General features: G+C 73.0%; 50 protein-coding genes and 3 pseudogenes (2 of these 53 cut by a window edge). 21 read left to right on the top strand and 32 right to left on the bottom strand.

The window, feature by feature from the left end:
- Window positions 1-707 carry the end of an ABC-F family ATP-binding cassette domain-containing protein gene (locus OP86_RS01985; RefSeq protein WP_030255733.1) on the top strand. Its footprint begins 901 nt before the window's first position, so the window shows 707 of its 1,608 coding nt (coding positions 902-1,608); its start codon lies beyond the left edge, outside the window; the stop codon is at window positions 705-707.
- Between the two features lie 46 nt (window positions 708-753).
- On the opposite strand, the gene OP86_RS01990 is transcribed toward OP86_RS01985, so the two are convergent.
- The 6 genes from OP86_RS01990 to OP86_RS02015 all read right to left on the bottom strand — a co-directional run bounded on the left by OP86_RS01990 (window position 754) and on the right by OP86_RS02015 (window position 6,934).
- Window positions 754-2,241 (bottom strand): S41 family peptidase, encoded by a 1,488-nt coding sequence (locus OP86_RS01990; RefSeq protein WP_078588470.1) that lies wholly within the window; start codon window positions 2,239-2,241, stop codon window positions 754-756.
- A gap of 246 nt (window positions 2,242-2,487) precedes the next feature.
- Window positions 2,488-3,138 carry a Pr6Pr family membrane protein gene (locus OP86_RS01995; RefSeq protein ID WP_030255727.1) on the bottom strand — a complete coding sequence of 217 codons (651 nt, stop codon included), beginning with the start codon at window positions 3,136-3,138 and terminating at the stop codon, window positions 2,488-2,490.
- A gap of 141 nt (window positions 3,139-3,279) precedes the next feature.
- Window positions 3,280-4,050, bottom strand: a complete 771-nt coding sequence (locus tag OP86_RS02000; RefSeq protein WP_078588469.1) for a response regulator — start codon at window positions 4,048-4,050, stop codon at window positions 3,280-3,282.
- Window positions 4,047-5,333: a sensor histidine kinase gene (locus OP86_RS02005; RefSeq protein ID WP_234434790.1), complete on the bottom strand. Its 1,287-nt coding sequence runs from the start codon at window positions 5,331-5,333 to the stop codon at window positions 4,047-4,049. The genes OP86_RS02000 and OP86_RS02005 overlap by 4 nt, the downstream gene beginning before the upstream one ends.
- Window positions 5,330-6,316 (bottom strand): hypothetical protein, encoded by a 987-nt coding sequence (locus OP86_RS02010; protein ID WP_051829555.1) that lies wholly within the window; start codon window positions 6,314-6,316, stop codon window positions 5,330-5,332. Before OP86_RS02010 ends, OP86_RS02005 begins: the two co-directional genes overlap by 4 nt.
- Before the next feature lie 81 nt (window positions 6,317-6,397).
- A complete protein-coding gene (locus OP86_RS02015; RefSeq protein WP_030057026.1) occupies window positions 6,398-6,934 on the bottom strand; it encodes a GNAT family N-acetyltransferase in 537 nt (178 codons plus the stop codon).
- A gap of 215 nt (window positions 6,935-7,149) precedes the next feature.
- Here OP86_RS02015 and OP86_RS02020 point away from each other — a divergent pair, with 215 nt between their 5' ends.
- The 4 genes from OP86_RS02020 (at window position 7,150) to OP86_RS02035 (ending at window position 13,130) form a co-directional block, all read left to right on the top strand.
- Window positions 7,150-8,439, top strand: coding sequence for a CaiB/BaiF CoA transferase family protein (locus tag OP86_RS02020; RefSeq protein ID WP_418952583.1), 1,290 nt, complete (start codon window positions 7,150-7,152; stop codon window positions 8,437-8,439).
- 2 nt (window positions 8,440-8,441) lie between these two features.
- On the top strand, window positions 8,442-9,584 hold the full coding sequence (locus OP86_RS02025) for an acyl-CoA dehydrogenase family protein (protein WP_030057028.1): 1,143 nt from the start codon (window positions 8,442-8,444) through the stop codon (window positions 9,582-9,584).
- A gap of 122 nt (window positions 9,585-9,706) precedes the next feature.
- Window positions 9,707-10,921, top strand: a complete 1,215-nt coding sequence (locus tag OP86_RS02030) for an acetyl-CoA C-acetyltransferase (protein WP_030057029.1) — start codon at window positions 9,707-9,709, stop codon at window positions 10,919-10,921.
- 34 nt (window positions 10,922-10,955) lie between these two features.
- The gene (locus OP86_RS02035; RefSeq protein ID WP_030255717.1) at window positions 10,956-13,130 is read left to right on the top strand and encodes a 3-hydroxyacyl-CoA dehydrogenase NAD-binding domain-containing protein; all 2,175 of its coding nucleotides are present in this window, start codon (window positions 10,956-10,958) and stop codon (window positions 13,128-13,130) included.
- Between the two features lie 7 nt (window positions 13,131-13,137).
- Here OP86_RS02035 and OP86_RS02040 read toward each other — a convergent pair whose 3' ends face one another.
- From OP86_RS02040 to OP86_RS02055, 4 genes are all read right to left on the bottom strand, one after another.
- Window positions 13,138-13,887, bottom strand: coding sequence for a MerR family transcriptional regulator (locus OP86_RS02040; RefSeq protein ID WP_051829556.1), 750 nt, complete (start codon window positions 13,885-13,887; stop codon window positions 13,138-13,140).
- A 458-nt stretch (window positions 13,888-14,345) separates the two neighbouring features.
- Window positions 14,346-15,389, bottom strand: a complete 1,044-nt coding sequence (locus OP86_RS02045; RefSeq protein ID WP_051829557.1) for an isopenicillin N synthase family dioxygenase — start codon at window positions 15,387-15,389, stop codon at window positions 14,346-14,348.
- Window positions 15,390-15,710: 321 nt separating this feature from the next.
- On the bottom strand, window positions 15,711-16,358 hold the full coding sequence (locus tag OP86_RS02050) for a response regulator (protein WP_030057035.1): 648 nt from the start codon (window positions 16,356-16,358) through the stop codon (window positions 15,711-15,713).
- A complete protein-coding gene (locus OP86_RS02055) occupies window positions 16,310-17,773 on the bottom strand; it encodes a sensor histidine kinase (protein ID WP_234434789.1) in 1,464 nt (487 codons plus the stop codon). The genes OP86_RS02050 and OP86_RS02055 overlap by 49 nt, the downstream gene beginning before the upstream one ends.
- A gap of 326 nt (window positions 17,774-18,099) precedes the next feature.
- On the opposite strand from OP86_RS02055, the gene OP86_RS02060 reads away from it, so the two are divergent.
- Window positions 18,100-18,813, top strand: a complete 714-nt coding sequence (locus tag OP86_RS02060) for an ABC transporter ATP-binding protein (RefSeq protein WP_063832270.1) — start codon at window positions 18,100-18,102, stop codon at window positions 18,811-18,813.
- Between the two features lie 64 nt (window positions 18,814-18,877).
- The gene (locus OP86_RS02065; protein WP_030057038.1) at window positions 18,878-21,334 is read left to right on the top strand and encodes an FtsX-like permease family protein; all 2,457 of its coding nucleotides are present in this window, start codon (window positions 18,878-18,880) and stop codon (window positions 21,332-21,334) included.
- Window positions 21,335-21,434: 100 nt separating this feature from the next.
- Here the strand turns inward: OP86_RS02065 and OP86_RS02070 are convergent, their stop codons facing one another.
- The 3 genes from OP86_RS02070 to OP86_RS37665 form a co-directional block, all read right to left on the bottom strand.
- Complete coding sequence (locus OP86_RS02070) at window positions 21,435-22,193, bottom strand: MerR family transcriptional regulator (RefSeq protein ID WP_030057039.1); 759 nt, start codon at window positions 22,191-22,193, stop codon at window positions 21,435-21,437.
- Between the two features lie 148 nt (window positions 22,194-22,341).
- Complete coding sequence (locus OP86_RS02075; RefSeq protein WP_030255705.1) at window positions 22,342-23,409, bottom strand: DUF2332 domain-containing protein; 1,068 nt, start codon at window positions 23,407-23,409, stop codon at window positions 22,342-22,344.
- 38 nt (window positions 23,410-23,447) lie between these two features.
- Window positions 23,448-24,059 carry a LysR substrate-binding domain-containing protein gene (locus OP86_RS37665; protein ID WP_324604083.1) on the bottom strand — a complete coding sequence of 204 codons (612 nt, stop codon included), beginning with the start codon at window positions 24,057-24,059 and terminating at the stop codon, window positions 23,448-23,450.
- Between OP86_RS37665 and OP86_RS37670 the strand changes: the two genes are divergently transcribed.
- Window positions 24,036-24,716: an MFS transporter gene (locus OP86_RS37670; RefSeq protein ID WP_324604082.1), complete on the top strand. Its 681-nt coding sequence runs from the start codon at window positions 24,036-24,038 to the stop codon at window positions 24,714-24,716. The two genes, OP86_RS37665 and OP86_RS37670, sit on opposite strands and share 24 nt — an antisense overlap.
- Here the strand turns inward: OP86_RS37670 and OP86_RS36365 are convergent.
- The 8 genes from OP86_RS36365 to OP86_RS02120 all read right to left on the bottom strand — a co-directional run bounded on the left by OP86_RS36365 (window position 24,608) and on the right by OP86_RS02120 (window position 30,815).
- Window positions 24,608-24,982, bottom strand: a complete 375-nt coding sequence (locus tag OP86_RS36365; protein ID WP_157849644.1) for a hypothetical protein — start codon at window positions 24,980-24,982, stop codon at window positions 24,608-24,610. The genes OP86_RS37670 and OP86_RS36365 overlap by 109 nt on opposite strands.
- Window positions 24,983-25,104: 122 nt before the next feature.
- The gene (locus OP86_RS33240; protein WP_030057043.1) at window positions 25,105-26,250 is read right to left on the bottom strand and encodes an SUKH-4 family immunity protein; all 1,146 of its coding nucleotides are present in this window, start codon (window positions 26,248-26,250) and stop codon (window positions 25,105-25,107) included.
- A gap of 181 nt (window positions 26,251-26,431) precedes the next feature.
- Complete coding sequence (locus OP86_RS38985) at window positions 26,432-27,448, bottom strand: hypothetical protein (RefSeq protein ID WP_324604081.1); 1,017 nt, start codon at window positions 27,446-27,448, stop codon at window positions 26,432-26,434.
- A 147-nt stretch (window positions 27,449-27,595) separates the two neighbouring features.
- Window positions 27,596-27,814, bottom strand: a complete 219-nt coding sequence (locus OP86_RS02100; RefSeq protein ID WP_030057045.1) for a hypothetical protein — start codon at window positions 27,812-27,814, stop codon at window positions 27,596-27,598.
- Window positions 27,815-27,930: 116 nt separating this feature from the next.
- Window positions 27,931-28,521 carry a DinB family protein gene (locus OP86_RS02105; protein WP_030057046.1) on the bottom strand — a complete coding sequence of 197 codons (591 nt, stop codon included), beginning with the start codon at window positions 28,519-28,521 and terminating at the stop codon, window positions 27,931-27,933.
- A 173-nt stretch (window positions 28,522-28,694) separates the two neighbouring features.
- Window positions 28,695-29,267 carry a dihydrofolate reductase family protein gene (locus OP86_RS02110; protein WP_030255686.1) on the bottom strand — a complete coding sequence of 191 codons (573 nt, stop codon included), beginning with the start codon at window positions 29,265-29,267 and terminating at the stop codon, window positions 28,695-28,697.
- Window positions 29,268-29,328: 61 nt separating this feature from the next.
- Window positions 29,329-30,069, bottom strand: a complete 741-nt coding sequence (locus OP86_RS02115; protein ID WP_030057049.1) for an SRPBCC family protein — start codon at window positions 30,067-30,069, stop codon at window positions 29,329-29,331.
- Complete coding sequence (locus tag OP86_RS02120; RefSeq protein ID WP_030255683.1) at window positions 30,066-30,815, bottom strand: ArsR/SmtB family transcription factor; 750 nt, start codon at window positions 30,813-30,815, stop codon at window positions 30,066-30,068. The genes OP86_RS02115 and OP86_RS02120 overlap by 4 nt, the downstream gene beginning before the upstream one ends.
- A gap of 117 nt (window positions 30,816-30,932) precedes the next feature.
- Between OP86_RS02120 and OP86_RS02125 the strand changes: the two genes are divergently transcribed.
- The 3 genes from OP86_RS02125 to OP86_RS33250 are packed head-to-tail and all read left to right on the top strand — an operon-like array spanning window position 30,933 to window position 32,663.
- Complete coding sequence (locus OP86_RS02125; protein ID WP_158707012.1) at window positions 30,933-31,238, top strand: hypothetical protein; 306 nt, start codon at window positions 30,933-30,935, stop codon at window positions 31,236-31,238.
- 1 nt (window position 31,239) lies between these two features.
- Window positions 31,240-31,914 (top strand): Y-family DNA polymerase, encoded by a 675-nt coding sequence (locus OP86_RS33245; RefSeq protein ID WP_051829562.1) that lies wholly within the window; start codon window positions 31,240-31,242, stop codon window positions 31,912-31,914.
- The gene (locus tag OP86_RS33250; protein ID WP_051829563.1) at window positions 31,842-32,663 is read left to right on the top strand and encodes a DNA polymerase Y subunit UmuC family protein; all 822 of its coding nucleotides are present in this window, start codon (window positions 31,842-31,844) and stop codon (window positions 32,661-32,663) included. The genes OP86_RS33245 and OP86_RS33250 overlap by 73 nt, the downstream gene beginning before the upstream one ends.
- 574 nt (window positions 32,664-33,237) lie before the next feature.
- Here OP86_RS33250 and OP86_RS02135 read toward each other — a convergent pair.
- From OP86_RS02135 to OP86_RS02145, 3 genes are all read right to left on the bottom strand, one after another.
- Complete coding sequence (locus OP86_RS02135) at window positions 33,238-34,257, bottom strand: DNA polymerase Y family protein (RefSeq protein WP_033330673.1); 1,020 nt, start codon at window positions 34,255-34,257, stop codon at window positions 33,238-33,240.
- Complete coding sequence (locus OP86_RS02140; protein WP_030255677.1) at window positions 34,254-37,655, bottom strand: DNA polymerase III subunit alpha; 3,402 nt, start codon at window positions 37,653-37,655, stop codon at window positions 34,254-34,256. Before OP86_RS02140 ends, OP86_RS02135 begins: the two co-directional genes overlap by 4 nt.
- Window positions 37,656-38,227: 572 nt before the next feature.
- Window positions 38,228-39,934: an RICIN domain-containing protein gene (locus OP86_RS02145; protein WP_234434787.1), complete on the bottom strand. Its 1,707-nt coding sequence runs from the start codon at window positions 39,932-39,934 to the stop codon at window positions 38,228-38,230.
- Between the two features lie 353 nt (window positions 39,935-40,287).
- Here OP86_RS02145 and OP86_RS35495 point away from each other — a divergent pair.
- Window positions 40,288-40,467 (top strand): annotated as a pseudogene (locus OP86_RS35495) (class I tRNA ligase family protein); the annotation flags it as partial.
- A 134-nt stretch (window positions 40,468-40,601) separates the two neighbouring features.
- Here the strand turns inward: OP86_RS35495 and OP86_RS37675 are convergent.
- Complete coding sequence (locus OP86_RS37675) at window positions 40,602-41,813, bottom strand: RNA-guided endonuclease TnpB family protein (protein ID WP_324604080.1); 1,212 nt, start codon at window positions 41,811-41,813, stop codon at window positions 40,602-40,604.
- Complete coding sequence (locus tag OP86_RS37680) at window positions 41,810-42,151, bottom strand: SGNH/GDSL hydrolase family protein (RefSeq protein ID WP_234434786.1); 342 nt, start codon at window positions 42,149-42,151, stop codon at window positions 41,810-41,812. The genes OP86_RS37675 and OP86_RS37680 overlap by 4 nt, the downstream gene beginning before the upstream one ends.
- A gap of 558 nt (window positions 42,152-42,709) precedes the next feature.
- Here OP86_RS37680 and OP86_RS02160 point away from each other — a divergent pair.
- A complete protein-coding gene (locus OP86_RS02160) occupies window positions 42,710-44,944 on the top strand; it encodes an alpha-L-fucosidase (RefSeq protein ID WP_030059361.1) in 2,235 nt (744 codons plus the stop codon).
- 17 nt (window positions 44,945-44,961) lie between these two features.
- On the opposite strand, the gene OP86_RS36370 is transcribed toward OP86_RS02160, so the two are convergent.
- Window positions 44,962-45,099, bottom strand: a complete 138-nt coding sequence (locus OP86_RS36370) for a hypothetical protein (RefSeq protein ID WP_157849646.1) — start codon at window positions 45,097-45,099, stop codon at window positions 44,962-44,964.
- A gap of 404 nt (window positions 45,100-45,503) precedes the next feature.
- Window positions 45,504-46,409: a LysR family transcriptional regulator gene (locus OP86_RS02165; protein ID WP_030059362.1), complete on the bottom strand. Its 906-nt coding sequence runs from the start codon at window positions 46,407-46,409 to the stop codon at window positions 45,504-45,506.
- A gap of 131 nt (window positions 46,410-46,540) precedes the next feature.
- Here OP86_RS02165 and OP86_RS02170 point away from each other — a divergent pair, with 131 nt between their 5' ends.
- The 5 genes and pseudogenes from OP86_RS02170 to OP86_RS39105 all read left to right on the top strand — a co-directional run bounded on the left by OP86_RS02170 (window position 46,541) and on the right by OP86_RS39105 (window position 50,969).
- On the top strand, window positions 46,541-47,659 hold the full coding sequence (locus tag OP86_RS02170) for a PrpF domain-containing protein (protein WP_030059363.1): 1,119 nt from the start codon (window positions 46,541-46,543) through the stop codon (window positions 47,657-47,659).
- Complete coding sequence (dctA, locus tag OP86_RS02175) at window positions 47,656-49,032, top strand: C4-dicarboxylate transporter DctA (RefSeq protein ID WP_051829564.1); 1,377 nt, start codon at window positions 47,656-47,658, stop codon at window positions 49,030-49,032. The genes OP86_RS02170 and dctA overlap by 4 nt, the downstream gene beginning before the upstream one ends.
- Window positions 49,033-49,310: 278 nt before the next feature.
- A pseudogene (locus tag OP86_RS39095) lies at window positions 49,311-49,424 on the top strand (DUF1275 family protein); the annotation flags it as partial.
- Between the two features lie 59 nt (window positions 49,425-49,483).
- Window positions 49,484-50,404, top strand: a pseudogene (locus OP86_RS39100) (helix-hairpin-helix domain-containing protein); the annotation flags it as partial.
- A gap of 175 nt (window positions 50,405-50,579) precedes the next feature.
- Window positions 50,580-50,969, top strand: coding sequence for an OB-fold nucleic acid binding domain-containing protein (locus tag OP86_RS39105; protein WP_051829565.1), 390 nt, complete (start codon window positions 50,580-50,582; stop codon window positions 50,967-50,969).
- A gap of 60 nt (window positions 50,970-51,029) precedes the next feature.
- On the opposite strand, the gene OP86_RS02185 is transcribed toward OP86_RS39105, so the two are convergent.
- On the bottom strand, window positions 51,030-51,860 hold the full coding sequence (locus OP86_RS02185; protein ID WP_051829566.1) for a TIGR03084 family metal-binding protein: 831 nt from the start codon (window positions 51,858-51,860) through the stop codon (window positions 51,030-51,032).
- 167 nt (window positions 51,861-52,027) lie between these two features.
- On the opposite strand from OP86_RS02185, the gene OP86_RS33260 reads away from it, so the two are divergent.
- The gene (locus OP86_RS33260; RefSeq protein ID WP_051829567.1) at window positions 52,028-52,828 is read left to right on the top strand and encodes a helix-turn-helix transcriptional regulator; all 801 of its coding nucleotides are present in this window, start codon (window positions 52,028-52,030) and stop codon (window positions 52,826-52,828) included.
- Window positions 52,829-52,847: 19 nt separating this feature from the next.
- On the opposite strand, the gene OP86_RS02195 is transcribed toward OP86_RS33260, so the two are convergent.
- The 3 genes from OP86_RS02195 to OP86_RS02205 form a co-directional block, all read right to left on the bottom strand.
- Complete coding sequence (locus tag OP86_RS02195) at window positions 52,848-54,383, bottom strand: AMP-binding protein (protein ID WP_030255662.1); 1,536 nt, start codon at window positions 54,381-54,383, stop codon at window positions 52,848-52,850.
- A 69-nt stretch (window positions 54,384-54,452) separates the two neighbouring features.
- A complete protein-coding gene (locus OP86_RS02200) occupies window positions 54,453-54,878 on the bottom strand; it encodes a MerR family transcriptional regulator (protein WP_078588464.1) in 426 nt (141 codons plus the stop codon).
- A gap of 36 nt (window positions 54,879-54,914) precedes the next feature.
- Window positions 54,915-55,700 (bottom strand): SDR family NAD(P)-dependent oxidoreductase, encoded by a 786-nt coding sequence (locus tag OP86_RS02205; protein ID WP_051829568.1) that lies wholly within the window; start codon window positions 55,698-55,700, stop codon window positions 54,915-54,917.
- 143 nt (window positions 55,701-55,843) lie between these two features.
- Here OP86_RS02205 and OP86_RS02210 point away from each other — a divergent pair, with 143 nt between their 5' ends.
- Together OP86_RS02210 and OP86_RS02215 are read left to right on the top strand one after the other, a co-directional pair.
- Entirely contained in the window at window positions 55,844-56,302 is a 459-nt protein-coding gene (locus OP86_RS02210) for a group II truncated hemoglobin (protein ID WP_030059374.1), read from the top strand.
- On the top strand, window positions 56,299-56,667 hold the 5' portion of the coding sequence (locus OP86_RS02215; RefSeq protein ID WP_051829569.1) for a GNAT family N-acetyltransferase. It continues 225 nt past the right edge of the window; 369 of the gene's 594 nt are visible here — the first part of the coding sequence; it begins with the start codon at window positions 56,299-56,301; its stop codon lies off the right edge, out of view. Before OP86_RS02210 ends, OP86_RS02215 begins: the two co-directional genes overlap by 4 nt.

The following is a 56,667-nucleotide window of genomic DNA, read 5'->3' on the forward strand; positions in this document are numbered from 1 at the left end:
GCATGCACACCGAGCGGCTTGAGGAGGCCAAGGCGCGGCTCAGCGCGGCCGAGGAGGCCGTCCGGGACGACGCCGAGATCCGGATCGACCTGCCGCGCACCGCCGTGCCGGCCGGGCGCACCGTACTCACCCTGCAGAAGGTCCGGCTGCCCTACGGCACCACCGCCGACCTCGACCTGCGCGGCGCCGAGCGGATCGCCCTGGTCGGCCGCAACGGCGCCGGCAAGTCCACCCTGCTGCGCACCATCGCGGGCGAACTCGCCCCACTGGAAGGAGAGATCACCACCCCGGTGCCGCTGCGCTACCTCCCCCAGCGGCTCGACCTGCTGGACGACGAGCGCAGCGTCGTGGAGAACGTCAAGCTGTTCGCGCCCGCCGCCGGGGACAACGCGATCCGCGCCCGGCTCGCCCGCTTCCTGTTCCGCGGCGCCCGGGCCGAGCAGCCGGCCGCCACCCTGTCCGGCGGCGAGCGGTTCCGGGCGACGCTGGCCGCCCTGCTGCTGGCCGACCCGCCGCCGCAGCTGCTGCTGCTCGACGAGCCGACCAACAACCTGGACCTCGCCAGTGTCCGCCAGCTCACCCAGGCGCTGGCCGCCTACCAGGGCGCGCTGATCGTGGTCAGCCACGACTTGCCGTTCCTGCGCGGCCTGGGCCTGACCAGGTGGCTGGAGCTGGACGGCGAACTGCGGGGGGTGGACCCGATGTAGCGGCAACCGGCCCTCGGCCCCCGGCTGCGGCGGGCTCCTGCCGTGGCTACTGCGGCCGGTCCTGGTCGCCTTGGAAGTCCCGGGCGTCCCGGGCGTCCTGGTCTCCCCGGGCGTCCTCGGTGAGTACCCCGTCCTCGGTGAGCACCCGGCGGGCCGTGCTCAGGGCCGGGTCCCTGAGCGCGGCCAGGTCGTCCGGGCTGAACACCGGGGTGGGGATGTCCGGCGGGATGCCCGGTCCGTCGAAGGTGGTGCCTTCCCGGGTGAGGTACTCCTCGTTCGGCAGGACCACCATGAGGTCCGGCGACAGCGTCCTGATCAGCACGTCGGAGAACACGCCCTGGGTGTTCTCGCCGATCCGGACCACGTGCGGGGAGCGGCCCGTCATGGCCTGGGTGAAGGTCTCCGCCGCGCTGGCCGAGATCGAGGAGGTGAGCACCGCCACCGGGCCGGTGAAGTGCGCGTCCGCCGAGGGCCGTACGGTGATCGGCTCGGGCCGGGTGAACTTCGTCGGGTCGGCCGGGTCGTCGCGGGCCACCTTCCGGTAGGCGATGTACGGGCAGTCGGTGAGCCGGGCGGCGATGTGCAGCCCGAGCGCGTCCGAACCGCCGCCGTTCAGCCGTACGTCGACGACCAGGCCGGTGAGCCGGCTCGGGTCGGCCAGCAGGGCGTCCAGCGCCTTGTCCAGTTCGGCGACCTGGCTCCGGTAGTCGCCGTCGGTGTAGCCGTCGAAGCTGCTCACCCGGAAGTAGCCGATGCCGTCGGGGAGCCGGCCCACACCGAGCCGGCCGCCGGCGAAGAGCTGCTCCGGGCCGGTCAGTTGGGCGGCGGACGCCTGCCGGGCCTGCCGGGTCAGCTCCGGTGTGCGCGGCGTGCTGCCGGGGCGGTGCCCGCCGTAGACCGGCTCGGGGTTCCCGCCGACCACCCGGGCCAGCCCGGTGTGCGCGTCGCCCAGCGGCCGGAGCATGTCGACGAGGACGTCCTGCAGCTGCTCGACGGTCGTCGTCGGGGTGATCCTGCGGCGCTGCTCGTCCCGGACGGCGTGCCAGTCGATGCCCTTGGCAGCAAAGAAGGGGTAGTTCTCCTCGAAGGTCTCCCAGAACCGGTCGAAGACGGCGAGCGGGTCGTTCGGCGCCGGCCGCGTGCACAGCGGCGGCAGCGCGTCGAGGCGGTGGAGCGTCTTGGTGCCGACGCCGCCCTCCTCGCGGTCGACGGCCCGGTTGCGGCCCTTCGGGGTGAGGGTCAGGGCGTTGGTGCCCTGGACGTAGCGGACGGTGCCGTCCGGTCCGGGCGCGCCGTCCTGCGTCGCGGTGGTCCAACCGGGCACGCAGCTGTGCGCGGTCACGTCGTAGGTGGTGAGCCGGCCCCCGGTGACCGTGACCACCGTGCCGTAGCCGTCCGTCCGCCAGACCCCTTCCAGCGGGCTCCCGGGCCGCCCCTGCGCCGCGGCCGCCCCCTGCGCCGCCGACCCGGCCGTCGCCGCGGCCCCGAGGGCCGTCAGGAGCGCCACCGCCGTGGCGGCCGCTCTGCGTGTCATCTCCGGCCTGTGTGTCATCTCCGGCCTCCGCCGAACCCCGGCCTCCCCCGCGGAACCTCCGCCGCCGTGCCGTCGACGCTACGGGCGGCCGTCCCGGCCGGGCGTCATCCGGCGCGTCGCACCCGCGTCCGCCTCGGGGCCTACCGGGCCGCGGCGGAACGGTCCCCGGGGAGGTCGACAGCGAACCGGCGCGCCGGCGTGGCTACACCGGCGTCGCCGCAACCGGCGTGGCTTCAACCGGCGTTGCTACGCCTGCGGAGCGGGCCGCAGCTTGCCGGCGACCAGCGTTCCGAGCCGGTCCAGTCCGACGACGAGTGCGCCGAGCACGACGAACTCGACGGTCAGCTGGGCGATCTGGCCCCAGACGTAGCCGTAGCCCTTGGTGGTCGGGTCGAAGAAGAAGTAGGGGTAGGGCGTCGGGTAGTCGTCGAACAGCGCGTTGCGGGTGAGCACGATCGCCGCGTAGCCCAGCGGGAAGGCCAGCCAGAGCGGTATGTCCTTCCAGGCCGCCGCGTTGCGGGGCCTGAGCACCAGCCAGTCGGTGATCACCATCACCGGCGTCACGTAGTGCAGGAAGAACGACGACCAGTGCGCCAGCCGGTCCGGCCCGCCGACCAGCCCGGGCAGCGGGTTGGCGCCGTGCTGCAGGAGGATGTGCGAGACCAGCCCGGTGATCAGGATGTACAGCGTGGCGGCGCCGCGCAGCCGGGGCGCGGGCGCGTCGACGGTGTCGCGCTTGGTCATCCAGTACACCGCGCCGATGAAGTAGCCGAGCACGACGACGTTGCTCTGCACGGTGAAGTACACCAGCGGTGCCGTTCCGAGTGACAGGCCCAGGCCCGCCGAGAGCACGATTCCCATGCGCCACCACAGCGCGGGGCGGGTCCGGACTGTCATGCGGCCACCAGTTCGTTCCAGGCGATACGGGAGGTATCGGACGGCAGAGGGGAAAATCGAACTCTACTCGCTGGTACCGGCGCGGTGGAACCCGTGTGCGACCCTGTGGTGCCCGTGCCGGCGGGTGCCCTTCCGCCGTGCTCAGCCCGGCAGCACGAACCCCGACTCGTACGCGGCGATGACCGCCTGGGTGCGGTCCCGCGCGCCGAGCTTGGCGAGCACGCTGCCGACGTGCGTCTTGACCGTCTCCTGGCTCACCACCAGCTGCCGGGCGATCTCGCCGTTGTTGAGCCCGGTGGCCATCAGTCGCAGCACCTGCCCCTCCCGTTCGGTCAGCCGCCCGATCGGCCCCCGGTCGGCCGCGCTCTCCCGACGGCGCTCCTCGCCGTGGCGCAGCGCGAGTTCGCGGACGGCCGCCGGGAAGAGCAGCGAGTCCCCGCGCGCGACCAGCCGTACGGCCTGCACCATCTCCTCGGCCCGGGCCCGCTTCAGCAGGAACCCGGCCGCGCCCGCGCGCAGCGCGTCGTACACGTGGTCGTCGTGTTCGAAGGTGGTGACCACCAGGATCCTCGGCGGCTCGGCCATCCCGCCGACCAGCTGCTCGGTCGCGCGGATGCCGTTGATGCCGGGCATCCGGACGTCCATCAGCACCACGTCCGGCCGTAGTTCGCGCACCAGCGGGACGACCTCGGCCCCGTCGGCGGCCTCGCCGACCACGGTGAGGTCCGGCTCGGCGTCGATCACCACCCGCAGGCCCATCCGGACCAGCCGCTCGTCGTCCGCGATCACCACGCGGATGGCGGGTGCGCCGGTGCCCAGGCCGTACCCGTTGTTCACCGTGTCTCCGTCGTGCACCGTGTCCCCGTCGTCCACTGCGTCCCCGTTGTGCACGCTCTCCGCCTCGTTCGTCATGCGGCCCCTCCCAACGGCAGCCAGACGGCCAGCCGCCACGTCGTCCCGTCCTCGCCCGGCCCCGCCGTGCTGGCGCCGCGCAGGGCCGCCGCGCGCTCCCCGATCCCGCGCAGTCCGCGCCCGCCGCCGGGGCGGCTCGGGCGGCCGGGGCCCAGCGGGTTGGTCAGTTCGATCTCCAGCCGGCCGCCGGCCAGCCGGACCCGCAGGCGGGCCGGGGCGGGCCCGGCGTGCCGCAGGACGTTGGTCAGGCCTTCCTGCACGATCCGGTACGCCTCGCGGGAGACGGCGTCGGGCAGTCCGGACAGGCCGGGGGCCAGTTCGGCGTCCACCGTCACCCCGGTGCGGGCGAGTTGGCGCAGCAGGTCGTCCAGCCCGGCGAGGGTGGGCCCGGCCGGTCCGGCCGGTCCGGCGGATCCGGCGGATTCCGGGTCCTCCTCGCGCAACAGGCCGAGTACGGTGTCCAGTTCGGCGACGGCCGCCCGCGCGGTCTCCTCGATCGCCTGCAGTGCCTCGGCGGCGAAGTCGGGGTTGGTGTGCAGCACCCGGGCGGCCGCCGAGGCCTGGATGCCGACCGCACTGAGCGCGTGCCCGACGGAGTCGTGCAGTTCGCGGGCGAGCCGGTTGCGCTGGGCGAGCACCGTGGCCCGGCGTTCGGCGGTGGCCAGCCGCTCCTCCGGGGTCGGGCCGAGCAGGGCGGGTGCCCAGCGGGCGAGCAGTGCGCCGAAGCCGGCGTTGGCGAGGAGGATCAGCAGCAGGACGGCGAGGCCCAGGGCGGGGCCGGTGAACATCCAGCCGGGGAAGCGGTCCTCCCAGAAGCGCGCCAGCTCCCGGGCGCCGCCGGCGTTGAAGATCAGCACGACCGAGAACGGCGCCCCGGCCAGTGTCATTCCGGCGACCACGCCGCCGAAGAAGAGGTGCAGGACGAACCAGAGCGCGGTGCGCCACCGGGCGGGCCACGCCCGGGCCGGCCCGGTGGCCAGTTCCTCCGGCCGCGCGGTCGAGCACAGGGCCCGCGCGGCCGCGCCCTCCAACCCCCGGACGGTCGGCACCAGCGCGGTGACGGCGGCCATCGGCAGCGAGGTGAACAGCGACAGGACCTGCAGCAGGGCCTGACGGGCGGGCGCCTGCGCCGGGTTGAGTGCCCCGAGCATCACCACCGACAGCATCCAGTACGGCATCAGCAGCGCACCGCCCAGCACCAGGTGCACCCAGCGCAGCCGGGCCTGCCGCCCGACCATCGCCCCCGCCGCACGCCGCAGCCGCGTGCCCGCCCCCGTGATCACCTGGGTGACTCTACGTCAGCGGCGCCGTTGCGGGCCCGGGCCGCCCGCTCGGTCAGCGCGATCGCGCCGACGGCCAGCACCAGCACCCCGGTCACCACCTGGGCGGTCTCCACCAGGGGCATCAGCCCGGGCACCGCCTTCCGCAGGTCGGCCACCCGGGTCGTCGTCGCGCCGAGGGCCACCAACTGCCAGCTGCCCCAGCCGAACAGCGAGCCGGCCGCCGTCCAGGCCACCAGCAGCGGCCCGAGCAGCCGTCGCCGCGGCCGGATCCGGAAGACCAGGACCAGCAGTGCCGCCGCCGCTGCCACCGCCATCACGGCGGTCACCCCGTCCATCACCGCCACGCCCCGGTTCCGCTCCTCCGCCATCGCGACCGGCAGTCCGGCGGTGCCGCCCGCCGCCCAGTACACCCGGGCCACCGCCACGCCGGCGGCGAGCAGTGCGGCGACGCAGGCGAGGGAGCGCTGCACGGTCAGCGTGGCGGAGCGCGGCAGGTCGCCGATCCGGTCCGTCAGCAGCCCGGCCCAGCGCCGCCGGGCGTACAGCACGAAGGCGGTGATCAGCGCGAGGCCCTGCACTGTGAACCCGCCGTACACGACGAGGAAGACCCAGCCGCCGAGGCCCTTGTCGTCCTGGGCGGCGTTGTGTTCCGGGCCCAGGAGCAGGCTGCTCAGCAGGAACAGCGGCAGCGCCACCAGGATGGTGCCGAGCAGCCCGGTCGCCACCCACATCGGGAACGCCACCAGTCCGGCCGGCGCCCGCCGGCCCCACGGCCGGACGAAGGCCAGCGCCAGGGCGACGGCGATGGCGTCCATTCCGAAGGTGAGCAGGTTCAGCAGCCAGAGCTCGTCCATCGCGCCGGGATTGTCGGAGCCCACCGGATGTCCGGTCAGCCACAGCAGCTTGAGCGTCAGGTACGGCCCCGTCGCGGCCACCGCCGTCCAGGCCGCCCCGGCCCGTACCGCGCCTTCGTTGATTCTCATGCCCCCACGGTCGCGCCGCGCGCCCGCCCCGGTCCTCCGTCCGGGGCGGGATCCGGCTCCCCCCGGCGGGGGATCTTCGGCTCAGGCCATGCGGTGGATCAGCCGGCCCTCGTCGTCGACCCGCCCGTCCGGGTCCGCGACCAGCCCGAGCCGTTCGGCGAGCCGGCGGGAGGGCAGGTTGTCCGGGTGGATCAGGGCGATCACCGGGATCCCGGGGAAGCGCGGCAGCGCCTCCGCCATCGCCGCCCGGGCCGCCTCCGCCGCGTACCCCTTGCCCCAGGCGGACGGCCGGAACCGGTAGTAGAGGTTGAACACCGGCTCCCCGTCGAGCGTGTGCAGGTAGAGCCCGGCGTAGCCGATGATCGCCTCCGGCTCTTCCCGCGTCGACACGGCGCAGTACCCGACCCCGTCCCGCGCCCAGTCGGCCACGAATCCGTCCAGCATCTCCTGCGCCTGCGCGAGGTCCCGCTGCGGCCCGTGCGGGTTGTACCGGTTGGTCTCCGGATCGCCGTGCACGGCGAACAGCGCCTGGACGTCCTCCTGCCGCGGCTGTGTGAGCACCAGCCGCGCGGAGGTGGTGACGACCGTGCGGGCGGTGTGCTGTTGGGCGGTGGTCATGGTGCTTCCCCCGGTTGTCACTCGTGATGGCCGTTGTCGCCGGTCATACTGGTAATAGCTGATTCGTACCTTAGGCCGTTACGTGAACGGCTGTCCGGTGATTTTCCCGCCCGCAGGTCCGGCCGGGGCGGGGTGGGTGCGGAGGTCTTGTTACCGGCGGGTCGCTTCTCTATCATCCCGAGTGTTACAGCTTTACTGTCACACCCTGAAGGGTTCTGCGGCCAGTGCGTGACGCAACAGGTGTACCGGGCACCGGCGGCCCGTTGGCGGGTGTGCGGGTGGTGGAGCTGGCCGGGATCGGGCCGGGGCCGTTCGCGGCGATGCTGCTGGGGGACCTCGGAGCGGACGTGGTGCGGGTGGACCGGCCGGAGCCGTCACCGCTCGGCACGGATCCGGCCCACGACCTCACCAACCGCAACAAGCGCTCGGTGCTGATCGACCTGAAGTCGCCCGAGGGGCCCGGGCAGGTGCTGGACCTGGTCGAGCGGGCGGACCTGCTGATCGAGGGCTACCGGCCGGGCGTCGCGGAACGGCTCGGCGTCGGCCCGCAGGCCTGCCTGGCGCGCAACCCGGCACTGGTGTACGGGCGGATGACCGGATGGGGGCAGCACGGCCCGAGAGCCGCCACCGCCGGGCACGACCTCGGGTACGCGGCGGTCGCCGGGGTGCTGGGGATGGTGGCCGCGCCGGGCGGTGCCGACGAGGCGCCCGGGATCCCCGCCAACCTGCTGGGCGACTACGCGGGCGGGTCGCTCTACCTGGTCGTCGGCCTGCTCGCCGGGCTCCACCACGCCCGGGCCACCGGCACCGGCCAGGTCGTGGACGCGGCGATCGTGGACGGCGCCGCGCACCTCGGCAGCATGCTGTGGGGCCTGCTCGCGGCCGGCCACTGGCAGGACCGCCGGGGCGTCAACCTGCTCGACGGCGGCGCGCCGTTCTACGCCGTCTACCGGGCGGCCGACGGCGGGCACCTGGCCGTCGGCGCACTGGAACCGCGCTTCTACGCCGAGTTCGCCCGCCTGCTGGACCTGGGCCCGGACGCGCCCGGCCAGTACGACCTCGCCCGCTGGCCCGAACTGCGCGCCCGGATCGCCGCCCGCTTCGCCACCCGGACCAGGACCGAGTGGGAGGCCGTCTTCGCCGGCTCCGACGCCTGTGTGGAACCGGTGCTGACGATGCGTCAGGCCGCTGCGGACGGACACCTGGCCGCGCGCGGGACGTACGTCCAGGCGGACGGCGTCACCCAACCCGCCCCGGCTCCACGCTTCTCCGCCACCCCCGGCGCGCTGCGCCGCCCACCGGCCCGGCCGGGCGCCGACACCGCCGAGGTGGCCCGGGACTGGGGCGTGCCGTCCCTCGGCTCCTCCGGCTCCTCCGGCTCCTCCGGCCCCGACGTGTCCGGCCCCTCCGGCCCCGACGTGTCCGGCCCCTCCGGCCCCGACGTGTCCGGCCCCTCCGGCCCTGACTCCTCCGGCCCCGACTCCGCAGCAGAACAAGGAGAGTAGCGTTGCAGCGCGAGATCTTCACCGAGCAGCACGACGACTTCCGGGCCACCGTCCGGGCCTTCCTCGCCAAGGAGGTGCTGCCGCACTACGACCGCTGGGAGAAGGCGGGCATCGTCGACCGCTCCGTCTGGCTCGCCGCCGGCCGCCGGGGCCTGCTCGGCATCGCCGTCCCGGAGGAGTACGGCGGTGGCGGCGCCCCGGACTTCCGCTACGCCGCCGTGCTGGCCGAGGAGTTCGCCCGGGCCGGCGCCTCCGGCCTCGCGATCGGCCTGCACAACGACATCATCGGCCCCTACCTCACCTCGCTCGGCACCGAGGAGCAGAAGCGCCGCTGGCTGCCCGGCTTCTGCTCCGGCGAGCTGATCACCGCGATCGCGATGACCGAGCCCGGCACCGGCTCCGACCTGCAGGGCATCCGTACCCAGGCGGTCGACCGGGGCGACCACTTCCTGCTCAACGGCGCCAAGACCTTCATCTCCAACGGCATCCTCGCCGACCTGGTGATCGTGGTCGCCCGCACCACCCCGGAGGGCGGCGCGCACGGGCTGAGCCTGCTGGCCGTCGAGCGCGGCACGCCCGGCTTCGAGCGTGGCCGCAACCTCGACAAGATCGGCCAGAAGGCCCAGGACACCGCCGAGTTGTTCTTCGAGGACGTCCGGGTCCCGAAGGAGAACCTGCTCGGCGAGCTCAACGGCGGCTTCCTCCACCTGATGCAGAACCTCGCGCAGGAGCGGCTGACCATCGCGGCCGCGGCGATCGCCGGAGCCGAGTACCTGGTCGAGATCACCACCGACTACGTCAAGCAGCGCGAGGCCTTCGGCCGCCCGCTCGCCAAGCTGCAGCACGTCCGCTTCGAGATCGCCGAACTCGCCACCGAGTGCGCCGTCACCCGGACCTTCGTCGACCGCTGCATCACCGAGCACAACCGCTACGCGCTCACCCCGGCCGACGCCTCGATGGCCAAGTGGTGGGCCACCGAACTGCAGAAGCGCACCGCCGACCGCTGCCTCCAACTGCACGGCGGCTACGGGTACATGAGCGAGTTCCCGGTCGCCAGGGCGTTCACCGACGGTCGCATCCAGACGATCTACGGCGGCACCACCGAGATCATGAAGGAGATCGTGGGCCGCTCCATCCTCGGCTGACTCCTGACTCCTGACTCCTGACTCCTGACCTGGCTCCTGACCTGGCTCTTCCGTCGGGTCCGACGCCAAGCCTCCCCGCCAAGTTCGACGCCAAGCCCCCCGCCCCGAAAGGCACTCCCATCGTGACCACCGAAGCGTACGTCTACGACGCGATCCGCACCCCGCGCGGCCGGGGCAAGGCCACCGGCTCGCTGCACGGCACCAAGCCGATCGACCTGGTCGTCGGCCTGATCCACGAAATCCGCCGCCGCTTCCCCGAGTTGGACCCGGCCGCGATCGACGACATCGTGCTCGGCGTGGTCAGCCCGGTCGGCGACCAGGGCTCCGACATCGCCCGGATCGCCGCCGTCGCGGCCGGCCTGCCGGACACCGTGGCCGGCGTCCAGGAGAACCGCTTCTGCGCCTCCGGCCTGGAAGCCGTCAACCTGGCCGCCGCCAAGGTCCGTTCGGGCTGGGAGGACCTGGTGCTGGCCGGCGGCGTGGAGTCGATGTCCCGGGTCAAGATGGCCTCCGACGGCGGCGCCTGGTTCGCCGACCCGATGACCGCGTACGAGACCAACTTCGCCCCGCAGGGCATCGGCGCCGACCTGATCGCCACCATCGAGGGCTTCTCCCGCACCGACGTGGACGCCTTCGCCGCCGAGTCCCAGGCCCGCGCCGCCAAGGCCCAGGCGGACGGCCTGTTCGACCGCTCGGTGGTCCCGGTGCGCGACCGCAACGGCCTGGTCGTGCTGGAGCGCGACGAGTTCATCCGCCCCGGCACCACCGTCGAGACCCTGGCCGGCCTCAAGCCCTCGTTCGCCGCGATCGGCGAGGCCGGCGGCTTCGACGCCGTCGCCCTGCAGAAGTACCACTGGGTGGAGGCCATCGACCACGTCCACCACGCGGGCAACTCCTCCGGCATCGTGGACGGCGCCGCGCTGGTCGCCATCGGCAACCGCGAGGTCGGCGAGCGGTACGGGCTGCGCCCGCGCGCCCGGATCGTCTCCGCCGCCGTTTCCGGCTCCGAGCCGACCATCATGCTCACCGGCCCCGCCCCGGCCACCCGCAAGGCGCTCGCCAAGGCCGGGCTCACCGCCGCCGACATCGACCTCGTCGAGATCAACGAGGCCTTCGCCGCCGTCGCACTCCGCTTCATCCGCGAACTCGGCTTCCGCGCCGACCAGGTGAACGTCAACGGCGGCGCGATCGCCCTGGGCCACCCGCTCGGCGCCACCGGCGCGATGCTGCTCGGCACCGTGATCGACGAGCTGGAGCGGCGCGACCTGCGCTACGGCCTGATCACCCTCTGCGTGGGCGGCGGCATGGGCATCGCCACCATCGTCGAGCGCGTCTGACCCCCTCCCCGCGAATTCTGGAGACCGTGAACCCATGAGCGACACCACCACCATCCGCTGGGAGCAGGACCAGGACGGCGTGGTCACCCTCGTCCTCGACGACCCCACCCAGTCCGTCAACACCATGAACGAGGCCTTCACCGCCGACTTCGAGACCGTCGTCGGGCGACTGGCCGGCCTCGCCGCCGCGAACGAGCTGCGCGGCGTCGTCGTCACCTCCGGCAAGAAGACCTTCTTCGCCGGCGGAGACCTCCGGATGCTCTCCGCCGCCCGCCCCGAGGACGCCGAGGCCGTCTTCGAGAAGTCGATGCGGATCAAGCGCGCGCTGCGCACGCTGGAGACCCTCGGCAAGCCGGTCGTCGCCGCCGTCAACGGCAGCGCGCTCGGCGGCGGTCTGGAGATCGCGCTCGCCTGCCACCACCGGGTCGCGTTGAACACCCCGGCCAGCCGGATCGGCCTGCCCGAGGTCACCCTCGGCCTGCTGCCGGGCGGCGGGGGAGTGGTTCGTACGGTGCGGCTGTTCGGCATCACCGACGCCCTGCTGAAGTTCCTGCTGCAGGGCCGCCAGTACCGCCCCGCGCAGGCCCTGGAGCACGGTCTGGTGCACGAACTGGTCGACACCCCCGAGGAGTTGACCGCCCGGGCGAGGGCCTGGATCGAGGCCAACCCGACCGCCGTCCAGCCCTGGGACGTCAAGGGGTACAAGATCCCCGGCGGCACCCCCGCGACCCCGGCCTTCGCCGCCAACCTGCCCGCCTTCCCCGCCAACCTGCGCAAGCAGCTGAACGGCGCGCCCTACCCGGCCCCGCGCAACGTCCTGGCCACCGCGGTGGAGAGCGCCCAGGTGGACGTCGACACCGCGATGGTGATCGAGGCCCGTTACTTCACCGAACTCGCCTGCGGCCAGACCAGCAAGAACATGATCCAGGCGCTGTTCTTCGACATGCAGGCGGTCAACTCCGGTGCCGGGCGCCCCAAGGGCATCGAGAAGCGGCCGGTCCGCAAGGTCGCCGTGCTCGGCGCCGGGATGATGGGCGCCGGCATCGCCTACGCCTGCGCGAAGGCCGGCATCGAGGTCGTGCTCAAGGACGTGAGCATCGAGGCCGCCCAGCGCGGAAAGGCCTACTCCGAAGGGCTGTTGGCCAAGGCCGTGGCGCGCGGCCGCTCCACCGAGGCCAAGCGCGACGAACTGCTGGCCCGGATCACCCCCACCGCCGACGCCGCCGACCTGGCCGACTGCGACACCGTGATCGAGGCGGTCTTCGAGAACACCGAACTCAAGCACAAGGTGTTCCAGGAGATCGAGGACGTCGTCGCCCCCGACGCGCTGCTCTGCTCCAACACCTCCACCCTGCCGATCGGGCTGCTCGCCGAAGGCGTCCGGCGCACCGGCGACTTCATCGGCCTCCACTTCTTCTCGCCGGTCGACAAGATGCGGCTGGTGGAGATCATCCGCGGCCCGCAGACCGGCGACGAGGCCCTGGCCCGCGCCTTCGACCTGGTCCGGCAGATCGACAAGACCCCGATCGTGGTCAACGACTCGCGCGGCTTCTTCACCTCGCGGGTGATCGGCCAGTTCCTCAACGAGGGCGTCGCCATGGTCGGCGAGGGCATCCACCCGTCCAGCATCGAGCAGGCCGCCGCCCAGGCCGGCTACCCCGCCAAGGTGCTCTCCCTGATGGACGAGCTCACCCTCACCCTGCCGCGCAAGATCCGTGACGAGTACCGGCGCTCGGTGGAGGCCGTCGGCGGCACCTGGACGCCGCACCCGGCGGACGCGGTCATCGACCGGATGGTCGACGAGTTCGGCCGCCCGGGGCGCAGCGGCGGCGCGGGCTTCTACGAGTACGGCGAGGACGGCAAGCGCGGGCGGCTCTGGCCGGGGCTGAGCGCCTTCGGGCCCGAGGAGGCCCCCGTCCCCTTCGAGGACCTCAAGGAGCGGATGCTGTTCAGCGAGGCCCTGGACTCGGTGCGCTGCCTGGAGGAAGGCGTGCTGACCTCGGTCGCCGACGCCAACGTGGGCTCCATCCTCGGCATCGGCTTCCCGGCCTGGACCGGCGGCGTGTTCCAGTACATCAACGGGTACGAGGGCGGCCCGGCCGGCTTCGCGGCTCGCGCCCGCGAACTCGCCGCCGCGTACGGCGAGCGGTTCGCGCCGCCGGCGCTGCTGGAGCGGATCGCGGCCGAGGGGCGGACGTTCGGCGACTGACGCCCCGTCACCCGGGTGAGGCCGTGCCCCGCACGGCCTCACCCAGCTCCTCCCGCAGGTACCGCTGGAACGCCGTGACCAGCGCCTGCGCCGCCATCGGCTGGATGTGGTCCGTCAGCGCCTTCATCCGGGCCAGCTCCGCCGGCTCGGGCTCGCTCTCCCGGTACGGCTTCCACACCGTCTCCCGGAACAGCCGCTGCAACTCCCGTGCCGTCGCCCGGCTGTGTTCCAGAACCACCGCCCGGGCCGCCAGCAGCGTCTCCAACGGGATCGGCACGTCCAGGATCCGCACCCCCAGCGGCAGCAGGCCCGGATCCACCCGGAACACCTCCGGATCGGAGGTGCGCTCCATCGCCCCCATCGCGACGAGCCGCTCCACCTGCTCCTCCGACAGCCCGCGCCCGGCCCGCCGCTCCAGCTGCGCCCTGGTGACCTCCTCCGCCGTCTCCGGCGTCCAGGACGCCACCAGCGCCCGGTGGATCGCCAGGTCCAGCGGCGTGCTGTCCTCCGGCAGCCGGGCCAGGTACCGCTCGATCGCCGCCAGCGTCAGGCCCTGCCGCTGCAACTCCTCGATCAGCCCCAGCCGGTCCAGGTGCGCCGCCCCGTACAACCCCACCCGTCGCGGCCCCAGCTCCGGTGGGGGCAACAGCCCCTTCGTCCCGTAGAACCGCACCGTCCGCACCGTCACCCCGGCCCGCGCCGCCAACTCGTCCACCGTCAGCCGGGCCTCACCCGTCCCGGCGCCGTGCTCCCCCATCTGCTGCCTCCCGCGCTGGCACACTCCTGCTGTGACAGCAGCAGTGTGACAGTGCGGCCCGTGCCGGTCCACAGCGGACTGCACGGTCGGCCCGCTGCCACCACCTGGCGGCCCCGCTCGGGGCGGCCGGTGGTGTCGCTTGGTCACGTTGGTCACGCCGGTCGCCGGGCCGCCGGGCCGCCGGTCGCCGGGCCGCCGGTCGCTGGGCCGCCGGTCGCCGGCCGGCTTGGTCGCCATGGTCGCTGGCGGGCCTCCGGGGCGCAGGCCCTCCCGCCCGTACTGCCGACGGCGCCCGGTACGCCGAAGCCCCCGCCTCCACCGGGGGTCCGGCTGGGGGCAGGGGCATCGTACGGGGATCGCCCCGGTTCCGCCTCGGGCCCCCGACCCGCCTGGGGTCTCCCGGGCCGGGTCAGGGGGCGGGCGCGGGTGGCCTCGGGCGTGGGTGGCCTCGGGGTGGGTCAGGCGAGGGAGGCGTGGTGGCGGCGGGTGACTTCGGGGTGGGCTCGGGTGTAGCCCTTCCACTCGTTGAGGCCGAAGTCGGCGAAGAGGGGGTTGTCCGGGTCTTCGGTGGCGCCGGGGGCGTGGTGGGCGAGCGGGAAGTCCAGCGGTGCGATGTGGGCGTCGAGGCGCGGGTTGAAGAAGAACGGGACGGAGAAGCGCTCGCGGGCGCCGGGCGGGCTGACCACGCGGTGGCTGGTGGCCTTGAGGTAGCCGTCCGTGGCCACCTCCAGCAGTTCGCCGAGGTTGACGACGAAGGCGCCGTCGAGCGGCGGGACGTCCAGGAAGGTGCCGTCCGGGCGTTCGACCTGGAGGCCGCCCACGGTGTCCTGGAGCAGCAGGGTGATGAAGCCGTAGTCCTTGTGGGCGCCCACGCCCTGGCCGGCGCCGTCCGGGGCGGTGCCGGGGTAGCGGACCAGCTTGAGGCGCAGGTGGGGGTGGCCGGCGAAGGCGTCGTCGTAGAAGTCGGGGCTGGCGCCGATCGCGGTGAGGAGTTCGTGCAGCAGTCGCCGGGCGACCGAGCCGAGGCGGTCGATCCAGCCGAGCGCGGCGGTGCGCAGCTCGGGGAGCGCCTCGGGCCACTGGTTGGGGCCCTCCAGCCACCAGTACGGGGGCTCGCCGACGCCGGGGACGTGCGGGGGCAGCTCGGCGCCGATGTCCAGCTGGTCGCGCCAGTCCTGGCTGCCGCCGGTGCGCTCGTCGCCGGTGCGGGTGTAGCCACGGTAGTGGGGGGAGTTGAGGTTGCTCACGGCGAGCCGGTCGGCTTCGGGGAGCGCGAAGAAGGCGCGCATGGCCGCCGTGAGCGCGGCGGTCTCCTCCGGGGTGACGCCGTGGCCGACGAGCTGGAAGAAGCCGACGCCGGTGGCCGCGGCGCGGAGCTCGTCGTGCAGGCGGCGGCGGTCGTCCGGGCTGCCCTCGGCGAGCGAGAGGTCGATCACCGGGAGGGCGTCCGCCGGGGTGGAGCCGGAGCCGGCTTCGGATATGGGCGTGTACTGCTGCGTCATGTGTGACATCCGCTGGGTCTCGTCCCGACCGGCCCCGGTGGTCGACCGAGGGGTGGCCGGAGCAAACGCCTGGTGCGGCTGGTGCTCCGGGGGGCCGGGAGGTGGTGGCGGCCGGGTGGGGACCGCCGTTGAGGGTGGGTGGCGCGAGGTTCAGCCGGAGCGTCGACAGGACATGCTGGTCACGCGGAGCAGGTCCACGTGGCGGCGGCGAACAAGGATGAGCACGTCACCAGCCTAAATGACCCGTTCGGCGGCGGGCGAGCCCCCTGCAGCGGAGGGTCGCCCACCACTTGTCGGTGACCTTTCAATACGTTGGCTCCATCAGGCGTTGTTGAGGTACGCCAGGACGGCCAGCACCCGGCGGTTGTCGTCGTCGGAGGGTTGGAGGTCGAGCCGGACGAAGATCGACGCGGTGTGTTTGGCGACGGCCCGTTCGGTGATCACCAGCTGTTGGGCGATGGCGGCGTTGGAGCGGCCCTCCGCCATCAGCGCCAGCACCTGCCGCTCGCGCGGGGAGAGGGTGGAGACCGGCCCGGCCGAGGAGTTGTGGGTGAGCAGCCGGGTGATCACCTCCGGGTCCATCGCGGTACCGCCCTGGGCGACCCGTCGGACGGCGTCGATGAACTGGGTGCCGTCCATCACCCGGTCCTTGAGCAGGTAGCCGATCCCGCCGGTGCTGCCGGCGAGCAGCTCGCGGGCGTACAGCTGCTCCACGAACTGGGACAGCACCAGGACGGGCAGGCCCGGGTGCGCCTGGCGGGCGGCCAGCGCGGCCCGCAGCCCCTCGTCGGTGAAGCCCGGCGGCAGCCGGACGTCGACCACGGCGATGTCGGGTCGGTCGGCGGCCACCGCGGCGAGCAGTTGGTCACCGTTCTCGACCGCCGCAGTGACCTTCATGCCGTTGGCCTCCAGCAGCCGGGTCAGGCCGTCCCGGAGGAGGAAGAGGTCTTCGGCGATGACAACGCGCACGGGATCTCCAGGTTCGCGATGGTCGGACCACCGGACGGGCTGCTGATCGCGAGCACCCCGTCGAAGGCGGCCAGTCGGCGTTCGGTTCCGCTGAGGCCGGTGCCCCGGGACGGGTCGGCACCGCCGCGCCCGTCGTCGGTGACCGATATCCGCAACAGCCCGTCACTGTGCCCTATCTCGATCCATACGTGCGAGGCGCCCGCGTGCTTCACCACGTTGGCCAGGAGCTCGGTGACCGCGAAGTAGGTGGCCGACTCCACCGGGGCGGGCACCCGGCCGGGCAGCTCGCCGGTGAAGGTGACCGGCAGTGGCAGGTCCAGCGCCGTCGCCTGCACCGCGTCGGCCAGCCCGCGGTCGGCGAGTACCGGGGGGTGGATGCCGCGGACCAGGTCCCGCAGCTCGCTCAGCGCCTTCACCGAGGACTCCCTGGCCTCGGCCAGCAGCGGGCCCAGGGCGTCCGGGTCGTCCTTCAGCTGCTCGGCCACGGTCAGCAGCATGCCCAGGGCCACCAGCCGGGCCTGCGCCCCGTCGTGCAGGTCCCGCTCGATCCGGCGCAGCTCGGCGGCCCCGGCGTCGATGGTGTCCGCCCTGGTCCGGGCCAGGTGGCTGACCTGGTGGGCGAGTTCGGTCCGCCGGGAGGGCCCGAGCAGGGCCCGGGCGGCCTTCTCGTGGATCCGCAGGACCGGCGGGGCGGCCCACAGTGCGGCCGCCGGGGCGGCGCAGAGGCCCATCCCGTAGACGAGGGCCAGTGGGAAGAAGAGTCCGCCCCGGCCGAAGACCTCCAGCGCGATCGGGGTCAGCACGACGATCGCGGCGGTGAGCAGCACCGCGCAGCCGGTGAGCAGCGCCCAGGCGAAGTCCCGCCACGTCGCCGGGTCGGTCAGCCAGCCGCCGGCCCGCAGCCGCCGCCAGGGGCCGACGGCGCCGGGCGCGCGGCGGTACGGCACCGGGACCGGCCGCCCGCTCCACTTCCCGACCACCCGCCTGCTCTCCGTCGCGATCCACCGGGCGCCGAACAGCGAGAGCACCAGCAGCGAGGGCGCCAGCCAGAGCGAGACGGAGCGGCCGCCGGGGGCGGCGCCGCCGTAGACGTGCGTTGCCATCACCGCGAGCGTGCCCGGGGCGAACAGGGCGGCCCCGACCGCCCGGCCGCTGCCTCCGGTGGCCCAACAGAGCGTCCAGAGGGCGACCGGCGCCATCGGCACCGCCAGGATGAACGGGCCGCCCGGCCCGAACGGCCGGGACTCGTCGGGGCCGAACAGTGCGGCGGCCAGCAGGATCGGCCCGGCCAGCAGCGCGATCAGGCCCGTCACGGCCAGCGTGACCACGTACCAGGCGCGCACCCCGTCCACACAGGCCCGGCCCACCCGCCGGGCCACCCGGCCCACCACTCCCGTCCGCACGTCCGTTGTCACGTCCGCTGTCGGCTCCGCCGTCACTCCCGCTGTCATTCCCGCCGTCATCACGCGCCCCCTCTCCGTCCCGGAGCCCCGCTCGGAGGCCTCCCAGCCCTCGGCTCCGGAGCTCCAGCGGACCCCGGTCCCGATCTTTCGGTGGCTCAGTCTGCCCGGCCGGGTCGGTCTGCGCTCTAGGCCTGAACACCCAGTTCGGGGTGTATCTGGATACACCTCGGAGAGGCCGTCCAGACGGCTGTCCGCACCCCCGCCGTGATTCGTAGCGTCATGTCCCGTCAGCCGGCCCCGGGTCCTCCCGGTGCCGGACCCCGAACCGTGGAGGGCCCGTGAACACGCCGATCATCCGGATCCGCGGCGTCAGCAAGACGTACGACCGATCCGACGCCGCCCATCCCGCCCTGGCCGGGCTCGACCTGGAGGTACGGGCCGGCGAGGCGGTGGCCGTGCTCGGCCGCTCGGGCAGCGGCAAGTCCACCCTGCTGAACCTGGTCGCCGGCCTCGACCGCCCGAGCGAGGGCGCGGTGGAGGTGGACGGCGTGGCCGTCCACCGGCTCGGCGAGGCCGCACTGGCCGAGTACCGGCGGCGGCGGATCGGCATGGTGTTCCAGTTCTTCAACCTGCTGGACGACCTGAATGTGGAGGACAACGTGCTGCTCCCCGCGCAGCTGGCCGGGATGCGCCGCGAGCAGGCCCGCGCCCGGGCCGGGGAGCTGCTGGAGCGGCTGGGGGTCGCCCGGCACGCCAAGGCCTTCCCCGGTCGGCTCTCCGGCGGCGAGCGGCAACGGGTCGCCGTGGCACGGGCGCTGATGAACCGTCCGCCGCTGCTGCTGGCCGACGAGCCCACCGGGGCGCTGGACACCGCCTCCGCCGCCGACGTCCGCGACCTGCTGCGCGGGCTCAACGCGGAGGGCCAGACGATCCTCCTGGTCACCCATGACACCGCGCTCGCCGCGGCCTGCGCCGACCGGACGATCGAACTGCTCGACGGCCGGCTGGTCCGGGACACAGCGGCCGTGCCGACGCCCGGGGGAGTGCTGTGAGCGAGCGAACCGAGGGAAGGCGCAGGCGGGCGGACGCCGCCGCGGGGCGAAGGGAGGTGGGCGCATGAGCGCGCTCGGCAAGGTGGTCCGGGCCGGGGTGGGCCGCAAGCGGGTGCAGACCCTGGTCATGGTGCTCACCACGATGATGTCCGTGACGGCGTGCATCCTCGCGGCCGGGCTGCTGGTCGCCGCCCAGGGCCCGTACCAGCGCTCCTTCGCCGACCAGCACGGCGCGCACCTCAACGTGCTGTACGACCCGGCCAAGGCGAGCCCGGCCCAGCTGGCCGCGGCGGGCCACGCGTCCGGCGTGACGGCCTCGGCCGGCCCGTACCCGGCGGTCACCGTCCAGCCGCGCTCCGGCGAGGACACCAGGATCCCGCCGCCCGGCAGCCCGCTCCCGCCGATGACACTGGTCGGCCGGGCGCAGGACGGCCCGATGGACGGCCTGCGGATCACCTTCGGCCGCTGGGTCCGGGGCCCCGGCGAGGTGGTGATCCTGGACGGCCACTCCCCGCTGGCCGTCGGCGACAGCATGCAGTTCCCGGGCCTGCCCGGGCAGCCGACGCTCAAGGTCGTCGGCCTCGCCGCCTCCGTCTCCTGGAGCGCGGACGGCTGGGTGGCCCCCGAGCAGGTCGCCGGGCTGACCGCACCCGGCACCACGCCCGCCGCCCAGTACCTCTACCGCTTCGCCCGGGCCGGCACCGACACCGAGGTGGAGGCCGACCGTTCCGCGCTCGCCGCCGCGGTGCCGCCCGGCGCGCTCACCAAGGCCACCTCCTACCGGCCCGCCCAGGAGGAGGCCGACCGGACGGCCTCGACCTTCGTCCCGTTCGTGACGGCCTTCGGGCTGCTCGGCCTCGCCATGTCGGTGCTGATCATCGGCGTCGTGGTCAGCGGCGCCGTCACCGCGGCCACCCGCCGGATCGGCATCCTCAAGTCCCTGGGCTTCACCCCCGCCCAGGTGGCACGCGCCTACCTCGGCCAGGCGCTGATCCCCGCCGGGATCGGCACGGCGCTCGGCGTGCTCGGCGGCAACCTGCTCTCCGTCCCGGTCCTCGGCCTGGCGCACAAGGCCCTGCGCGGCGGTCTGCTCGGCATCCCGTTCTGGGTGGACCTCGCCGTCCCGGCCGCGGCCCTGGCCGCGGTGGCGGGCACCGCGCTGGTACCGGCGCTGCGGGCCGGGCGGCTGCGCACGGTGGAGGCGCTCGCGGTCGGCCGGACGGCGCCGGGCGCCAAGCGGGCGGCCGCCCGGGTCGGCCAAGGCGGTCAGGCCGGCCAAGGCGGTCAGGCCGGCCAAGGCGGCCGGGGTGGTCGAGGCGGCCGGGGCCGGGCCGGGGTGGCCGGCCTCCTGGCGGGGCTGCAGAACGGGATCGGCCGGCTCCCGGTGCCGCGTGCGCTGAGCCTCGGGCTGGCGACCCCGCTCAACCGGCCGGGCCGTTCGGCGACCACTGCGGCCGCGGTGGTGCTCGGCACCGCAGGGGTCACCCTCTGCGTCGGCCTGACGCTCTCGCTCGGCCTGCTCCAGGACGGTCTTGAGGCCGGGCGCGCAGGCAAGGTCGTGGTCGAGGCCCCGATGGAGGGCCCCGGCCAGCCCGCCGACCAGGTGGACGAGGCGGCCGTGGCCCGGGCGATCGACGCCCGCCCGGGCACCCGGGCCTGGTACAGCAGCGTCCCGACGCCGGTGACCCTGGCCGGGAACACCGGTCGCTCCGAGGCGGTCGCGTTCACCGGCGACGTCTCGTGGAGCGGCTACCAACTGGTCTCCGGCCGCTGGTTCAGCGGCCCCGGCGAGGTCGTGGTCGGCTCCACCTACCTCCGCACCAACCGGGCGAAGGTCGGAGACACCGTGACCCTCACCGACCACGGGCGCACCACCCCGGCGAGGATCACCGGCGAGGTCCTGACCACCGGCGACTTCGTGTTCATGGACCGGGCCGCGCTGGCCCCGCTCGGCGGCGCCGTCGCCGCCGAGGCGATCTCCTTCCACATCGACCTCACCCCCGGCACCGACGCGAACGCCTACGCCAACGCGCTCGACGGAGTGGTCCGGCCGATGGGACTGAGCGCCGAGCCGGGAGCACAGCACATCAACATCGTGGTGCTGGCGATGAACACCCTGGCGGGGACGCTCACCCTGCTGCTGTCCGTGGTCGCCGGGCTCGGAGTGCTCAACACGGTGCTGCTGGACACCCGGGAACGGGTCCACGACCTCGGGGTGCTCAAGGCACTCGGGATGTCGCCCCGGCAGACCGTCGGCATGGTGCTCACCTCGGTGTGCGGCAGCGGGCTGGCGGCAGGGCTGATCGGGGTGCCGATCGGGATCCTGGTGCACCACCAGGTGATGCCCGCGATGGCCCGCGCCGCCGGGATCGGCGTGCCCGAGACGGACCTCGGTGTGTTCGACCCGGCGGTGGTGGGGCCGCTGATACTCGGCGGCCTGGTGCTGGCCCTGCTCGGCGCCGCCCTCCCCGCCACCTGGGCTGCCCGGACCCGGACGGTCACGGCGCTGCGGACGGAGTGACGGCGGGGCAGCGACGGCGGGGGAGGGGCGCCCCTCCTCCACCGCACGCTCGGCCTCAGACCACCGGGTCTCAGGCCAACCGGGCTCAGGTCAACCGGGCTCAGGCCAGCCGCGTCGCCGCGTAGGCCTCCATGGCGGTGCGCTGGTACGCGGCCAGGCCCGGGGCGATGGCCTCGTAGGCGGCGCTCCACCGCTCGTTCTCGGTGCAGGACCGCGCGATCGCGAGGTACTCCTCCGCCGGGACCGACCGGATCGTGCCGAGCAGGCGGTACTCCTCGTCGATCATGCTCTGCACGGGCTCGGTGTCGGCCGGGTGGCCGGCCGCCATCAGCTCTGCCAGGCGGATCATGCGCGTGGTCCGCTCGCGCTGCCCGGCCTCGATCTCGGCCGGGCTCATCGCGGCGGTGGCGCGCCGGGCCGCCTCGGCGTGCTCGGGGAAGTCGCGCAGGCTCGCGTCGACGTCGGCGGGCTCGATGCCCTCGAAGAGGTTCTCGGGGCGGTTGATGGTCATGGGAGTGCCGTCCTTCCGGGAGCGTTCCAGGTCGGCGATCGTGCGGGAAACGGTGCCGGCCAGGGCGTCCAGCCGGTCGCGCTCGGAGAGCAGCCGTCGGTGGTGGCCCCGCAGGGCGTCCAGCTCGTCCACCTGATCGCCCAGGATCCGGGCGATCTCGGTCAGGCCAACGCCCAGCGCCCGTAGCACCAGGATCTGCTGCAGCTGCAGCAACTGCCGCTCCTCGTAGTAGCGGTGGCCGTTGGAGCCGATCCAGGCCGGAGGCAGCAGCCCGATCTCGTCGTAGTGCCGCAGCGTCCGGGCGGTCACCCCGGACATCCTGGCGACCTCCGCAATCGGCCAGGCCATGGCCACCTCCTCACTTCCGAGTCCCCACGTTCGTCGTGACCGGGGCCGGTTCCTCCGGCCCTGGTCACGACGGTAGAAGCTGCCGCTGCGGCAGCTTCAAGCCCGAACGCACACCGGGCCGTCCCGGGCTGTCCCGGGCGGACGTGCCCTATGCGTCGCCGAACCAGTCCAGGGACTGCCCGTGCGGTCCGGTGAAGGCCACCGGCCGTTCGTCCAGGGCGAGCGCGAACAGCCCGGATCCGGCCGGGGCCGGGCGGGGGAGGCGTCGGGCGACGGTCGGCAGCACGGACACCGCCTCGTTGGAGATCCAGTGCCCGGGCAGCTCACGCATGCTCGTCGCGAACTCCTCCCGTGCCTCCGGCGGCAGGTACGCGAGGACGGCGCTGTGGAACACCACCGGCGTCGCCCCCGCCGGCACCTGCGCCACCAACTCCCGTACCGTCGCGTTGAGATCGCCGCGCACCAGCAGCGGCGGCTCGGCCCGGGCGACCCGGACGGCGCCGCGCAGCCGGTCCAGCCGATGGGCCTGCTCCGGCCAGACCAGCGACTCCAGCCAGCGCATGTCCTCCTCGGCCCGGACGTCCAACGGGTTGAGGTCGATCCCGGCCCGCCACACCACCTCGGGCAGCCGCTCCCGCAGGGAGGCGGTGAGCGGCACCGACCCGTTGACCGTGCAGTCCAGCGTCACCGGGCTCCCCGCCGCGCCGAACTCGGCCACCACGGCGGCCGCCCCAGCCGTCCGGGCTGCCCCGTCCGCCCTGCCCGGCCTGCCCGTCCCTTCCGCCCCAGCCGTCCCGTCCGCAGAGAGGTACCGGTAGCGGTACCGGTCCGGGTACAGGCAGAGCCCGGCCGAGGCGCCCACCTCGATCAGCGCGAGCGGCTGCGGCAGCGTCGCCAGCAGTGGCAGCAGGGTGGCGCAGCGGCCCGCCTCGTTGGTCTGCGTCCGCCGCTCCAGCATCGTCGCCGACACCTCGTCCCGGTGGGCCGTCACCCAGTCGTGGAAGGCCGGCCAGCCTGCCGTCACCGGCCCGCCCAGGTGGCGGACGGCACCGAACAGCAGGTTCGGCTGCCGCTTCGCGGCCGGCAGCCCGTCCAGCAGTGCGAGCAACTGCCCGTCCTCGGCGACGTGTTCGGCCAGGTCCTGGTAGACCGCAGAGTTGCCGCGTGCCTCCCGCTCCGCGAACGCGCGGTAGAGGTCCCCCGTAGCGCCGTGCATCTCTCACCTGTCCCTTCGAGTGATCGAATCGGCTCAGCCTATGCGGGGCCCGTCACGTCCCCCGCCGCCCGCAGCGCCGCGACCAGCGCTCCGAGCACCGGCTGCCCCCAGGCGCCCTCCCGTACGGCGGCGTGCAGGATGCGAACCGGTTCCGGATCGCGCAGTCTCCGCACGGAGACACCCGGGTGGCGCTGGGTCAGGCCCAGTTCGGGGACCAGTGCAACGCCCAGTCCGGCTGCGACGAAGCCCTGCGCGGTGGTGTAGTCCGCGCTGTCCACCGCGATCGCCGGACGGAAGCCGGCGGCCTCGCAGCCGACCCGGACGATGTCCCGGCAGGGGCCGGGCGGTTCGGCACCCACCCAGGGCTCGTCCGCGAGTTCGGCCAGGCCGAGGACGCGCCGGGCGGCGAGCCGGTGCCCCCGGGGCAGTACGACGCGGTACGGGTCGTCGCGCAGGTGGACCAGCCGCAGCCCGTCCGAGCGCGTGGCACCCCCGGGGCCGTCTCCGGCCCGTCTCCCGGCGCGGTCCCCGGCGCGGACCACCACCGCGAGGTCGGCGCGGCCGTCGCGCAGCTCGGTGAGCAGGTCAACAACCTCGGCTCCCAGCTGGTCAACACGCTGCTCCCGGTGCTGTTCGTGCGTGAACTGCACATGCCCGCAGGGGTGTTGGGCCTGTTCTGGGCGGTCGGCGGGGTCGGCATCCTGCTCGGCTCGCGCTGCGCCCGTCTGATCGCCGCCCGGCTCGGCCACGGCCGTACGCTCGCCCTGGCGGGCCTGTGCACGGCGCCCGCCGGGTTGCTGGTGCCGCTGATCGGCGGTGGGCCCTGGTTGTTCGTGGCGGGGGCGGGTTGGCTGCTGGTGTCGCTCAAGACCGGCACGGACAACGTGCTCGGGGTGAGCCTGCGCCAGCGGATGACCCCGGACGCGCTGCTCGGCCGGATGAACGCGACCTTCCGCTTCCTGCTCACCGGCGCGCTGGCGATCGGTTCCGCGCTCTCCGGGCTCCTCGGTGAATCCCTCGGGCTGCGGCCCACGCTCTGGCTCGGCGGAGCCGTCCTGGCGGCGGCCTTCCTGCCGGTGTTCCTGTCCCTGCTCCGTACCCGCTCCGTACCCGCCGGGGGCTGCCGGCGGTCGGGCCCGAGCCCACGAGCCGCGTCCCCGCACCGGCGGCGGCTGCCCGCCGCTGCCCCGGGGCCGGATCAGCCGGGCTCGTGCCCCGACAGCCACCCGGGCCCCGGGTACGGGCGCGGCCGGACGAGCCGGACCAGGCCGGTCGCCGACCAGACCACCGCCGTCAGCAGGCCGTAGAACAGCAGCAGCGCCCAGAACGGGGTGGTGGACAGGCTCTGCTGCTCGAACCGACACCAGGCGTCCGGCGGCAGCCAGGACGCGCCCGTCTCCAGCAGCCGCCCACCGCCCGGCACCAGGCCGTGCTCGCAGCGCTCGGCGTAGCCCAACGACCGTGCGTACAGCAGGCCGTACAGTCCACCCGCAGAGACGAGGGAGAGGACGGCGGCGCCGCCGAGGAGCACCGCCCGTCGACGTCGCCCCGCCGCCGCACGGATGTTCGCCATCAGGGCAGCGTACCGGCGCGGTCGCCCCCGGGCCGGAACGCCCGACCAACCGGCGGGGCCGACCGGGCCGACCGAGTCAGCCCGGTGAGCCGCACCGCCAGCGCCGGCAACACCGCCAGGATTCAGCCGAGCAGCCCGCCCATGTGCCCGTCCTCGGCGAGCAGCCGCCAGGAGCAGCCGGGCGAGGCGAAGGCCTCCGGGTCGACGGCCTCCACCAGCCGGTCCACCACCGTGCTCAGCAGTGACTGCGGGTCGAACACCGCCCAGGTGTCCCGGCCCCGGCCGTAGTCCCAGCGGTCCCACTCGGCGCGCAGCCGCTCGTACGTCCAGAGGGCGTAGAGCAGGGCGGACAGGTCGCGGTTCAGGTAGGCCTCGGGCTGGCCGTCGTCGTACCAGTCCGGCAGCTCCAGCCGGCCGGTGGCGCCGTCCAGGGCGATCGTGAGGTCGGTCGGCCAGTCCCCGAGGGCGATGAAGTCGCGCTGGTACGGGCGGTCCTCCTCGCCGTCGAAGTACTCCGGGTACGCCTCGCCCATGGTGGTCAGCGGCTCGTCGCACACCCCGAACATCGCCCCGCCCAGCGGCAGTCCGACTTCGGTCAGCAGTCGCCGGGTCGGTTCGTGCACCAGCGTGGCGGGCAGGTGCTCGGGCCGGAAGCGGTGTATCCGACCGGGCCCGTCGTCCTGCTCCGTCAGCGCCGCGAGTTCCGCGACGAGTTCCGGGCCGACCTCGTACGCGGGCCCGTCCGGGCCGCCCGGCAGGGCGCCCCAGCCCAGTGCGCGCACCAGCAGCGCGGTGCCCCAGTGCGCGGGCGGCGTGGCGCCGTTGCCGAACAGCCCGGGATCGATCGCCCGCATCCGCCGCTCGGCACCGGCCAGCACCTCGGCCACCACCGCAGGCCCGCGCCGCCCGTCCAGCGCCTCCGGCCGACGGGCGGCCTCGGCCACCGCCTCCACCTCCCGCACCAGCGCGGCCAGCGCGGTCAGGTCGGAGGCCAGCCGGTCCCGTCGGGGGCCGCCGTTGTCCAGGAACACCTCGCCGGTCGTGCCGTCCAGCAGCACCAGGTTGCCGACGGCGGCGAAGGGCGTGCAGTAGTCCGTCTCCCCGAGGACGAACAGCCGTTCGGCGTCCGCCGGGAACGGCCGCAGCACCCCGAACTCCAGGAACGCTCCCGTGGCCGGCAGCCCCTCCCGCGCCAGGAACTCCCGGCTCCCCGCGTGCACCACCCCGCCCGGCAGCCTCACCACCTGCTCGCACCCCACGTACCCCACCCTTCCCCTCCCCGGCGCCGACCCCCCAGACCTTAGGGTCTGTCTTCCTCCGCCTTGCGATGCACGCACCCCAACGCCGCCCCGCCCGCCCTGCGGGCGGACGACGGGAGTTCGAAGACAGACCCTAACGGCACCGCCCGACATCGCCACGCGGGTTTCGGTCCCGGGGCCGCGCCGGGCGTTACGCGGCCGCCGCCACCGGATCGACGTTCCAGTGCTCCGGCAGGTCCGCGTCGCAGAAGACGCAGGCGTAGTGCTCCTCGCGGACGAGGTTGCACTCGGCGCACCGGGGGCAGCGGCGGAAGACCGCCTCGTACGTGAAGGCGCCGGGGTGTGGCAGGCCGAGGCGGGTCAGGGCGGCGGCGACGGCGGGCCAGGAGGCGGTGTCAGGGCAGTAGCCGGTGGAGAGGTTGCTGACCGTCGCGACCTCCCAGCCGCCGCCCGACCGCCGGAACCCGATCTCCCCGGCGCTCAGCACCGGCTCCCCGCCCGCGCACGCCACGTGCTCGCTACGGCGCGGAGCGAGCCGCAGCATGCCGCCCAGGTCGACCACGAAGGTGAACGGCTCCGCCGACTCCGCCGCCGTCCGGAGGTCCGTCCGGGCGTCCGTCCGGGCGTCCGCCCAGGCGGCGAACTCGCCCGCCGTTCGCACCGGTTGACCGGCAGGGCCGGCCGACGGCGCCTCCCGGCCGTCTCCTGTCCCAGCCCCAGCCCCGGCCCCGACCCCGGCCGCCCGCAGCTCCGGCGGCCCCACGTACCGGTACGCCCGGCCGAAGCCGTCCGCCACCTCCGCCACGACGCCCCGTTCGGCCAGCCGCACCCGCAAGTACGCCATCTCGACGGCCGTCCCGCTCAGCCAGAAGTCCCTTAGCCGGGCGAGGAGTTCACGCACCTGCCGCAGCGAAGTCCCCGGGCGCTCGCGGAGCACCCGCAGTACTGCCACCGGGTCGGTGAGCGGAGCGGTGAGTCGGAGCCGGGCCGGTCCGTGGGCGGCCAGCAGCGCCTCGCGGACGTCCTCGGGCGTCGCTTCCGGCCCCCAGTACTCGCACATGGTGGCACCGCACTGCGGGCAGGTGCACTCGGCGTCCCACCACAACTCCCGCCCGTACATCAGGAACTGCCCGACGCTGCGGGCGGCGGTGCCCCCGCAGCCCTCGCACCGCACGTCCACCCGTACACCCTGCGCCGTACCGATCATGCCCGACACCCTACGGCGGCCCCGGTGCGACAGGGTTTCGCGGAAAGCGGGGCCGAAGCGCAGCCCGCCGCCCGACACTTCCGGCCCGGCCCGACACTTCCGGCCCGGCCCGGCCCGGCCCGGCCCGGCCCGGGACGGGCGTTGCGGTCAGCCGCCGGTCGGAGGCGCGGCGTTGCCGGGAGGGAGGGGCCAGGGCTGCTCGCCCGTCTCGCAGTGGTAGCAGCGGGCGACGGCGCCGTCGTGGTTGTACCACTCGTGGGCCCCGCAGTCCCGGCGGCCCTTCCCGAACAGCCCGCGTTCGGCAAGGAACCAGGGCAGGTGGCTGCGCACGCGGGTGCGCCATCGGTAGCGGCCGGTCGGAGTCATTCCGGGAGGTTAGCGCGGGACCCGGCGTTCCTGCAGGTCAAGGCCAAGGGCGAAGGCGGACAGGCCCAGACAGGCGGGTCCAGGCGGGTCCAGGCGGACAGGTCCAGGCGGGCCGGTCAGGCGAGCCCGCCGGCCTTTCGAGCCGCCTGCTCCACGCGGTCGTGGTGGGCCCGCCACCAGTCGGCGTCGCCCGCGGCGGTGTTGACGCCGTCGGGACGTTGGCCGACGGCGCCGTCCACGAGCTCGCGGACCAGGTCGGCGTGGCCGGCGTGGCGGTGGCTTTCGGCGATCATGTGGACGAGGACGCGGTGCAGGGTCTGCTCGGGTCGGTCGCCGAACGGCAGCCGGCCGGTCGCGTCCAGCGGCAGGGCCTCGATGGTGGCGTCCGAGTGCGCCCAGACCCGCCGGTAGCGCCCGATGATCTCCTCGGTGCTCTCGTCCGCCCGCGCCCACAGGTCGCCGTTCGGTTCGGTGTCGCCGATGAACCACAGCGGGGTCGGCTCCGGGAAGGGCCGTCCGAAGGTGGCGCCGAAGTACATCGCCTCGGCCCCGGTGAGGTGCTTGACCAGCCCGAGCAGGTTGGTTCCGGTGGGGGTGAGCGGGCGGCGCAGGTCGTACTCGGAGAGGCCTTCGAGCTTCCACAGCAGGACGTCGCGGGCGTCCTGGAGGTAGATCCGCAGATCGGTCTTGTCATCCGTCACAGTCATGGGATCAGTCTGTTGGTCCCATGGGGCCTGTCCACCGATTTCCGGTGCCGACCGGTCGCCAACCCGTGCCATGGTCAAGGCTGTTGACCCGATGGCCGCCGCGAAGGGCCGGGCGCGCCCCCCGGCCGGTATGGGCCGGACGGGGGGCGGGGGAGGGGAGCGCGGTCAGCGGATCAGCGGACGACGTCGAAGACCTGCTTCTGCAGGCCGTTGGCGTAGGCCTCATGCTCGACCAGCTTCAGCTTCTGGGTGTCCTTGTCCGTGGTGCTGAACAGGCGCTTGCCGGCGCCGAGCAGCAGCGGGTAGACGAGCAGGTGGTAGCGGTCGATCAGGCCGGCGTCGGAGAGGGCGTGGTTCAGGGCGGCGCTGCCGTGGACGATGATCGGGCCGCCCTCGGTCTCCTTCAGGGCGGCGACCTCGTCGACCGAGCGCAGGATGGTGGTCTCGCCCCAGTTCGACACCAGGTCGCCGTCGGTGAGGGTGGTGGAGACGACGTACTTCGGCAGCGTCTTGTAGCGGGCGAAGTCCGCCATGTCCGGCCACACCGGGCTGAACGCCTGGTAGCTGACCCGGCCCAGCAGCATCGCGGTGGCCTCCTCCTGCTCCCGGCCCTTGATCTCGTACGCCTCGGGGAGGAACTCGACGTCCTTGAAGGTCCATCCGGAGTTCCGGTAGCCGGGCTCGCCGCCGGGGCCCTCGACGACGCCGTCGAGCGAGATGAAAGCGGTGCTGATCAGGGTGCGCATGGGTGGTTCCTCGGTTTCTCGTGGGTGTTCGTGAGTCCGGCTGTGTGTCTGCGGCGGCGGTTCAGGCGAGGAGCCCGGTCAGCCACCGCTGCAAGGCGGCTTCGGCCCCGTCCGGTGTCGGGCGGGCGAAGAGGTGGTGGAACATCAGCACCAGCCCCGAGCCGTGGTGGAAGGTGTAGAGCCCGTCGGCGGTGCGGACCTCGAAGCGCTCGTCGTCCGCCCAGACCACCTCGCCGTCCAGCGGCGGCAGCCCGGCCGGCTCGCCGTGGGCCCGCGCGCCGACGACGACCGGGAGCGGCAGCGACAGGGCCCCGGCGAGGGCCGCGCGGACCTCCGGCTCCGGCCGACCGGCGGACGGCGCGGCGGCGAAGACGGGGACGGCGGTGCGCCCCGGGAAGTGGGCGAGGTACTCGCGGAGCGTGTGGAGGTGGAAGGGCCAGCCGCGGCGCAGGGCGTCGTACTCGTCCTGCCAGGTGTCGCCGAGCAGTCCGCTGTGGACGACGCGGAGCACGGTGGCGGCGCCGTCCCGGCCCTCGATCAGGTACTCGAAGGCCATGAAGCGGCCGTCCTCGGCGGTGGCCGTGCGGGTGGCCAGGCGCTTGCCGGGCTCGTAGGCGGTGACCACGGCCTTCTCGCGGTGGCCCCCGGTCTCCATGACGGCGGTGCCGCCCTCGCGCGGGTCCAGCTCGTTGCGGCCCATGAACCAGGAGTCGATCCCCGGCCCGGTGGCGATCGCCTCCCAGACCTGTTCCGGGCTCGCCGGCAGGGAGGTCTCCAGCTCGATCTCGAACGGGTGCGTCATCGTGGGTTCTCCTGGTTCGGTCCTGCTCCGGTCGGCTCTTCGTCGCCGCTCGCCCCGGCTCCTGCTCCGCTCGCCCCGGCTCCTGCTCCGCTCGCCCCGGCTCCTGCTCCGCCCGCTCCTGCTCCGCCCGCCACCGCGTCGCCCGCCCCCGGGCCGCCGGGGGGCGTCGCCGCGGGGATCTGGTGGAGCCCGACGATCACCCGGTGGCTGCGGCCCCCGGGGGCGGACTCGTCGTGGTAGCGGCTGACGAGGGTCGCCACGGCCTGGGCCAGTTCGTCGGCGAAGGCCGTCCGGTCGGCCGCGGAGGCGAACCGCACCTGCGCGTCGATGCCGAAGGTGGCGACCCGTCGCCGGGCCCGGGTGGCGCCGGTCAGCAGGGTGCCGACCTCCTGCACCAGTCGGGAGCCCAGGGCGAGCAGCCAGCGGGCGGAGAGCTGGTCGGGTGCGCGGGCGGGGTCCGGGCTGACGGCGGCCAGGACGCTGGGGGAGATCACGTAGGAAGCCGCGGTGGCGCGGTACACCCGTTCGGTGACGTTGCCCTTGCGCCGCTCCTCGGCGAGCTCGACGAGTCCGTGCCGTTCCAGTTCCTTCAGGTGGTAGTTGACCTTCTGTCGGGGCAGGCCCAGGCGGGTGGCCAGCATGGCGGCCGAGCCGGGCTCGGCGAGGGCGGCGAGGATCCGGGACCGTATCGGGTCCAGGCAGGCCTCGGCCGCGGCGGGTTCTTCGATCACGGCGACGTCCAGCACGCTTCCAGCTTCCATCCGACAAAAAAATTTGTCAAGGAAAAAAGGTTTGTCGGTAGCCCGTCCGGCCGAACCCTTCACCCGTCCGCCCCACGGCGCCCGGCGTGACCTGCACGGAGAGTGACGGGTGGGGGTGCCGAGTCGGTGCTGCGGCGCAGCGGCTGCGTGCTGCTGGTGGCGGGGCCGTGGCCGGGCGCGGTGCTGCGGCTGGGGGTGCGCTCCGGGCGCTGGTTCGGGCTGGGCGACGGCTACGGGCAGCTCACCGGCCGGCAGGTGGAGGTGGTGGCCGAGGGCCGCGGCGCGGCGGTGCGCGGCCGGACTGCCCGGCTCTGGCTGCCGGACGAGTACGGTGCGGTGCGCCCGGTGCGGGAGCAGCCGCAGCCGGTGGCGGAGCCGACGGAACCGCGCGTCGCGGCGGTGGTCTGAGATGGCGGAGGAACGGACCCCCCGGGTGCTGGTGGTCTGGTGCCCGGACTGGCCGGTGGTGGCCGTCACCGGCGACGACCCGGTGGCGGTGACCGAGGGCGGGCGGATCCTCGCCTGCTCGGCGGGCGCCCGGGCAGCCGGGGTGCGGCAGGGGCAGCGGCTCAAACTGGCCCAGCGGCTCTGCCCGGAGCTGGAGCTGCGCGACCGCGACCCGGAGGCGGAGACCCGCCGCTTCGAACCGGTGGTCGCGGCGGTGGAGGCGTTCACGCCCCGGGTGGAGGTGATCCGCCCGGGCCTGTGCGCGATCCCGGTGAAGGGCCCGGGCCGCTACTTCGGCGGCGAGGAGGCCCTGGCCGCCAAGGTCCGTACGGCGGTGGCGGATGCCCTCGGGCAGCCGCCCGTCCCGGACGCGATCCCGGGTGCGATCACCCCCGAAACCTCCGAAACCCCCAACCCTGCCGAGCTCCCCACCCCTGTCGAGCCCCCAACCCTGCCAACCCCGCCGAGCCCCCCGAAGCCCCCAAGAGCACCGAAACCCCTGGCGCAGCACCGGCGAACACCCCGCACGCCCTGGTCGGCGTCGCCGACGGCCTGTTCGCCGCCGTGCTGGCCGCCCGTGCCGGGGTGCTGGTCCCGGCCGGGCGGACGGCGGAGTTCCTCGCCCCGTACCCGGTGAGCACGCTGGGCGACGAGGCGCTGGCCGAGCTGCTCGGGCGGCTCGGCCTGCCCACCGTCGGGGCCTTCGCCGCACTGCCGTCCGAGGCGGTCGCGGACCGCTTCGGCCCCTCCGGGACGGTCGCGCACCGGCTGGCCCGCGGGCTGCAGCCACGCCCGCTGGTGCCGCGCGACCAGGAGCCGGACCTCGCGGTCGAGCAGCGCTTCGACCCGCCGGAGCCGCTGGCCGAACCGCTGGTGTTCGTCGCCCGCACGCTGGCCGAGGCGCTGCACGGGCGGCTGGCCGGGGCCGGGCTGACCTGCCGCCGGGTGGCCGTCGAGGTGGCCTGCGCGGACGGACGGACGGCCTCCCGGCTGTGGCGGCACGAGGGCCGGCTGTCGGCGACGGCGCTGGCCGAGCGGGTCCGCTCTGTCCCGGGTGCGACACTCCTCTCCACGGCCACGGCGGCGTCTTGGGGATCAGCGTCATCGAGCGCCCAGTCGTACCCGGCCTGCATCCCGCCCAGTGCCGCAACGTCCACCGGGACCACCGTGAGGTTGGTGCCGCCTCCACATGGATCAAGCGGGCCGGGCCTACCTGCGGAGCTTGGCTGGACCGGGCGCCTTCCCGTGCCGGGCGCCGCCTGGCCAAGGAGGACATCGAGCACCTGCTGTCGTTCCAGCAACGGCTGCTCGACCGGATCATGCCTGGGGAGGGACCAGCAGCATCGCACGACCACGGGGATCCCTCCACGTACTTCTTTGATCTGACGCTGGCAACCCGTCTGATCAAGCTGAGCTGGCCCTCCGGCAAGCACCTGCTGCCCTCCTCGGCTTTGGCCCGGGCGGTGGGCTGGCACGCAGACCCCGTTGTCGCCCTCATGACGCAAACCGGGGAACGCGGCCGGGGCAGCGACAGCCGGGACCAGATCCGCGGCGCGCGCACGGCTCCCATTGACGCGGCAGAGTGCGGTGCCCTCCTCCTCGCCGCCGAAAGGCTCCTGGGGAACAGGGAGTTCAACCCCTTGCGGGCGCGCGCGCTTCCACTGAGCCGGATGGCAACCGCGACCGCACCTACACGGGAGCGGCTGCAGGCCTACGCGAGGAAACTTCCTGATGCGTGCGACACGAACCAGTCACTCAAGGTGGATGCGGCGAGCGTCGTACGCGAATCCGACGCCAGGACCGCGCAACCGCAGCGCCGTGAACTGCCAAGCACCACAGGGACGCTATGACCTCTTGAAGCCCCGAGACCTGGCATTGAGCCCACACTTGAGAAAGGGCACGAGGTCTATCCCTTCCTGACCCCGAGGGGTGGCCGCCCGTAGAGCAGCAGGAGGACCGGTCATGCCCTCCGAGCTCGCGGGCGTGGTTCCATGAGAACGGCTGGGCACACAATCCCGGCACCGAAGCACTGCCCGGCCCGGTCAATGACCGGCTCCAGGGTGCGGGCGTCCTCGATGAGCCGGTCGAAGGTCAGCTGCTCTGCCGCCTGCGCCCCTGTGGCCAGCTCGCCGACCCGGACGGTCACCGCCCGCACGCGGGCCCGCTGCAGTGCGAGTGCGGAGAACAGCTCGTACAGCACCCGTTGCAGGGCGGGGGTGTGGGCAGTGGGCTCGCGCAGGGTACGGGAGCGGGTGGTGGTGGAGCGGTCGGCGTAGGTGACCTGCAGTTCAACGGTGCGGGCGATCTGTCGGGCTGCCCGCAGCCGGGCCCCCAGATCGGTGGCGGCGGCCAGCAGCGCGCGCCGGACCTCGGCGGGGTCGAGGACGTCGCGGTCGAAGCGCTGGGTACTGGTGATGGTGGCAGGTGGTCCGGCCGGTGCGATAGTGCGCCGGTCAGTGCCGTGGGCGCGCTCGTGCAGGAGGCGGCCGGTGGAGGCGCCGGCGATGCGCTGCACGGTGGCGAGCGGCAGGTCGGCGAGGTCGCCGACCGTCTCGATCCCGTACCGGGCCAGGGTGTGCTCCATAGCGGGCCCGATGCCGGGCAGGACGCGCAGTGGGCGGCTGCGCAGGAATTGCTCCAACCCGGCCGGGCTGTCGGGCAGGACGTGGACGGTGCCGGGTGTGGCGGTGTCGGCGGCCAGGGTGGCGAGCATGCGGTTGGGTCCGATCCCTCCCGTGCTGGCCAGTCCGTACCGGGCCGCGAGGCGGGTCTGCAGCCGGTCCGCGAGTTGCGTCGGTGCCAGGCCGAAGTAGCGTGTGGCACCGGCCAGATCCAGGAGCGCGCTGTCCGGAGGGAGTGCCTGGACGACGGGGGTGGTGTCGCCGAGCACCGTGAACAGTTCGTGGTAAGTCTCGAAGTCGGCGCGGTGAACGCGCAGGTGAAGAATCGTTCCTGCACCGGTCGTGTTGGTGGTGGTCATCCGGCGCTCCCCTGACTGGCGTGCCACAGCCGGCCCGCACCGCCGCCGGACCGCGGCCGAACCCTCTGTGCGCCGTCGGTGGTGGGGTCCGGTGCGTGGTCGGTGGCGAGCAGGGACCGGACGGCGGCGGTGCCGCCGTCCTGGTGGGCGTCGGCGATCTCCTCGAGGTTCCATGCGTGGGTGCCGATCACGGTGACGGACTTGCCGCGGCGCGAGACGGTGCCGCGGGCGAGCAGCAGGAAGTGGTGGAAGAGCGGGTAGGCGGCCTGCTCGTGGGTGTCGTCGAAGTAGGTCAGGTCGACCTGGCCGCCCTTGCTGCCGTCGTCCAGCGACACGAAGATGGTGCGCCGTCCGGAGCGCATCGGCGGGGTCTGGATGGCGACCTTCGCTCCGGCGACCAGCACGGTCGCGCCAGCCGGCTGTTCCCGCAGCAGGTGGGAGGGGGTGACGCCGAGTTCGTCCAGCAGTGGATGGAGCGGTTCCATGAGGTGCCGGGAGGCGTCCAGGCCGATCACCTCCAGCTCGGCCTCCATCTCCTGACTGAGTGTCATCTTCGGCAGTCCGCTCGTCCCTGCGGGAGGGGCGGCGGGCGGGGCGAGGGTGAGCTGGCCCGGGCCGACGGCGGCGCGGTGGTGGCGGTGGAGTTCGTCGATCTGCAGGAGCAGGTCGCGGCGCTCGCTGCCGGGGGCGAGGGAGGCCAGGGCGCCGATCCGGGCGAGGCGGTCGGCGACCGGGTGGCTGGGCCGGGCGCGGGCCCAGAAGTCGGCGAGGTCGTGGAAGGGCTGGCTCTCCTGGATGCGGGCGGCTTGGTCGGTAGTGATGCCGCGGACTTCGGCCAGCGAGATGCGCAGGCCCAGGCGGCCGTCCGCGAGCTGCTCGGTGCGGTAGTTGGCGGCCGAGTGCTGGACATCCAGCGGCAGGATCGGAACCCCGCGCCGGCGGGCGTCGGCCAGCACGAGTCGCTTGGGGTACATGCCGGGGTCGTGCTCAAGCAGCCCGGCGTAGAACGGCGCCGGGTAGTGCGCCTTCAACCAGGCGCTCTGCAAAGTGGGCAGGGCGAACGCGGTCGCGTGGGCACGGGCGAAGCCGTAGGCGCCCATGTTCTCCAGCATCCGCCACACCTGGTCGACCACCGTCGGCTGGTATCCGGCCTCAGCGGCGCGCTGCCGGTACCAGGCCTGGAGTTTCGCCAGCCGCTCGGGCTTGGCCAGGGCGCGCCGGGCCTCCTCGCCCATGGCCAGGTCAGTGCGGGTCATGGTGGCGAACAGGCCCGCCACCTGCTCGTTGTAGATGACCACGCCGTAGGTGGAGCGCAGCCACAGCTCCAGGTCGGGGTGGGGGTAGGCGATCGGCTTCGTGCCGTGCCGGCCGAGCAGGAAGGGCCGGATCATGTCCGCCTGCACCGGGCCCGGACGGAACAGCGAGATCTCCGCGACGAGGTCGGCGAACGTCTGCGGCTGAAGGCGGCCCAGCAGGTCCTTCTGGCCGGGCGACTCCAGTTGGAACACGCCCAGCGACTCGCCCTCGCGCAGCAGCTCGAACGCCTCGGGGTCATCCAGCGGGACCTGGGCAGGGTCGTCCAGGTCGATCCGCTCGCCGGTGGTCCGCTCGATCTCCCGCACCGCGTACGCCATGGACGACTGCATGCGCACGCCCAGCACATCGAGTTTCAGGAGACCGAGACCGTCGCCTTCGACATCCTCCTTGTCGAACACCGTCGCCGGGAAACCCTCGCCGGCGGTCGGCACGACCGGGGTGCGCCGCAGCAGGGTGGCGTCGGAGAGGATGACGCCGCACGGGTGCATGGCCGTGCCGCGGGGAAGCTCGTCGAGACCTTCGACCAGGTCCCACAACCTGCCGTACCGGCCGGCCACGGCGGCGACCTGCCGCAGTTCCGGCAGTTCCCGCAGCGCGGTGCGGGCCGAGCGGGCGGTGATGTGCGGAAACGCCTTGGCGAGCCGGCCGACCTCGTCCGGGGGCAGGCCGAGGGCCAGGCCGGCGTCGCGGATCGCCCACCGCACCCGGTAGGTCTCCGGCATCGACAGGGTGCACACCCGCTCGGTGCCGAACCGGTCCATGATCCGGCGGTAGACCTCCAGGCGGCGGGCGGACTCCACGTCGATGTCGATGTCCGGCAGGGAGCGGCGGCGCAGGTTGACGAACCGCTCCATCAGCAGCTCGTGGTCGAGCGGGTTGGCGAAGGAGATGCCGAGCAGGTGCACGACCAGGGAGCCCGCGCCGGAACCGCGCGCCTGCACCCGGATGCCCATCTCCCGAACGTCATCGACGATGCGGGCGACCGTGAGCGCATACGAGGGCCAGCCGAGCGTGTTGAGTACCTGCAGCTCCGCTTCCAGGCGGGCGCGCATCGTGGCGGAACGGTCGTAGCCGTGGCGGACCATCGCCGCCTCGCACCGCTCGCGCAGCACACGAGCCGACCGGCCGGGGGCCACGTCGATGACGTGCTCCTCGGGGAAGTGCACCCGCCCGATCCCCAGGTCCGCGTACGGATCGAGGCGGCACTCGGAAGCGGTACGGGCGGTGGCAGCCAGCAGGTGCGCCGCCCCGCCCCGCTCCTGGCCGGCCGCGCGGACCACTTCCTCGGCAAGGTCGGCCATCTCGGCGGCGTCCTTCAAGGACCGCTCCCCGTTGCAGACCCGGCCTGGCTGGAGGGGGGTGAGCAGCCGGGCCGCATCCAGGACGTCGGCGATCGCAGCCCGGTCGCCGGTCGCGTAGCGCACGGCATTGGTGAGCACCGTCGACAGGTCCAGCTCGGCGGCAAGACCCACGGTGCGCGCTGCCAGCCGCAGCGACCCCGGCCCGGTACCGGTGCGTCGGTGGTGCACGGCTTCCAGTCGCAGGTACTGCCCGAAGACGTCACGCCACGGCGCCAGCAGCTCTGCCGCCCGGTCCGTGCGGCCGTCGGCCAGCACCCGCACCGGTTCGGACGCCGGACCCAGCAGTACAGTCAGGCCTTCACTGTGCTGCTGGATCGCGCTCCAGGGCACGATCGGCTGCCCGCCGCCTGCCTGTTCCCGGGCGGCCCAGCCGGCGGTGATCAGCGCGCACAGGTTCGCCCAGCCCTGCCCGTCCCGGGCCAGCAACGTGACCCGGGGCGCGGAGTCGGCGACGAACGCCCCACCCCGAGCAGGCGTGCGGCCCCGCTGGGCCGGCTGTACCTGGCCGAGGAGCGGGACGGCGAGGTCCGCCCCGAACAGCGGCCGGATCCCCGTCCCGGCACAGGCCCGTGCGAACCGCACCACCCCAGCCACCGTGTCCCGGTCGGTCAGCGCCAGCTCCCGCAGGCCCAGCTCCGCCGCCCGTTCGACCAGGTGACCGGGCAGTGAGGCGCCGTAGCGCACCGAGTAACCGGAGGCGACATGCAGGTGTGCGAACACCCGACATCACCTCCAGCTCCTGCGGTCAGCCCCCTTCGTCGACACCCGGCTCCCCTCCGGCCCCTCCAGCGTAGACCTTATTCGATCGCTTGTTCGATGCATCGGTCAAGCCATTACCCCAGGTGGAGCGGCCGTGACTCACCGCTGCACGGCGCCCGAATCTGCCATCGGGCATGCCATGGCAAATCCCCAGGGCATCCTGGTCACATCTGGCCGCCGCGAACATGGTCAGGGTTGGTCTTGACGGGAACCGGTCTACGCGCGCCAACCGGAGCTTCTCCGAGCGCGCGCGACCACTCAGGCCGGGCGCACCGTTTGAGGCCGCTGGCACGGCCCCAGGTACTGCGCCGGAACCGCCCTGGGACAGCACTGGAGGCCGCCACCCTGCTGGGTGGCGGCCTCCAGGCGTCAACGGCACGCGCCCTGGCCCTCGATGGCACGGTCCGCGCCACGGCGACGGTCCGGCCGGCGGGAGACCAGCTCGAGGGTGGGTCGAGGTCGGTGCCGCCGGCGACCAGATCGACGGACCGGCGCCGACGCCATCCGAGATGGGGCCACAGTCGTGCATTCGCCTACTTGAGCGGAGTGCCGCCCGAGTTGCGGTAGGCGATCGTCTTGTTGATCAGGTTTCCGCCGTCGGTCTCGGGCGTGGTCTGTTCCGTCCAGCCGGCGCCGAACAGGATGCCGCCGACGTGTGCGTTCGCGACCTGGTCCAGGTGCGAGAAGAACCAGTCGACCTTGTCGTCCTTGTAGTGGTTGGGCGTGTTGTTCTGCGCCATGTTGCCCAGGGGGACCTGCCACAGGACCACCGGCTTGCCCACGGACTCGGCCATCGTCTTGTAGAAGCCGAGCGCGGCGAAGCCCTTCTGGTCGTTCCAGAAGGTGTCACGGCTGCCGTGGGCGGGCAGCGCGTACCAGCCCGCGTCGCGGTCCGTCACGTCGGTGACCAGGAAGTCGGCGTTCTTCGCCCCGAGGTCCGCGTAGTCCTTGGCGCACTGCGGGGTGTTCTGCTGCCAGTCGAAGCAGGACAGGTGCAGTCCCACGCCGGTGTTCGGCGCGTACTTGTGCCCCATCGAGATCAGGCACTGGGCCAGGCCGGAGGCGCTGTTCTCCTGCGATCCGCAGTCCGTGGGGTTCGCGGCCGTGACCTGTGCGGCGACCTGGTGCGGGTTGCCGAGCGAGCGGACGTAGCCCCAGAAGTCGGGCTCGAGGTCGATCATGTCGTGCGAGGTGCCGATCTTCTGGAGGAAGAAGCGGTAGTCGTTCAGGTAGCGGGTGAGCAGGTCGGCCCTGTTGATGGCCTGGACCTCGCCCGGACCGTCGCCCTGGCCCGCCGCGTCGCCGAGGTCGCGCAGCGAGTACCAGGTCCAGAGCTGCTTCTGCGGGCGCGGCTTGCCCTGGTAGGTCGCATGAGCTGCATTGGCGTCCTTGTAGGTCACGTACGTGCCGGGCGCCGTGGTGCTGCCGGTCCAGCAGCCCCACCAGCCCGACCACGCGTCCTGGCAGCGGGCCGCCGTGTAGTAGTCCGACGAGGGCGCGGGCTGGCTGTGCACATAGGCGTACTGCACGTCGAACGGCGCGGCGCTCGCCGAGGCGTCGGACATCGAGCCGCCGATGAGCACCGTGCTGCTGCCCATGAAGCTCTTCGCCGGGCTGCTGCCGCCGCCCGCAGGCGCCGGAGCGGCCGGGGAGGCCGGCGGCGCCGACGTCGGGTGGTTACTGCTCGTGGCCTGGCTCGTCGGAACACTGCCGCCCGGCGTGGCAGGGGTGGTGGGCTTGGCGGGCAAGGTGGGCGCGGCGCTGCTGCCGGAGCTCCCCGTGTTCCCGGTGCCGCTGATGCTGCCGGCCGGGACGAGCTGCCACTGCTGGTTCGCGCCGTTCCAGTCGTGGTACTGGGCGATCTGGCCCCCGTCGGCCTTGGAGCCGAGCGGGACCTCGACGGCTTTGCCGCTGAAGGTGTTGATCAGACGCACGTAGCCGTCCGACGACTTCTCCAGGTGGAACCGCTGGTTGGCGCCGTTCATGTCGTGCCACTGCCCGACCTGGGAGCCCTCGGTCTTCGACCAGTTGTAGTCGTCCAGCACCTTGCCGGAGTACCGGTTCTGCAGCCGGTAGTTCCCGTCACCCGAGTCGATGAACTTCCACTGCTGGTTCGCCTCGCCGGTGCGGCTCCACTGCACCACCGAAGCGCCGTCGTACGCGCCGTAGCCGTAGTCGTCCAGCACCTGGCCGGTGTTGTGGTTGACCAGCAGGTACCAGGAGCCCGTGTCCACGGACACGGTTCCTGCCGAAGCCGTGTTGATCACCACCACGGAGCCGCCCGCGACCGCCAGGCCGACGGCCGCCCAGAAACCCCGGCGCTGGTACAACTTGCGGCTGCGGTGCGTCCGCTGCCCCGGAACGGCCGAGCGGGACGACACGCGACCACGGCGACCGCGGCGGGCGCGGCCGCCGGGCGACGCCTCCGACGACGTGGATGGGCGAGGGAACATGTCGGTGCTCACTTTCAGCCGGTGTCTCTGACCGGACCACTTGGCCGGACACCACTGAGTGGCCGCAGACGACGAAAAGGTTGCCGCGAAGAGCCACAGATTTTTCCGCCTTGACCGCCTTCCGTCCGCCGCGGAGCACCGACGGGCACTTCCTGCCGGACCGGTACATCGTCAGCACCTGCCCGCACAACGACTACGACCAGGCCTGAAACCAGTTCGAGAACTGCACCCGCGTCCTCAACCCGACCGACCTACTGGAGCTCCGCTCCGCCATCAGCGACAGCTCGGACCTGGACTTCCGTGAGACCAAGCACCTGTTCCGGTCACCCCGCCGCCATTGCTGTGCCGTCAACTTCTCGGCCCTGAAGGACCGAGCTTGTCACTCGATCCTGGAGCTCTGATTGCAAGTCGTACTCGCGGCTGCTGCCGTAAGTCGCCTGCGTCCTGCACCGTGCTAGGCGTGTCGCCTGACGGTGCTGGGGCTGGGGTCCACACGGACCACCGCGACACCCGCGCGTCGCGCCTTGTACTCGACAAAGCTGCCGAGCTGGGCGAAAGCCCAGGAGTGCAGTCGGTACCGCTGTTCTTTCCTGGCCGTAACCCTCTGGCGGATTCCCTTGAGATCTTCCAGGGCGATCCCGCGCGAGGTGCGTTCAGCGGTGGTGACGATGGTCTTGGAGATGCAGTGGTTGGTGTCGGTGGCGAAGCGGGACTCGCGGCGGCGCAGCGCCTTCAAACGGCGTTTGGCGGACTTGGTGCGCTTGGCTTGCAGCTTGGCGACGGTGGCGCGCATCCGCTTGCGGTACCGGTCCGCGCGACGCCCGGACATGATCCGGCCGTCGCTGGTGGTCGCATTGACGATCCCGAGATCCACGCCGATCCAACCGGTCGGCTCGGACAACGGGGGGTCGGTAAGGTCGATGGTGGCGATCAGGAACCACTGGCCATCACGGTGGACCAGATCGGATTCACCCCGGCGATGCGCCAGGAGCTTCAACGCCTCCGGCGAGCACACGAACGGGATGCCCTTGATCCGCCCCGCGACCGTCCAGATGGAGACGGTCCGATCGTCCAGGTTCCACGTCAGCATTCGGTCATCGAACGGCTGCGCCGCGTCCTCACGAAAGCTGATCGGCTTGGACTCCGCCTCCCCTCTCGGACAGTCCCACTGCCGCGGCGGGCGTGTGCACGGAGCGCGGGCGACCGCGTCGGCGAAGTCCGTGAACGCGGCTGCGGTGTGCGGGACGGGGGTGCGAGCCCGTCCCGCACACCGCGGGATGTCCGGAGGCAGGCCCGGACGGCTGCTGAGGCGCAGTGCGTCAGCCGAGCGTCCACTGCTGGTTGCCCGCCGGCGCGGCGCAGGCCGTGCCGACCTGTTGGGATGCAGGAAGTCGGCCAGGTCTCCCACGTTAAGCGTGCTCATGTCAACATAGCCGACATGCTTGCCCGCCGCCTGCTCGTTGCTCACGATCCCGGGGATGGCCTGGTTGTACGCCGAGCGGTACGGCTCCTCGGTGGAACTGGTGGACACGATCAGCGAGGCCACCAGCACCGTGGCATCCGGCACATCGGCGGTGATCTGGTCGATCAGTGACTTCAACCGAGCGCTGGCAGTGGAGGCTTGATAGCCCTGGTTGAGGTCGTTGGTGCCGATCTCCAGCGTCACGACGTTGGGACGGTACCGGTCCAGCGAAGCGTCGACCAGGGGGCGATCTGGTCGATGCGGTATCCGGAGTGCCCCTCGTTGTCGGGGTCCGACATCGAACCGTTGCGCACCGTGCCGACGAAGTCCAACGGGTGCCCGTCCGCCGCCAGTTCGCTCCACAGCGGACCCCGGTAGCCGTTGCCCGTACTGCTCTGCAGGCCCCAGGTGATCGAGTCGCCCAGTGGCATCAGCCGAATAGGCGTGTCCGGCGCGGCGGAGGCCGGCGTCACGCCTGTGGCCAGCGCACCGAGTACGGCGACGACGAGCGCGACGAAGAACCCCGCCCATGGCTTTCTCATCAGAAATCCCTTCTCTGTCGGCGGATCCCGAGCACGGCCGGACGTGTTCGCGCTCGCGCATCCCGCCCCGCGTCCGCCTGCCCTCGCTCCGCTCGGGTGGGCGCTTCCAGGCCGCTCCGCGCCCGGCCCCGATGACTCAGCGGCCCCGCCTCGGCGTACTGGCCCGAGCCCCGGCCGACAGTGCTTCCTCGTAGAGATATCACGCACTCACCGCTGCCGAACATCCCATGTATGCCACAGACTTCAAACTCCGTGACGAGGGGGGAGGGCTCACCGCATTGCGTCCAATACCGCTTGCAGCGGCCTTGCGCCCAGCGATCGACAACTCGCTGCCTGGCCCGATACATCCCATGTATCGGGCCAGGCGACTCGTTCTGTCCTACGTCTTGACAGTCACCCTGAGGCTGCCAGAATCGGCAAGGCCGTAGAGCTGTTATCGCTCACATCCCTTGTCCCCCTCGCGCGCTGCAGGTCGTGTCGAGCCGCACGGCATGCGCTGGCCGGGCTTCGGTGTCGCGGTCCGGAACCTCCCCCCACCCAACGACGAAGGATCCAGCCATGGCGATCAACAGACGTGTCTTCCTGTCGAGTGCCGCCGGCATCGTTGCCGCCGCGACGGCGAACCTGACGATCGGTACGGCGAAGGCGCTCGCGGCCCCGTCGTCCTACTCGCCCACCTGGGCGTCCGTGGACCAGCACCCGCCGGCGCCGGAGTGGTTCCAGGACGCCAAGTTCGGGATCTACTTCCACTGGGGCGCCTTCAGCGTCCCGGCGTACGGCAGCGAGTGGTACCCGCGGAACATGTACATCCGCGGCAACGACGTGAACAACCATCACATCGCCACCTACGGGGACCCGTCGGTGTGGCCGTACAACAACTTCCTCGACGGGGCCCGCGACAAGTCCGGCAACTGGGTGCAGTTCTCGCCCAAGTTGGCCTCCCAGGGCGGGAACTTCGACCCGGACGCCTGGGCCCAGCTCTTCGTGGACGCCGGCGCCCGGTTCGCCGGGCCGGTGGCGGAGCACCACGACGGCTTCTCGATGTGGAACAGCACGGTCAACGAGTGGAACTCGCTGCAGCGCGGGCCGAAGCTGAACCTCCTGCAGATCTTCCGCGACGCGATCCGGGGCAAGGGCCTGAAGCTGCTGGTGGCGATGCACCACGCCTACAACTTCAACGGCTACTACGACCACGCGCCGGCGCAGCCGACCGCGAGCCTGCAGAAGCTCTTCGGCCAGCTGGGCAGCACGGCGGAGAACCAGCTCTGGTACGACAAGCTCAAGGAGGTCGTCGACCTGGCCCAACCCGACATCCTGTGGGAGGACTTCGACCTCTCCAAGGTCGACGAGACGCAGCGCCTGAACTTCCTGTCGTACTACTACAACCAGGCCCTGGGCTGGGGCAAGGAAGTCGTGGCCACGTACAAGGACGGCTACGACAACCTCGGCGAGGTCTTCGACTACGAACGCGGCGGCCCGGGCGACATCGCCAACCCGTACTGGCTGACCGACGACAGCATCTCCAGCTCCAGCTGGTGCTATACCGTCGGCATCGGCTACTACTCCACCCAGCAGATGCTGCACGCGCTGATCGACCGGATCAGCAAGAACGGCAACATGCTGCTCAACATCGCTCCGATGGCGGACGGGACGATCCCCCAGGGCCAGAAGGACGTCCTGCTGGGCATCGGCGACCACCTCCACCGGTTCGGCGAGTCCCTGTACGCCACCCGGGCCTGGACGGTCTACGGGGAGGGGCCGACCAAGATGGGCGGCGGCTCCTTCACCACCCCCGTGGCGGGCACGAACCAGGACTTCCGGTTCACCCGCAGCAAGGACAGCACAGTCCTGTACGCCACGGTCCTGGGCTGGCCCGGGAGTTCCACGACCATCAGCACCCTGGCCGGCGGCCGCATCGACCTCAGCTCCCTGACCTCGGTCCAGTTGCTGAATCCGACCGCGGGCACGTACACCAGCCTGCCCGCCCCGACCCAGGCGGGCGACGGCCTGCACATCACCCTGCCGTCGTCCTCGGCCCCGTTCAGTGCCCTCGCCTACGTGCTGAAGTTCACCTTCTCCGGTCAGATCCCCGTCCTCCAGCCCGGGGGCACCGGCGTGGTCACCGCGTACAGCGACGTCTCCTACGCGGGCACGGCGGCCGGCTTGGTGCTGGGCGGCTACACGGCCGCCCAGTTGCAGAGCGCGGGTCTGGCGGCGCGGACCATCTCGTCCCTGCGGGTGCCGGTCGGCTACCAGGTGATCGGCTACTCCGGCGACAACTTCACCGGGACGGCGTGGACCTTCAGCGCGGACAACTCCGATCTGCGCAACACCGGCAACAACGACGCCATCACGTCGCTGAAGGTGATCTTCAACCCGGCCACCTACTTCCGGATCAGCAACGTCACCGACGGCCTGGCCCTGGATAGCGGCGGCAACGTCGCCTCGGGCAGCAACCTCAAGCAGTGGACCTGGAACGGCAGCACCAACCTCCAGTGGCAGGCCGTCGACCTCGGCAACGGCTACTACAAGCTGGCCAACCGCACCAACGGCATGGTCGCCGACGGCTGGGGCGCCACCTCCAACGGGGCCCCCGTCCAGCAGGCTGCCTGGAACGGAGGCAACAACCAGCAGTGGCAGATCACCAACCGCGGCAACGGCCTGTACAGCATCGCCAACCGCACCACGGGTCTGGTCCTGGACGGCGGGGGCCAGGTCGCCTCCGGCTCCGTCACCAAGCAGTGGGGCTGGAACGGCAGCCCCAACCTCCAGTGGTCCTTCATCGCACAGTAGGCCGCCGGCCGGGCGGTTCACGACGCGCTGCTGGCGCGCAGCCAGGTAGCGGCAACCTGGGACGGGCTCTCGGCTGCACTGACCTGCACGGCCGGCAGGGCGAGCTGGTCCGCGGTCGGCTCCGGGGCGAGCCAGACCTCGTGCCTTCGCCTCACCTCCGCTACCGAGTTCGAGGTGGATGCCCTGGCAGGAGGAAGGGCCGGGAACCGACGTGAGAAAACGCTCCAACCATGCCTGGCTTCCGGGTAGTTGTCCTTGCCTGATGCGCGGAATCGCTCCGCCCGCGCTCCCGCGCGGCGCCTGCTCGACGGCGCTGGGCTTGGACCGCAACCGACCGACCACGCGCTCAGCCGCGCCGCGTTCTGGGGGCATGACATCGGCGGCTTCGAGGCCCTCCGACCGCGACGGTCTTCAAACTCTGGGTGCAGTTCGGGCCGCAAGCCGCTGCGCGGCAGCAATCTGACTGCTGGACACCAACCGTGCCAGCCATGGCCGATGAACGTCGCCACCTGGCGCAGCCGCCGGGCGGGTCGGCAAGGCCGATCGCGCCCGTGGGAGTTCAGAGGGTGCGGGCGGCGGCGCGGTCGCGCAGGAGTGCGGCGAAGGCTTGCGCGGCGGGCGTGAGCGAGTGGTCGGACATGCGGACCAGCAGGATGCGGCGGACCGGTGCCGGCGGTTGCAGCGGCAGGACGCTGACGCCAGGGCGGATGCCTTCCAGGGCCAGGGTCGGTGCGAGCGCGACGCCGATGCCGGCGGCGACCATGGCCTGGGCCTCCTGGTAGTCGTGGGCCTCGTAGGCGATCTGGGGCTCGAAGCCGGCGGCGCGGCAGCTGCGGTCGAGGGCCTCGGCGACCGGGTGCTGTTCGGCACGGGTGATCCAGGGATCGCCCGCGACCTCCGCGAGCGTGGCCGAGGGGCGGCCCGCGAGTGGATGACGGTCGCTGACGAGGAGGGCCGGGGGGTCGTCGAGGAGCGGGGTCACGACGGCGTCCTCGCGGTCGATGCGGCACCAGTCGTAGTCCCACATAAGGGAGAGCTCGATCTCCCGGTTCTCCAGCATCGACCACAGTCCGGCGATGCGGGCACTGCGCACCGTCAGCCGTATGTCGGGGTGCGCGTCGCGGAAGGCGATGACGGCGGACGGGAGCAGGGAGGCACCCGCCGTGGGGAAAGTGCCGACACGGAGAGTGCCCGCGCGCAGTCCCGCGAAGTCGGCGAGTTCGTTGTCCGCAGCCCTCAGCTCACGTTCGATCCGCTCCCCGCGCTCAGCCAGGACGCGCCCGGCATCGGTGAGGGTCACGCCCCGCGCATGGCGCTCCAGAAGGGGCTGGCCGGCCTCCGCCTCCAGGCGGCTGATCTGCTGCGACACCGCTGAAGGGGTGTAGCTGAGGGCGCGCGCGGTCGCGGTCACCGAGCCGCGACGGGCGACCTCCGCGAAGAGCAGGATGCGCCGGACATCCAGCATGACGCCACCTCCAGCGTTAATCGTAGCTAAATGCCCATGCAGATTTCCGAGATTGTACTTCACGCTGCCGTAACCCACTGTGGAACGCACCCCGCACGGAGAAGCCGTCGGGATTCCACGAGGAGTCGGTTGTGTTGCGTCTGCAGGGCGAGATGATCCGTGGGGGGACCAGCAAGTGCTGGATCTTCGACCACCACGACGTGGTGGCGACCGGGATGGACCTGGACACGCTGCTGCTCGCCGCCTTCAACGCGGCCGACCCCCGTCAGATCGACGGAGTCGGTGGCGCTTCCTCCACCACGTCCAAGGCCGCGGTCGTCCGGACGTCGTCCGAGCCCGGCGCCGACATCGAGTACGTCTTCGCCCAGGTCGGCATCGGCGACGAGCGTGTCGAGTGGGCCAGCAACTGCGGCAACTGCGCCACCGCCGTGGCGCTCTACGCCGTCCACCACGGCCTGGTCCCGATCACCTCGGAGACCACCACCGTCCGCATGATCAACACCAACACCGGGGCCCGGCTCACCGGCACGATCCCCACCCCCGGCCTCGCCGCGCCGGACCAGGGCACTGCCGCCGTTCCCGGCACCTCCGCGCTCGGCGTGCCCGTGCTGCTCGGGTTCCAGGACCCGGCAGGCTCGACCACCGGCCGCGCGCTGCCCACCGGCCGCGCCCTCGACACCCTGACCGGACCGCACGGTCCCATCGAGGCGTCCCTCGTCGACGCCGGCGCTCCCGCCGCGCTCTTCGACGCCAAGGTGTTCGGCCTCGATGCTGCCGTGTCCCTCGCCGACTTCGGCGCCGTGCTTCCCGCGCTCACCGTCCTGCGCCGCCAGGCAGCCATCGCGATGGGCCTCGCCGGCGAGGACGACCCGGTCAGCCATGCGGTGCCGAAGGTCGGCATCGTCGCCGGCCCGGCCCCGTACCGCAGCACCCAAGGCACCCTGGTCGGTCAGGACGAGTACGACCTGGCCGTCCGGATGGTCTCCATGCACGCCCCGCACCCGGCGATCGGCCTCACCTCCGCCGTCGCCCTGGCCACCGCCGCCGCCATCCCCGGCACGCTGGCCCACCGCTTCACCCGGCAGACCGCCGACGGCACCCTGCGCCTGGGCACCCCCGCAGGCGTGATCACCACCCGAACCGTCCCCACCCCGGACGGCGCGTCCCCCACCGTGCTCCTACACCGCGCCGCCCGGCGTATCGCTCGGGCCGAACTCCTCGTCCCTGTCCTGGAAGGCCGTCCCAGATGAGCCGCAACGCCGCAGCCCCGGGAACCGTCACCACCCGATCCAGAACCCGCCGGCTGCTCTCCCCGCTCTATGTCCAGTGCCTGATCGGCGTCATCGTCGGCGCCCTCGTCGGCTGGCTCTGGCCGTCCTTCGGAGCCGGCCTGAAACCGCTCGGCGACGGCTTCATCGCCTTGGTGAAGATGATGATCGCGCCGGTCATCTTCTGTACGGTCGTCCACGGCATCGCCTCCATGGACAGCATGCGCACGGTCGGCCGGGTCGGCCTGAAGGCACTGGTCTACTTCGAGGTCCTGACCACCCTCGCCCTGCTGGTCGGCCTGATCGTCGTCAACGTCGTCCACCCCGGCAGCGGCCTGCACGTCGACCCCGCGACGTTCTCCACGCACAAACTGCCCCAGGCCGCGACCCAGAGCCACGCAGGCTTCGTGCAGTTCCTGCTCGCCATCATCCCCAGCACCTTGGTGAGCGCCCTCACCGGCAACGAGATCCTGCCGGTACTGCTCATCTCCATCCTCTTCGGCTTCGGCCTGCAGGCCAGCGGCGAAGCCGGCGCGCCCATCTCCCGCGGCATCGAGAACCTCTCCAAGGTGATCTTCGCGATCATCAACTGGATCATGCGGCTGGCCCCCGCGGGCGCCCTCGGCTCCATGGCCTTCACCATCGGCAAGTACGGCCTGGGCACCATGCGCCCCCTCGCGCTCCTGATCGGCTCGTTCTGGCTGACCGCGCTCTTCTTCGTGCTGATCGTCCTCGGCTCGGTCATGCGCCTCAACGGCCTGCGGCTGCTGCCGTTTCTCCGCTACATCAAGGAGGAACTGCTGATCGTCCTGGGCACCGCGTCCACCGAGCCCGTCCTGCCGCGCATGATGGGCAAGATGCAGCACGCGGGCGCCTCGAAGCCGGTCGTCGGCATCACACTGCCCGCCGGGTACGCCTTCAACCTCGACGGGACCGCGATCTACCTGACCATGGGGTCGGTCTTCCTCGCCCAGGCCGTCGGAGTGCACCTCAGCCTCGGGCAGCAGCTGACCATGCTGGCCGTCATGCTGCTCACCTCCAAGGGCTCCGCCGGTGTGACCGGCTCCGGCTTCATCGCCCTGGCCGCCACCATGAGCGCCGTCCCGCACGTTCCGGTGGCCGCCCTTGCGCTGATCTTCGGAATCGACCGGTTCATGTCCACGGCCCGAGCCCTGACCAGCCTGGTCGGCAACGGCGTCGCCACCCTGGCCGTGGCCCGCTGGGAGGGCCAGCTCGACCAGGACCGCGCCCGGGCCGTGCTGCGAGGCGAGCTCCCGTTCAGCCCCGCCCCCATGCCGGACACCCACGAATCCACCCCGAAGACCACGAGCGGCCCCGTCCCCGTCGTCGCCTGAACCAGCCCGCATTCTGAAGGCCACCCGGTCGGCCCGGAGCACTGCTTCGGGCCGACCGTCTTCGACCGCCCGACGGATCAGGGCGCACATCCGGCTTCCGTGTCCGGAAGGCGAGCCCGACAGCACGCGGCCGGGCGCCCCGATCGGAGGAACGAGACTTGCCGGAACCGACGTCCCCACAGCGGAAGCCGGCACCGGACCGCCGGGTGCAGAACCCCGCTCCGCAGGCGCCTCTCCCCACATCGCACTCCGTGCGGCTGGGCGTACTGCTCGCCGTGGTGGGTGGGGCGCTCGACGCTTTCACGTTCGTCGGCCACGGCGGGGTCTTCGCCAACGCGCAGACCGGGAACATCGTCCTGCTGGGCATCGCGGCTGCGCGGGGGCAGTGGGCACAGGCCCTGCACCACCTCCCGGCGATCCTGGCGTTCATCATGGGCGTGGTCGTCGCGGCATGCTCGCCGCCCTGCACGACGCCTGCGACCTGGTCGCCGAGCACCACGGACTGCGCTACGACCTGGCCACCATCCCGGACGACGACAAGGGCGTGTACGCGATGCTGCGCCGGGCCGACACCGTCGGCGTGTTCCAGGTCGAGTCCCGGGCCCAGATGGCGACCCTGCCCCGGCTCAAGCCGGACCACTTCTACGACCTGGTGGTCGAGGTCGCGCTGATCCGCCCCGGCCCGATCCAGGGCGGTTCCGTCCACCCGTACCTGCGCCGCCGGGCCGGCGCCGAACCGGCCGACTGCCCGCACCCGTTGATGGAGAACGCGCTCGGCAAGACCCTCGGGGTGCCGCTGTTCCAGGAGCAGATGATGCAACTCGCCATCGACTGCGCCGGGTTCAGCCCCGCCGAGGCCGACCGGCTGCGCCAGGCGATGGGCGCCAAGCGCTCGCACGAGCGGGTCGCCCGGCTGCGCGAGCGGCTGCTGAGCGGGATGGCCGAGCGCGGAATCCCGCCCGAGGTCGCCGAGGACGTCTACGGCAAGATCGAGGCCTTCTCCGACTACGGCTTCCCGGAGAGCCACGCGATCAGCTTCGCCTACCTGGTGTACGCCAGCGCCTGGCTCAAGCACCACTTCCCGGCGGCCTTCACCTGCGCCCTGCTGGCCAACCAGCCGATGGGCTTCTACTCGCCGCTCAGCCTGGTCGCGGACGTCCGGCGGCACGGCGTGCGGGTGCGCGGGGTGGACGTCAACGTCAGCGGGGCGCGCCCCACCCTGGAGCCGTACCGGGGGCCGACCCCGGCCCCGCCGCTGACCGCCGGGCGCCCGCAGCCGGCGATCCGGCTCGGCCTGGAGACCGTCCGCGGCATCGGCACCCCGCAGGCCGAGGCGATCGTGGCCGGGCAGCCGTACGCCGACCTGGAGGACTTCGCCCCCCGGCCTGCCCGCGCCCGTCCTGGAGGCGCTGGCCACCGCGGGCGCCTTCGACTGTTTCGGACTGACGCGACGTCAAGCGCTGTGGTCGGCAGCGGCGTTCGCGGAGATCTCGGCCGAACTGATCCCCGGCACCACGCCCGGCACCGAGGCGCCGGACCTGCCCGACATGAGCCCGGTCGAGGAGACCATCGCCGACCTCTGGGCCACCGGCACCTCCGCCACCAGTCACCCGCTCCAGCACCTGCGCTCCCACCTGGAGCGCGGCGGCGCCCTGTCGGCCGCCCAACTCCCGGACGTGGCACCGGGAACGGCGGTGGTGGTCGGCGGCCTGGTCACCCACCGGCAGCGGCCGCCGACGGCCGGCGGGGTGCTCTTCCTCAGCCTGGAGGACGAGACCGGCCTGATCAACGTGATCTGCAACCGCCCGGTCTGGGAGTCCCAGCGCCGCACCGCCCTGGATCGGGCCGGGCTGCTGGTCCACGGCCACATCGAGCGCGACCGGGGCGCCACCAACCTGATCGCCACCCGGCTCACCCCGCTCCGGATCGGCCTCTGAGGCCCACCCTTCCGCGTGGCCGGATATGTGGCCGGATGTGACGACAAGTCAACTATGCTGCTACGGGCGAGGATCGCGACCATTGCCCGGGGCCCCGGCGAAGGCCTGGGCGATCGGGAGCCAGGCGGTGGCGACCGGGCCGGTGGCGGTGAGGGCGAGGTCGTCCCGGTGCCGGCGCTGGGTCACCAGCAGGCAGAAGTCCAGGGCCGGGCCGGTCACCACGTCCTGTGCGTCGGCCGGGCCGAAGGCCCACGCCCCGCCGTCGGGGGCGGTCAGTTCGAGCCGGACGGGGCGTTCCGGCGCGGGCAGGCCGTGCACGGTGAAGGCGAAGCCCAGGGTACGCAGCCCCAGGTGGGCGATGTGCCGCAGCCGGGCGGTGGGTTCGCGGGTGACGCCGAGCGCGTCCGCGACGTCCTGGCCGTGCGCCCAGGTCTCCATCAGCCGGGCGGTGGCCATCGAGGCGGGCTTCATCGGCGGGCCGAACCAGGGCAGCCGTACGTCGGCCGGTACGGCGGGGAGTGCCGCCCGCACCTCCTCCCGCCCGGCCCGCCAGCGGGCGAGCAGGGCCGTCGGCTCGGCGGCCGCACCCTCGCGGGCGCCCTCCTCGACCGGGTCGGCGCCGGCCGCGAGCAGCGCGCCGAAGCGGTCGCCGAGCGCCGCGGTGAAGCCCTCCGGGTCGCGTGCGGCCAGCGCCGTCCAGTCGTCGGTCCAGGCCAGGTGGGTGATCTGGTGGGCGATCGTCCAGCCCTCGGCGGGCGTCGACCGGGACCAGCCCTCGGCGGGCAGCCCGACGACCAGCCCGTCCAGGACCTCGCTCTCGGCCCGCAGGTCCGCCAGCAGCCCGCCCAGGACGTCCGTCGGAGTGCTCCGGTCGCTCCGGTCCGTGGTCATCGTCTTCCCCTCTTCCCGGCCTTCTCGGCCGCCCCGCGCTACCCGCACTACCCGTCGGTAATCCCGGCCCGCACCCTATGCCGGGCCTGGCCGGCCCGCCCGCGATTCCACGAAAGACCCATGTCAGGACTCTCGCCACCGGCCCCGCCGCGTGTGACAATCGCGCGATGAAAAGCGCGGACACCCCTCAAGCTGCGCAATCCGAAGCCGCCGAGACCGCCGAAGCCGCCGGAGTCGCCGAGGCTGCCGAGGCCGCCGGAGTCGCCGCGCGTGCCGCCGCGCTGGTGCGGGACGCCGTGCTCGGCGACCTCGCCCGGCGGGTGGTGGCGGAGTGCGGCGTGGACGTCGGGCTGGTCGGGGTGCCGGAGACGCTGCCCGGGAGCCGCGCCGGGAGCGAGGGCATGGTGCTGCGCCACTGGGCCGGTACCCGCGCGGACCTGCTGCACGACGTGCCCGTCCCGGCCGGGCTCGGCCTCGGCGGCCGCGCGCTCGCCGAACGCGCGCCCACCTGGGTGCCCGACTACCGTGCGGCGACGACCATTTCGCACCATTACGACGCGGCCGTGGCCGCCGAGGACCTGTACGCGATGCTCACCGTCCCCCTGCTGGACGGCGCCACCGTGCACGGCGTGGTGTACGCCTCGGTGCGCGCCGTCGTGCCGTACGGGGACGTCCGGATCGCCGCCGTGAGCAGGCTGGCCCAGGCCGCTTCCCGGGCGCTCGCGGAGGCCGCCGCCTGGGGCCGCGAGAAGCCCGCCCCGGCCGCCCCCGTACGGCCGTTGACCCCGCGCGAGCACGAGGTGCTGCGCTGGGCGGCGACCGGCCGGACCAACCCGGAGATCGCCGCCCGACTGGGCCTGACCCGCAACACCGTGACGGGCTACCTCAAGTCCGCGATGCACAAGCTCGGTGTCCGCAACCGGACCGAACTCGCCCTCGCGGCACGGGAGTCGGGCCTGGTCGGCTGAGCCGAGGCCGGTCGGCCGCTCAGTTGACCTGCCGCTCCCGCCCGGTCCAGTACGGCTCGCGCAGCCGGAACTTCTGCAGCTTCCCGGTGGCGGTGCGCGGCAGCGCCTCCCGGAACTCCACCGTGGTGGGCGACTTGTAGCCGGCCAGCCGCTGCTTGCAGTGCGCGATCAACTCGGCCTCGGTGACGGCCCCGTTGCCCTCCCGGAGCACCACCAGCGCCTTCACCGTCTCGCCCCACTTCTCGTGCGGCACCCCGATCACCGCCGCCTCGGCGACCGCCGGGTGGCTGTACAGGCAGTCCTCCACCTCGATCGAGGAGACGTTCTCCCCGCCGCTGATGATGACGTCCTTCTTCCGGTCCGAGATGGTGAGTTGGCCGTCCGTGAGGGTGCCGCCGTCGCCGGTGTGGAACCACTCGTCCCGCAGTGCCTCGGCGGTCGCCTCCGGCTGCTGCCAGTAGCCGTCCAGCACGGTGTTGGAGCGCACCAGCACCTCGCCCTGGGCGTCGACCCGCAGCTGGGTGCCGAGCGCGGGGGCACCGGCCTGCACCAGCTTCTCGGCCCGCTCGGCGGCCGGCAGCGCGTCCCACTCGGCGCGCGAGCGGTTGACGGTGACGATCGGGGAGGTCTCGGTCAGGCCGTAGAGCTGCATGAACTCCCAGCCCAGCTGCTCCTCGACCTGCTGCACGACCGAGGTCGGCGGCGGCGCACCGGCCACGATCATCCGCACCCGGTCCCGGCCAGGCACCGGGCCGTCCCAGTCGGCCGCCGCGTCCAGGACCATCTGGACGACGGCGGGCGCACCGGACAGGAAGGTCACCCCGTGCCGTTCGACCCGGCGCAGGATCTCCGCGCCGTCCACCTTGCGCAGCACGATGTGCCGGGCGCCGAGCCCGGTGAGGGAGAACGGCAGGCCCCAGCCGTTGGCGTGGAACATCGGCAGGGTGTGCAGGTAGACGTCCCGGTCGCTCGCGCCGTAGTGCAGGCCCATCAGCGTCGCGTTCAGCCAGACGTTGCGGTGGGTGAGCTGAACGCCCTTGGGGCGGGCGGTGGTTCCGCTGGTGTAGTTGATGGTCGCGGTGTCGTTCTCGGAGATCGCGTACCGGCGGGGGGCGTTGTCGAAGTCGTACAGCACGGCGTCGCTGTCCGCGCCGAGCAGGAACTTGTGCTTGGCCACCACCCCGCCCAGTGCGTCGGCGAGTTCGGGGTCGACCAGCAGGACGGAGGCGCCGCTCTGCTCGACGATGTACGCCACCTCCTCGGCCTTGAGCCGGAAGTTCACCGGCACCAGCACCCGGCCGTACCCGCTCACCCCGTAGAAGGAGGTGAGCAGCCGCGCCGAGTTGTGCGAGACGATGGCGACGCGCTCACCGGGCCCGACGCCGAGCCGGTCCAGCCCGGCCGCCTGGGCGCGGGCGAGTTCGGCGACTCGGCGGTAGCTCAGCTCGCCCCAGGATTCGGCGGGTTGCGCCGGTTCGTCGACGATGCCGACCCGGTCGCCGTAGACCAGCTCGGCCCGGTCGAGGAAGTCCATCACGGAGAGTGGAATCTGCATGCGCCCACTGTCCTCTTCCGGCCGCCCCCTGCACACCCCCGATCGGGGGTGTCGCTCTCCTACGGGGTCTCACCGTTCCGCCGGGCACCCTTCCGCCGGGCACCCTTCCGCCGCCGCGACGCCCGCCGCCGCGACGCCCGCCGCCGCTTCGCCCGCCGCCGCGAGGGCGGCCACCAGCCGGTCCCGCGTCTCCGTCTGGTCGGCGATCCGCCGCTCCACCACCGCCAGCCGCTCCCGGGCGATCGCCAGCACCCGCTCGGACGGCCGGCCCGCGAGCACGTCCCCGTCCAGGCACCCCAGCAGCGGCCGGATGTCCGCCAGGGTGAGCCCGGCGGCCACCAGCGCACGGATGTTGCGCACCCGGACGACCGCCGACTCCCGGTATTCGCGGTAGCCGTTCGGCTCGCGCTCGGAGCCGATCAGCCCGGCCTGCTCGTAGTGCCGCAGTGCCCGGACGGTCGCGCCCGTCGCCCGCGCCAGCTCGCCGATCCGCACCCGTACGCCCCCTGCCCGACCCGCCTGACCCGTGCGTCAGCCCACCAGCGCGCCCCCGTCGACGGACAACACTACGCCGGTCACGAACGAGGCCTGCGGGGAGGCGAGTTGCGTGATCGCCCAGGCCACCTCCTCCGGGCGGCCGATCCGGCCCAGCGGGGTGTGCTCGATCTGCCACTTCCGGACGGCCGCCCGCTGCTCGGGCCCGTACCCGGAGTGGTCGGCGATCGGGGTGTCGATCGCCCCGGGCGCCACCGCCGCCACCCGGATCCCGCGCGGGGCCAGTTCCACCGCCCAGCTGCGGGTGGCCGTCTCCAGCGCGGCCTTGCTCGCCGCGTACACCGCGTTGGAGGGCCAGCCGCGCTGCCCGACGGCGGTGCTGACGTTGACGATCACGCCCCGGCTGTCGCTCAGCGCCGGCAGCGCGGCCTGCCCCAGCAGCACCGGGGCGACCAGGTTGGTGGCCAGCAGCGCCTCGATCCCCGCCCGGTCGTAGCCGCCGATCCCCTGGCCGCTCCGGACGATCCCGGCGTTGTTGACCAGCACGTCCAGCCGCCCGAACCGCTCCAGCGCGGCCCCGACGATCACCTCCGGCGCCTCCGGCCCGGTCACGTCCGCGGCCAGCGGCACGATCCGGCCCGGGTGGGCGGCCGCCGTCTCGGCCAGCGGGTCCGGCCGCCGCCCGACCGCCAGCACCCGCGCCCCCTCGGCCGCGAAGGCCCGCGCGGTCTCCCGCCCGATCCCCGTCCCGGCCCCGGTGACCACCACGACCCGGTCCTTCGCCACACTCACGCTCTCGTCGCCCGTCAGGAATTCGTCCATGCGCACCACCCTCCGACCCTGCCGCCGGCGTCAGGGTCAAGCGGGCACCTCCGAGCCGTGAGGGACGCCCGCGCCCGCACGCGGGCCGTCCGCCTGCTAGGAAGGTCCCGACGCACAGTCACACACCCACGGGGAGCACACTCATGAGCGACCAACGGCCCGAGACCCTCTACCAGGCGGTCGGCGGCATCGACGCCCTGCGCCGGCTCAGCCACACCTTCTACCGGGGCGTCCTCGCGGACCCGCTGCTCGCCCCCGTCTTCGCCGACTTCACCCCCACCCACATCGAGCACGTCGCGGTCTGGCTGGCCGAGGTCTTCGGCGGTCCGACCGCCTTCACCGACGAACTCGGCGGCCACCAGGCCCTGCTCAGCGCCCACCTGGGCCTGGCCATCACCGAGGAGCAGCGGCTGCGCTGGATGGAGCTGATGGCCGGGGCCGCCCGCAGCGAGCTGCCCGAGGACGAGCCGCTGCGCAGCCGGGTGCTGGAGTACTTCGACTGGGGCACGAAGATCGCCGAGGACGTCTCCGCCTCCCCGGCCGGCACCGACCTGGGCGAGCCCGGCCCGACCCCGCGCTGGGGCTGGGAGGGCCTGAAATGACCCTCGCCGCACTCCCGACGGCCGATGGCGGCCTGCTGCTGCGCCCCTTCGAGGAGGCCGACGGGCCGGCCCTGATCGAGATCTACCGGGACGAGACGCTGCGCCGCTTCACCCGCATCCCGGTGCAGGACGCCGAGCAGGCCGCGAGCTGGCTCGGGCTGCAGCACGAGGGTTGGGCGGCGGGCACCCGCTACAGCTTCGCCGTCCTGGACGCCGGCGAGCTGGTCGGCAACGTCGTGCTCAAGCGCGGCGTCCGGGGTGGGGTAGCGGGCAGGGAAGCGGGTGGGGAATCGGGCGGGGAGGCGGCCGAGGTGGGGTACTGGACGGCCGGCCCGGCCCGCGGCCGCGGGGTGGCCCCGCGCGCG

The sequence above is a fragment of the Streptomyces novaecaesareae genome, assembly GCF_000716875.1.
Taxonomy (GTDB): Bacteria; Actinomycetota; Actinomycetes; order Streptomycetales; family Streptomycetaceae; genus Kitasatospora; species Kitasatospora novaecaesareae.

Bases quoted from the DNA above. Each gene is read 5' to 3' on its own strand.
- OP86_RS01990 (WP_078588470.1), bottom strand. From the start codon at position 2,241: ATGACACGCAGAGCGGCCGCCACGGCGGTGGCGCTCCTGACGGCCCTC.
- OP86_RS01995 (WP_030255727.1), bottom strand. From the start codon at position 3,138: ATGACAGTCCGGACCCGCCCCGCGCTGTGGTGGCGCATGGGAATCGTG.
- OP86_RS02000 (WP_078588469.1), bottom strand. From the start codon at position 4,050: ATGACGAACGAGGCGGAGAGCGTGCACAACGGGGACGCAGTGGACGAC.
- OP86_RS02010 (WP_051829555.1), bottom strand. From the start codon at position 6,316: ATGAGAATCAACGAAGGCGCGGTACGGGCCGGGGCGGCCTGGACGGCG.
- OP86_RS02015 (WP_030057026.1), bottom strand. From the start codon at position 6,934: ATGACCACCGCCCAACAGCACACCGCCCGCACGGTCGTCACCACCTCC.
- OP86_RS02035 (WP_030255717.1), top strand. From the start codon at position 10,956: ATGAGCGACACCACCACCATCCGCTGGGAGCAGGACCAGGACGGCGTG.
- OP86_RS02040 (WP_051829556.1), bottom strand. From the start codon at position 13,887: ATGGGGGAGCACGGCGCCGGGACGGGTGAGGCCCGGCTGACGGTGGAC.
- OP86_RS02045 (WP_051829557.1), bottom strand. From the start codon at position 15,389: ATGACGCAGCAGTACACGCCCATATCCGAAGCCGGCTCCGGCTCCACC.
- OP86_RS02065 (WP_030057038.1), top strand. From the start codon at position 18,878: ATGAGCGCGCTCGGCAAGGTGGTCCGGGCCGGGGTGGGCCGCAAGCGG.
- OP86_RS02070 (WP_030057039.1), bottom strand. From the start codon at position 22,193: ATGGCCTGGCCGATTGCGGAGGTCGCCAGGATGTCCGGGGTGACCGCC.
- OP86_RS02075 (WP_030255705.1), bottom strand. From the start codon at position 23,409: ATGCACGGCGCTACGGGGGACCTCTACCGCGCGTTCGCGGAGCGGGAG.
- OP86_RS36365 (WP_157849644.1), bottom strand. From the start codon at position 24,982: ATGGCGAACATCCGTGCGGCGGCGGGGCGACGTCGACGGGCGGTGCTC.
- OP86_RS38985 (WP_324604081.1), bottom strand. From the start codon at position 27,448: ATGATCGGTACGGCGCAGGGTGTACGGGTGGACGTGCGGTGCGAGGGC.
- OP86_RS02100 (WP_030057045.1), bottom strand. From the start codon at position 27,814: ATGACTCCGACCGGCCGCTACCGATGGCGCACCCGCGTGCGCAGCCAC.
- OP86_RS02105 (WP_030057046.1), bottom strand. From the start codon at position 28,521: ATGACTGTGACGGATGACAAGACCGATCTGCGGATCTACCTCCAGGAC.
- OP86_RS02110 (WP_030255686.1), bottom strand. From the start codon at position 29,267: ATGCGCACCCTGATCAGCACCGCTTTCATCTCGCTCGACGGCGTCGTC.
- OP86_RS02115 (WP_030057049.1), bottom strand. From the start codon at position 30,069: ATGACGCACCCGTTCGAGATCGAGCTGGAGACCTCCCTGCCGGCGAGC.
- OP86_RS33245 (WP_051829562.1), top strand. From the start codon at position 31,240: ATGGCGGAGGAACGGACCCCCCGGGTGCTGGTGGTCTGGTGCCCGGAC.
- OP86_RS02135 (WP_033330673.1), bottom strand. From the start codon at position 34,257: ATGACCACCACCAACACGACCGGTGCAGGAACGATTCTTCACCTGCGC.
- OP86_RS37680 (WP_234434786.1), bottom strand. From the start codon at position 42,151: ATGAGAAAGCCATGGGCGGGGTTCTTCGTCGCGCTCGTCGTCGCCGTA.
- OP86_RS02160 (WP_030059361.1), top strand. From the start codon at position 42,710: ATGGCGATCAACAGACGTGTCTTCCTGTCGAGTGCCGCCGGCATCGTT.
- OP86_RS02165 (WP_030059362.1), bottom strand. From the start codon at position 46,409: ATGCTGGATGTCCGGCGCATCCTGCTCTTCGCGGAGGTCGCCCGTCGC.
- dctA (WP_051829564.1), top strand. From the start codon at position 47,656: ATGAGCCGCAACGCCGCAGCCCCGGGAACCGTCACCACCCGATCCAGA.
- OP86_RS39105 (WP_051829565.1), top strand. From the start codon at position 50,580: ATGAGCCCGGTCGAGGAGACCATCGCCGACCTCTGGGCCACCGGCACC.
- OP86_RS02185 (WP_051829566.1), bottom strand. From the start codon at position 51,860: ATGACCACGGACCGGAGCGACCGGAGCACTCCGACGGACGTCCTGGGC.
- OP86_RS33260 (WP_051829567.1), top strand. From the start codon at position 52,028: ATGAAAAGCGCGGACACCCCTCAAGCTGCGCAATCCGAAGCCGCCGAG.
- OP86_RS02195 (WP_030255662.1), bottom strand. From the start codon at position 54,383: ATGCAGATTCCACTCTCCGTGATGGACTTCCTCGACCGGGCCGAGCTG.
- OP86_RS02205 (WP_051829568.1), bottom strand. From the start codon at position 55,700: ATGGACGAATTCCTGACGGGCGACGAGAGCGTGAGTGTGGCGAAGGAC.
- OP86_RS02210 (WP_030059374.1), top strand. From the start codon at position 55,844: ATGAGCGACCAACGGCCCGAGACCCTCTACCAGGCGGTCGGCGGCATC.